Raw genomic sequence first — 56,847 nt, forward strand, 5'->3', positions numbered from 1 at the left:
CCTGCTGCAACGCAGGACCGTGTCCGTGATTGGTACAATCTGATCCATCGATTATCAAGCATCTGACGACAGTTGTGATATTTCGTGTGTGAATTAAACTTAAATTGTACTTTAATCTGCGAAACCACCTATCTCTAGGTAGTGGAAAGCGAAACGTCCTGAATGGGTGGATATGCTTAGAACATCCGTCTCGGCAAAGCGCACATCGCGTGCTGTCGTTTGCATCTTGTTGCTGCTGCTGCCGGTGACGGTTTGGACCGTGACCGAGTTCTGGCGCGACACCCGTTTGGTCGACATCGCCCAAGACGGGCGCAACAAGCTTGAACTGTATCGTTCCAACCTTCAAGGCGCGCTTAAAGAACACGAATACCTGCCGATCACGCTGGCGTCCGACAAACGCATTCTCGATCTTGCTACGGTTGACGATCCGGTCAATGCCGCGCAGGTCAATCTGTATCTTGAAAAACTCGCTGCCGATAGTGGCGCCTCAGACATCTATTTCATGAACCGCAATGGTACAACGGTTGCGGCAAGTAACTGGAACAGCGACGCGTCCTTTATCGGGCGGAATTTTTCCTTCCGCCCCTATTTCCAACAGGCCCGCCGGGGTGAAACCGGCCATTACTTTGCCTTTGGCATCACATCGAACGTACCGGGCTATTATATATCGCACCCTGTCCGACCAGACGGCGCCACCTTTGACGGGGCGATGGTTGTTAAAACCCATCTGGACCGACTGCTTGAACGCTGGACCAAGGGCGGCGAAAGTGTGCTGGTGACCGACGAAAACGGCGTCGTCATCATTTCATCGCGTCCGGAATGGCGATTCCACACGATTACCGATTTACCCGCCCGTGAACGCCCACAAATCATCGCATCGCGCAAATACGGGGATTCCCCGCTTGATATGATGCCCGTCACCGACGGCGAATGGCCAACCAGCGATGCTGCCGATAACGGTGATGACAGCGATGACTTGGGTGTTCTGACCTTATCGGACATTGCCGATGAAAATAGCGATAGCATCCCAACAGAAAACGCCGATAACGACACGTCATCAACCGATCCCAGCAATAGCAAACTTGGTAAGACAACCTATCTCGCCACCAGCAGCACATTGCCCCAACAAGGCTGGCGGATGTTTCTGCTGACAGACAAGGCCATACTTGATCAGTCCGTCATCAGTGCCGGTGTTATGGCGGGGGCGGCGCATATCATCCTGACCGGATTGGTTTTCATCATCTTGCAGCGTCGCCGTACGATGCTGGAACAACTTGAAATCCGCGATTGGTCGCAACGCGAACTCGAACGCCAAGTTCGGCTGCGCACCACCGACCTCATGAGCACCAATTTACGCCTTGCCCAGGAAATCAAAGAACGCGCACGCACCGAAGATGCCCTGCGTTCGGCGCAAACCGAATTGGTGCAAACCAGTAAACTTGCGGCTCTTGGTCAAATGTCGGCGGGCATCGCGCATGAAATCAATCAACCACTGACCGCCATTCGAAGCTACGCGGAAAACGCGCTTAAATTTATCGAACGCGGCAACGAAGACACCGCCAACCGGAACCTGCGCCGCATTTCCGAACTGACCGACCGCATGGGCCGCATTACCGGCAACCTTAAAACCTTTGCCCGGCGCCCAGAACAGGAAAACCAACGGGTTGATGTCGCCGAACAAATGCAAAAGGCCATCGACCTGATGCTTGAAACCGGGCGTTCGGATGTCGCCAACATCGTGGTCCACCATACCGCCGACTTAAAACCCGTCATTGCAGAACCAAATCAGCTTATTCAGGTTTTCATCAACATCCTTGGCAATGCCGCCGATGCCTGTGCAGGCAAAGATGACCCGAAAATTGATGTTAATATCGCCCAAGGCGATGATCGTCTGCTGGTCACGATCAAGGATAATGGGCACGGAATTTTGCCCGATAACCTGCCCAAATTGTTTGATCCGTTCTTCACCACCAAGCCGTTTGGCGATGGGTTGGGACTGGGTTTGTCAATTTGCTATGGCATCATACGAAGCTTTGGCGGTACAATCCGTGCGAAAAACCGCCCAAATGGCGGTGCGGCCTTTACCATCGAACTGCGCTATCATCCGGGGTCCGACCCCGGCAATAAGGACGGCGACGGACATGGTAATAACCACGCGACACACAATCGGGCACCTGATACGCAAATCGACAGCCCGCCGATATCGCAGGAAACATAACGGATCACGCGCCGGATAAATCTGTCCCCGTGGTTCCCATTCGGATCAAAGGGAAAGCCCGTGCAAACCACTGCCCATTGCGTTCTTTTTGTTGATGATGATCCCGATGTGCGAGAAGCCGCACAGCAGACCCTTGAACTGGCGGACATCCGGGTAGAAGTATTTGAAGACGCGCTTTCTGCCCTGGATCGCCTGCGCAAAGGCTGGTCGGGCGTTGTCGTATCTGACATCCGCATGCCCAAAATCGACGGTCTGGCGTTTCTAAGCGAGGCGCGCAAAATTGATGCGGAAATGCCCGTCATCCTGATTACCGGCCATGGCGACATCGCAACCGCTGTGCGGGCCATGCGCGACGGGGCGTTTGATTTTATCGAAAAACCGTTTGATCCCGATCTTTTTGTCGACATTACCAAACGCGCCATCAGTCACCGGCAACTGGTTCTTGAAAACAGAATGCTAAAGGTCGAATTGGCCCGACACAGCAAAAACGGATCGGGCTTTATCGGCCAAAACCCGGCGATGGAAAAGCTGCGCACCCTGATTGGCAACGTCGCACCGACCAACGCCCATGTGTTGATCAATGGCGAAACCGGGTCTGGCAAGGAAGTCATTGCGCGCAACCTGCATGAAATGTCGGGGCGCACCGGACCATTTGTTGCCGTCAATTGCGGCGCCATGCCCGAACAATTGATTGAATCGGAATTGTTTGGCCACGAAGCCGGTGCATTTACCGGGGCGGACAACAAACGCATTGGCAAATTCGAATTCGCCGACAAGGGCACGATGTTTCTTGATGAAATCGAAAGCATGCCGCTGTCGCTTCAGATCAAGTTGCTGCGCGTATTACAAGAACGCGCCCTTGAACGCCTTGGGTCAAACCGTATCCAACCAATTGATTTGCGGGTGGTTGCCGCGACCAAAGTCGATTTGCGCGACGCCGCATCCCGCGGGGAATTTCGCGAAGATTTATATTACCGGCTGAACGTCGTGCAACTGCATATCCCACCTCTTCGTGACCGCAAGGACGACATCCCGCTTTTGTTTGAACATTTCACCCGCGATGCCGCCACCCGGTTTGACCGCCCAACAAAACCAATCACCCCGACAGAGCAAGCAACGTTCAACGCCTATGACTGGCCGGGCAACGTGCGTGAACTGCGCAACGCCGCCGAACGCCGCGTGCTGGGCCTTGATCCGCTTGCAACCGGCAAAGACGACAATGCGTTAGAAGTTGTTTCCCTGCCCCAACAAGTCGAAGCCTTTGAAAAAAGCGTGATCTGCGATGCACTGCGTGAACATGCAGGCAATGTCACGGCAACGGTCGCAAGCCTCGGCCTGCCGCGCAAAACCTTCTATGACAAGCTGACCAAATACGCCATTGCCCCTGCGGATTTCAGAAAACCGCGCAGTGCTCTTGATGCAAAACCCGCCCAGTAAGGCGGGTTTTTCTTTGCCGCTGGCGTCCAAATCTGCTGACGCGATGGCCTACTGACCTCGCCCTGCTTTCAGCCATCTATCTTGGATGCCCACGACACCGGCCTCGGTGAACGCTGCCGAAAAGCGACAAACCCCGTTGTTTTCTCGTCGAATCACAATCTAACGCGGCATCCTCCACAACATGTGCGGATTAACACACACACCCCAGGATTGATGTGCGAATTCCCTAACAAAATCAGCAACTTATGCTGCATCGCACACAACCCAAATTGCATATAACTGTTTGTTTTTATGCATTTTTTAGAACATTGCCAAAACTGGCCCACGCCTTGCTGATAAGGACACTAGCGCCGCACGGCGTTTCAAAACGACGCCACCAAAAGGCGCGCTACCGGGAAAACGCAACAAATCGTCAAAGGGAGAAATTTTGATGCGTCCTATCACGAAGAAAATCCTCGCGGCCAGTGTCGCAACCGCTGCCATCCTTGGCATGAACGGCATGGCATCCGCACAAGAAATCATCAAATTCGCACACGTGGTCGCCCCGAACACCCCAAAGGGTCAGGGTGCTGAATTCTTCAAAAAACGTGCCGAAGAAATCCTTGGCGACAAGGTCAAAATCGAAATCTATCCGAACTCCCAGCTGTTTGATGACAGCAAGGTTCTGGCCGCCATCCTGCGCGGCGACGTTCAGTTTGGCGCACCTTCATTGGCCAAATTCGGCAAATGGACCAAAAAGCTGCAGGTCTATGACCTTCCGTTCCTGTTCAAAGACATGGACGCGGTTTCGTGCTTCCAGAACGGTGAAAAAGGTCAGGAGCTTCTCGGTTCCATGTCCGACAAGGGTTTGACCGGTGTTGGCTATTGGCACAATGGCCTCAAACAGCTTTCGGCCAACAAACCGCTGAACAAACCAGAAGATGCTGCTGGCCTGAAATTCCGTATTCAGTCCTCTGACGTGATCGCCGCCCAGTTCGAAGCTGTCGACGCGGTTCCGCAGAAAATGGCGTTTTCTGAAACCTATTCCGCCCTTCAAACCGGCGTTGTAGATGGTCAGGAAAACACCTGGTCAAACATCTATTCGAAGAAATTCTTCGAAGTTCAGGATTACATCACCGAATCAAACCACGGCCTGCTTGATTACATGGTCGTGACCTCCACCAAATGGTGGGAAGGTCTGGATCCGGAAATCCGCGAAGGTCTTGCTCAGGCGATGAAAGAAGCCTCTGATCATGCCAATGGCCTGTCGGCGGATCTGACCGCACAGCAGCGCCAGGAAGTCATTGATTCGGGCGAAACCAAAGTTGTGCCGTTCACGGCCGAAGATTTCGCCGCATGGCAGTCCGCTGTCAAACCAGTGTGGTCGGAATTCTCGGACGAAATTGGTCAGGACATCATCGACGCAGCTGCGGCGTGTAACTGATCCGTTCTTTTTTCCCCAATTTTGGAAAAGGGCCGTTTACGATGATCTCAACGGTCGTTAACCGGCTGGAGGAGGGCTTTATTGCCCTCCTACTCGCCGCGATGACGTCACTGACCTTCGTCAATGTCGTCATGCGTTATGCGTTTAATTCCGGCCTGACGTGGGCCTTGGAAATCACTGAATTCCTGTTTGCTTGGCTGATCCTGTTTGGCATGTCTTATGGCGTCAAAGTTGGATCGCATATTGGTGTGGACGCGCTTGTGCGCATTTTCCCCCGCCCGCTTCAGCGTATTATTGGCTTGGTGGTGGTCGCCGCCGGCCTTCTTTATGCAAGCTTCCTGATTATTGGCGGATGGGAACTTGTCAGCTTCAACCACATGCTTGAAATGGAAGCCGAAGACAGCCCGGTCATGCTGTGGTTTGTCTATTTGATCATGCCTGTCGGTGCCGCCCTTTTGGCATTCCGTCTGGCACAGGTCGGCTGGCGGATTATCACCGGTCAGCAAGACGGCTTTAATCTGGCGGACGAAGCCCGCGAAGCAATTGATCAGATCGCCCCAGGCGGCAACGAAGATGATCAAAATGCTTCTGCCAAGCCCCATTCATAAGTCAGGCAGGGACATAAAATCATGACAATTGCATTCCTGTTTATCTTGCTGTTTGGCTTGATGGCTTTGGGCGCACCGATTGCCATTTCACTTGGCGTATCCTCGCTTGCGACCATTATGCTGTTTGGCGATGACAGTCTTGCCACACTGGCCGAAAAGCTGTTTGGCGGGATGGAACATTACACCCTTCTGGCCATCCCCTACTTCATTTTGGCATCAACCTTTCTATCGACCGGTGGCGTTGCCCGCCGTTTGATCCGCTTTGCGATTAACACCGTCGGCTGGTTCCCCGGTGGGTTGGCCATGGCATCGGTTTTGGCGTGTATGCTGTTTGCCGCTGTATCCGGGTCAAGCCCGGCCACCGTTGTTGCCATCGGCTCCATCGTGATTGCCGGCATGGTCCGCGCGGGCTATCCGCAAAGCTTTGCCGCGGGTGTGATTTGTAATGCTGGGACACTTGGCATTTTGATCCCGCCGTCGATCGTGATGGTGGTCTATGCCGCCGCAACCGAGGTTTCGGTTGGTCGCATGTTCCTTGCTGGGGTTATCCCCGGGATCATGGTTGGTCTGATGCTGATGATTGCGATCTATATCGTCGCCAAGATCAAAAAATTGCCCAGCCAACCCCGCCCGACCTTTGGCGAATGGGGTGGCGCATTTATCTCGGCATCTGGCGGGCTTTTGCTGGTTCTGCTGATCATGGGCGGTATTTACGGTGGTGTCTTCACCCCGACCGAGGCCGCAGCCGTTGCTGCGTTCTATGCCATGATTGTTGCGGTGCTGTTTTACCGTGACATGGGCCCGATCAAGGAACAGTCATGGATTCCGGAAAACGGCAATAAAAGCATCGGCAGCCTGGTGGCCCATAACGTGCCGAAAATGGGCAAGGCATTGGTTCTTTTGCCGTTCGATCAGGACATCCGCAAAGTCCTGCTGGATGCAGGCAAAGTCACGATCATGCTGATGTTCATCATCGCAAATGCGATGTTGTTTGCCCATGTTCTGACCTCGGAACGCATTCCTCATACCATTGCTGAAACCATTATTGGTTGGGGACTTCCGGCGTGGGGCTTCCTGATTGTTGTTAATATCGTGCTGCTGATTGCTGGTAACTTTATGGAACCCTCGGCGATCCTTCTGATCATGGCGCCGATCCTGTTCCCGATTGCCATGCAGCTTGGTATTGATCCGATCCATCTGGGCATCATCATGGTGGTCAATATGGAAATCGGCATGATTACCCCGCCTGTCGGATTGAACTTGTTTGTGACATCCGGGATTACGGGCATGCCATTGCTTAAGGTGGTTAAGGCCGCCTTCCCATGGCTTATGATCTTGCTCGCCTTCCTGATCTTGATCACTTACATTCCGGAAATCTCAACATGGTTGCCAAACAGTTTGATGGGGCCAGAACGGATCATGCCCCGTTAATCGGATCGATTGATCACACTTTTTAAGTGTTCTGGCAAAGTGGCCTACACACTTAAATGCACCTAAAACAAAAGGGCGGTATTCGTTGGAATGCCGCCCTTTTTGCTGTCTGGCCCCAGTCAAAAACGGTCTAACCACATGGCAGCCATACCTTTGTTGAAAAATACCATGGCTGGAAAGAACCGAAATTTTGTGGATAATAGAATTCTTGAATCGTTTCAGGTTGCTGTGATCCGACCAATCTTTCCAAGACCTTATCGCAGCCACGCGCCCGCTTTCGACACCACCTGTCGCTGCCATACACCACCAAACGCCCAAAGTTGCATGCCCCGCAAAGTGCAACGCATCTTCCCGTATAGTCCCGTGTATGGGCGTCGCACCTGCCTTCTATCGCAATGAAACAGAACGGAACAATATGGCCATGAATGCGCCAAGTACCGATTTAAACCCCAAACGTCTGGCCTTGTTGCTTGCAGCTTTGATTGCAACGGCCCCGTTTGCCATCGATACCTACCTGCCAGCCATTCCGGCCATGGCAGCGGATTTTGGCGCGAGCACCCACGCGGTTGAGGTTTCGATCAGTACCTTTTTGATCGGTTTTGCGTTGGGCCAATTGGTGGGGGGCCCAATTTCGGACCGGATCGGGCGTCGCCCCATCGCGCTGACCGGGCTTGTAATTTATGTCATAACCAGTGCAATCATCACCGGGGTCGAAAGTTCATTCTCGCTCAATATCATGCGGTTTCTTCAGGCCATCGGCGGCGGCTTTGCCTTGGTGGTGGTTGGCGCATCGGTGCGTGATCTTTATGACGGTAAAGAAGCCGCGCGCATGTTTGCCCTCATTGCGGTGATCATGTTGATTGCCCCGTTGGTTGCCCCCACGGTCGGATCGGCCCTTTTGGTCTGGTTTAACTGGCAGGCGATTTTTATCCTGTTGGTCGTCTATGGCAGTGCGATGCTGCTGCTGGTCTGGTTTAAGATGCCCGAAACCACCAAATACCGCCCCCGCTACGCTGGCCCTGCCCGGCGTATCTGGTGGACGTATTTGGGCGTGCTGCGTACGCGTAAGGCGGTCGGCTTTATGTTGACCCATACCGGTGCAAGTGCGGTGATGTTTAGCTTCCTGACCGACAGCCCATTTATGTATATCGACTTTTTCGGCGTATCCCCGGCGGTCTTCCCGTACCTGTTTGGCTGCAATGTTATCGTCATTGTCATTTGTAACCGGCTGAACAATCCGCTTTTGCGTCGGCTTGAATGTCATCAAATCCTGATCATTGCGGCTGGCATTCAGCTTGCCGCCGTCATTTGCCTGTTTTTGGCGATCAATGTGTTTGAACCGACCCTGTATACGGTCGTGCCGTTTGTAATGGTGGCCGTTGGCATGATCGGATTAACCGCGCCGAATGCCACCGCATCGTTCATGCAATATTTCCCGCATATCGGCGGCACGGCAACGGCACTGATGGGAAGCATACAATTTGCCACTGGTGCGTTTGCCGGTATGCTGATTGGGCATTTCCACGATGGTACGTTATTACCGGTGACGATTTCGATGTTGGGCTTTGCGATTTTTGCCAATCTGATGGTCAATTTCGTCGCCGAACCCAAACAGCCCGAAGCCACCTATGACTTTAACGCACCAACCCCTTCCGATACGGGCGCAAAACCGGTATCTGCTGAATAAACCACGTAAAATATATACGACGCCCACAGGAGCCCCCGAAATGCCCCGCATGACTTTTGATGATTATGGCCGCGTTATGGCCCGCTATAACAGCTGGCAGAATGATGCGCTTTATACACTGTGTTCTGAAATCGGTGACGAAGAACGCCGTCGTGATCGTGGGATGTTTTTTGGCTCCATCCACGCGACGCTGAACCATCTGGTGCATATCGACATGCGGATATTGGACATCATGCGCACCGGCGAGGCCCCGGAATATGATGCGCACACAACCGTTGCCGATGATTTCGTCACCCTTCGCAACGTCAGACGCGATTTAGATGCCGAAATCGAAGAATTCGCCAATTCAGACGATCATGACTGGCAGGACGGATACCGCGAATTTACTGGTGTGGATGGCGTTACCCGCAAATTGCCCCGTCCGCTGTTTTTGATCCAGTTCTTCAACCATCAAACCCATCACAGATCGCAAATCACCAGCGAACTGCACAAAATGGGCATCGATTACGGCATCACCGACGTGCCGCTGATGCCTGATGTACCGCTTTAATGATCGCGGATCGTGCTGTGACCGTACTTGGTCGCGCCAGAAAACGGGTCTTTATTTCCCGCTAAAGACCGCTTTGCGTTTTTCAAGGAACGCGGTGTAGCCTTCCTTGAAATCCGCACTGTCAAACGCCCGGTATCCTTCGTCAAATTCATGGGCATCAATCGCCCCGCCTTGGCGCAGTCGGTTGATCATTTTCTTATGCAGGCGTTGGGTAATCGGCGCGCCGCTGGCAATGCGCTGGGCTGTTTTGGTGATTTCACCCTCAAAGTCCCAAATCGGCACATAGCGGGCGATAAACCCGATTTCACGCGCACGGGCTGGGCCAAACACCTGCCCTTCAAGCAGGATTTCAAACAAGGCCGCCTCGCCCAAAAGATCCAGCATGATTTGCAGTTCCGGGTATCCCAACGTCGCGCCAAGCTTCATCGGTGGCACAGCGAATTTGGCATTATCCGCCGCAATACGCAGGTCACAGGCCGCCGCCAACACAAATGACGCCCCGATACATGGCCCATCAATTGCGGCAATCACCGGATGCGGACAGGCTTGCAACATCTGAAGCGCTTCGGCATGAAGCAACCCGTAATCACGGGCCTTATTAAACCCGTCGCGTTCGCGGACAAATTCATGGATATCCGCCCCGGCCCCAAACCCAGCCCCGTCACCACCGCGAATAACGACACAGCGCAGATCCAAATCATCGGACAATTCCTGTGCGATGTGCGCCAATGTGCCCCACATCGGTTTGGTCAGAGCATTTTTACGCTCTGGCTGGCAAATCGTGATGGTCGCAATGCCATCGGCAACAGTGACATTCAGTCCGGTTTGATCCGTCATGGTGTTTCCTTTGGGCGGGTCTTTTTACCAACTGCCTTAACGCAGCATTATTCGGTAGTCCTATACCGAATAAACCCAAACACCCGTTTTGCCAATAGGTTGTGGCTTTCAAGCCATCAGTATTTCAACGGCCGCTTCGCTGGTCGTTTTGAGGGTACGGGCTTGGATGTTACCAAAAACCGCGCTTGCAACCGTGTCGGAATGACCATGGCATAAAGGGCAACCAACAATGTAACGCCCGCGACCAGCCACAAGGCATCCTGTCCGATCCACAATTCAAGCAACCCGCCAATAATCGCCCCGGTGATCATGCCGAGCCACGGCACAATTTGGATCGCCCAATCCCCGCGCCGATCCCCGGTAATCCACCGGCCAATCCCGCGCCCAAACCGCGATAATGCGCCGGTGACATAGGTCAGGCCAATCGGCAATCCTTCGACGGTTTCAACAGTGGCGTTGATCATACCCATGGCCAGCACGACCGTATAAAACGCCGCCGATCCGGTCATTTGCATTGGCATCATCGCCGCAAGGCACATCAAAAACGCCACCATGATCAACAGTCCGGCCAAACGTTTTCGAATTTGGCTGGCAATCACCACCCCCGCCGCATTGCCGACAATGAAACAGCCAATCGCGCCCAACAAAACGCCGGCATGGCGCCAGTTACCATGCCCGATATCGATGGCCGCACGCGTCGTGTTGCCAGACATAAAGGATACAAAATCCCCCGCCATCAAAAGCCCGATGGCATCGGCCATCCCGGCGATCATGGACATCGCTAAGACAAGGACCAAACCCACCCCGGTACGACGGGCCTTAATCAGTCGACGGCGTCTTTGCAGGGTCATAAACGTGCTCCGGGGATGAATAAGATCGATATGCGCGAATGAGGCAGACCACCCGCATATAAGCCGTGCTGATTAAACAATATTTCCGCCCCCCAATGCCATAGCTGTTCACGAAATACCGCTATGCCAAAACAGGACAACGCCAAACCTTGCCAAAAACTGACCAAATGGTCAGCGGCTTTTCTTTGCGCTTTTTCGTCAAAAGCGCTAAGAGGTCGGCAAATCTTCGAGCCAAAGAGGGTAAATCTGCCATGACCACCCAATCGCCGACCGCACATTGTTCATATGCTGCTAAAACCGTTGCCAAGATTTTGCTAGATATCGGGGCCGTTAATTTCCGCCCGGAAGAAGCCTATATCCTGACATCTGGCTGGGCCAGCCCGGTTTATATCGACTGCCGCAAACTGATTTCCTTCCCGCGTGCCCGCCGCAAAGTCATCGAACTTGCCGCACGTCAGGTATCTGACAAAGCCGGTTACGAGGCATTTGACGCGGTTGCAGGCGGTGAAACCGCTGGCATCCCTTATTCCGCATGGCTTGCCGATCAGCTTGACCTGCCGATGCAATATGTCCGCAAAAAACCCAAAGGGTTCGGACGTAAGGCCCGTATCGAAGGCGACATTCACGAAGGCCAGCGCGTCCTGCTCGTCGAAGATCTGGCAACCGATGGCGCATCGAAAGTCAATTTCGTCAATGCCATCCGCGAAGCTGGTGCGGAATGCAAACACGCCTTTGTCGTGTTCTTCTATGACATCTTCGAAGGTGCGCTTGAAGAACTGCGCAAAGACGACATCGAAATGCATTACCTTGCCACCTGGGCAGATGTTTTGGCCGTCGCCGAAGAAGGCGAATATTTCAGCAAGGACGCCATCGAAGGTGTGCGTTCTTTCCTGAATGACCCGATTGGCTGGTCCAAAGCAAATGGCGGCAAGCACGACTAAGCTTGCATCAACCATAAAAAACGCAAACGCCCGCCGAACTTTTGGCGGGCGTTTTGTTTTCGCGATCAATCCAACTTTTCATAATTGCTGGCATCAACCACCAACAGGTCGGAAACATCAAAACCAAGGTATCTGCACCTTCGATCCGTTGCTGCACCGCCAAACTTAAGACGTTAAAAGCCGCGTCGGCACCATGGATAGTCGCCGGCCAAGGTAGCCGTCCTTACGTGTGATGAATTTCTGCATGTCGACAAGGTAACTTTTTGGCACCACATTCCGCACAATGTCATCCGCCAAAAGCCGGCTGGACCAGTCTTTGATGCTGTCCAATACGGCATAAAGATCACGGTTCAAACCGATTGCCAGCACCGGGAAAGGCCGAAATACCGTTGCAAAGACAAAATCAAGCATGCCAAGCTTGCCTTGCACCCCAGCGGGTTTCGCCTCGATATAGCCAGCAAGAATCTCAAGCCGCTGGGTTATCTGATGCATCGTGGCGTCGACGGCATCTTCGGTGGCGACCTGATAGATCAATGTTGCGGTTAACGCCAAAACCTGTTCGCCAACCGCGATCAGTGATCGATGTTGACCGCGTTCATAAGGGTCCGACGGAAACAAAGACTTGCCCGTCACATCATCAAGATATTCGCAAATTGCCGCTGCCTCAAACAGCACCGATCTTTGGTCTATCACCAAAACCGGGACCTTGCCGGTCGGGTTTATCTCAAAAAGCCACCCCGGTTTATCATCAAGCGAGATATCAATCCGTTCGTGTGCAATCGATTGGGCCGCCATGACCATAGCAACGCGCTGCACATAGGGACACAAACGGTGCCCCACAAGCCGAAAATCCGGGTACATCACACATCCCCAAAATGTGAAAACTCTGAAAACCGTTCACAACAACAGCCCGTGGCTGTCGGAATGGCGTGCTATCCCATGAAATGGATGTTCAGTTTGTTGCCATCCAGATCGCGAAAATAAGCCGCATAAAACCCGTCATCGGTGCGCGGCCCGGGCGCGCCTTCTGATGTTCCGCCCAATGCCAGCGCCTTGTGATAGACCTCGTCGACCTGCTGGCGCGACGTTGCCGCCAACGCAATCATTGTGCCGTTTCCAATGGTGGCCGGTTTGCCATCATATGGCACATGGACGGAAAAGCATGGGCTGTTGGCCCCTGTTCCCCAGACGATAAAATCAGAAACGACCATAACGCGGCCCGCCCCCAAAACGCTGAGCAAATCGTCGTAAAATGCGCCAGAGCGCGGCAGGTCATTGGTTCCAACGGATGTATAGCCAATCATCGCAAAATCCTTTTGCTTTTCGGGTCACTGTTTCGCTGGAACAAAAATACAGAATTGCAAATTTGCAATACATACGCGATCTTGAAATCATAAATTGCAAATTTGGAATTTTTGTCGATGGATTGGAATTACATGAAATCCTTTCTCGCCATCGCCGAGACAGGATCGCTTGAACAAGCATCACAAAAAATGCGCGTAAGCAGCACAACCGTTTTCCGGCATATTCATGCGCTGGAAAAAGAAACGGGTGCGCGACTGTTTGATCGGGTGCGCGGCCATTATCAGTTGACCGAGGCTGGCGCAGATATGCTGCAGCCCGCCCGGCAGATCATGAACAGTTTTGATGCGATCAATCATCACATCTCCGGGCGCGACATTTCGCCATCCGGACTTGTCCGCATTACGGCCCCCACAAGCTTTTCATATTTCCTGTTACCTGATTGCTTCGCCCGATTTCGCGAAACGTATCCGGACATTCAACTTGAACTTCTGGCAAGCAATCAGGAATTCAACATGACGCAACGCTATGCCGACATCGCCATTCGCATTGCCAGCCATCCACCCGATCATTTGGTCGGCCGCGAAATCCGCACAATCAGTTGGGCCATTTACGGTACCCCCGATGATGCCGCGACCGACGATCTGGATTTCCTCTTGCAGCAGGACTTTATCGGCGCCTGTGGAACGCTGCGCAGTCACCCGGTGTATCAATGGTTTGAAAAATCCCACCGCGGCGAAATTCATCAGCAATGCGATGACCTGATCGCGATGGCCCACTTGGCACGGGCCGGAAACGGCTTTGCCTGTTTACCGACGGACCTTGCCGTTCCCGGCCTCAAACGTCTTACCCTGCTAAACGATATTGCCCCTAACCGATTATGGGTCTTGACCCACCCCGATCTTCGTCAGGTCGAACGGATTAAACTGACCATGCGCTGGATCGCCAACACCCTGAAAAACGATCCGAAATTATCAACAACCGAAAGACAAACAGCGTAATGCAAACGTGATACCGGCCGGTCGCCGTAATTTCACGGGTCATGCGCTCATCAAGCACGCTTTCCTTTGGCCTTTTCTGGACAGCCGCATAAAGTCAGTTCAATATGTTGGACAATAAAAGCAAAGTCGTAGCCGCCATACGACTGACTTTCGGGATAACGCGATTGCGCGACCGCGGCGAAACCGCCCACGGTCTAAGGAGCAACCACATGTCGATCTGCAAAAACACAAAAACACTTACGATGATTGCACTGACATGTGCGCTTTCGGCCTGTCTGCCCGCGTCGCAACAGCCGGTCAGCGTTGCCAATGACAGCCAGACCATCGTCACCCCATGGGGCACGACATCAAACGCACAGGCCAATGCCGTTCAACCGATGGCATCGACCCCGGGTGCAACCACCGACAATCTGGTGATGATGAAAGACCCCAATCGCGCCATGCTGGGCCAAATGCAACAGCAGCAGCTTGATGAAGCCCGCATCGCATTGGGCATTCTTGATCGCATGGCGCAGCGCTGTGTACAGCAAGGCGATGCCGCGTCATGTGTCACCTTGCAACAAAACTGGGAACCGCTTTCCCAGCAGCTTCATAAGAGCCTGTCGGTGCTTTCGGGTGACAACATGAATATGAACATGCCCATCGCCGATCCAACCATAAACAATGCGCCAAGCCAAACCTTGGCACCACAACAGCCAGCACCGCGCACCGTCACCGTGCCACAGGGCCTGATTACAAACGGCACGACCAGCCTGGACGCCACCGAAACCCCGCAAATGGAAAAAGTCATTCCCATGATCCAACCGGGCACGGACGGATAAGGCGACAAAAAATGGTCTGAAATTTTTCTATTTGAGATAGAGCAAAGACCACCAGCCTGCCCTAGCATTATTCTTACTCCATATCGACTGGGCCTGTTTGTGATCCGCACCGTGCTGGTGGGGTTTACTGGCCTTACAATGGAGACAGTCTCATGTATCGGGATATTCTTGTTCACATCGACAATACGCCGGCCTGCAGCGAACGACTTGCAGTGGCCCTCAAAGTTGCTAAGGCTCAACAGGCGCATCTGACGGGTTTGTTCTTGCTGCCCTATGCCGATATTCCGCGCTTCATGGAAGTTCAAATTCCCGAAGAAATCATTCGTCAGCAACGCCAAGCCATGGCGGATCAGGGCAAAGTCGCCCAAGGCATGTTTGAAAAAGCCTGCGCCGAAGCTGATGTTGAATTTAGCTGGCAGCAAACATCCTGTGCCGCGACCGAACTTGCCGATACCGCGGCGATGTATGCCCGCCACCATGATCTGACGATCTTGGGCCAACATGACCCCGACAGCAGTGATTCCTGCTCTGTCTCTGAAATGCCCGACAAAGTTGTTTTGACCGCAGGCAGCCCGGTTCTGATCGTGCCTTATGTTGGCAAATTCGACACAATCGGCGAACGCGTTTTGATCGCGTGGAAACCATACCGTGAGGCCGTCCGTGCTGTGAATGACAGCATGCCGTTCCTTGAAAACGCGAAAAAGGCTGTTGTTCTGTGCGCGGACCCGAACAAGGGCGCACGCGATACCCTGCCGGTACCCGGTGTTGATATTGCCGATCGCCTTAAACGCCACGGCATTAGTGCAACCAAGGAAACCATGAATGCATCTGGCATCAGTGTTGGCGACCTTCTGTTGTCCCGTGCTGCGGATGAAAGTGCCGATCTGATTGTGTGTGGTGCCTATGGCCGTCCGCGTCTGCGCGAATTGATGATGGGTGGGGTCACCCAGCATCTTCTGCGTCACATGACCGTTCCGGTCCTGATGTCTCACTAATTCACACAAAGACCTGATTTACAAACCGGCCGGAATTTTTCGGCCGGTTTTTTTGTATCTGCGTATGTCTTTGGTCAAAACTGCCGCACCGCACAGAATTAACATTGCGCCCGACCAAACTGGGATTAATGTGCAAGAAAGTCTAAATTGGGTTTCAGGATCCCCCACGAAATAAGAGGTTCGCTATGACCATCGACGCCACCAACGTCAAACCGACCGTCGGCCCCACTGTTCCGGGAAATTCCGATGCCAGCCGCGACGTCGCAAGCTATCTGCATCCATACACCAATCTGGTCACCCATGAAAAAAAAGGCCCGCATATTATTACCGGCGGGCATGGTATTTACGTGACCGATGATTCGGGCCGTGACCTGATCGAAGGCATGGCAGGTCTGTGGTGCACGTCGCTTGGCTTTGACGAAAAACGTCTGGTCGACGCCGCCACCAAGCAGCTCAATACCCTGCCCTATTACCATACCTTTGCTTCCAAAAGCACAAACCCGGCGATTGATCTGGCCGAAAAGCTGCTTGAAATCGTGCCAGTCCCGATGTCGAAGGTTTTCTTCGCCAATAGCGGATCAGAAGCAACCGATTCCGCCGTCAAGATGGTCTGGTATTATCACAATGCCATCGGCCAGCCCGAAAAGAAGAAAATCATTTCACGGAAGAAAGGCTATCACGGGGTCACGGTGGCCTCTGCATCCATGACCGGCCTTCCCGGCAATCATAAGCTGTTTGACCTTCCGATTGACCGCATCCTGCATACCGAAACGCCCCATTACTGGCGCGAAGCCCAACCGGGCGAGGAAGAAGAAGATTTTGCCACCCGTTTGGCCGAACAACTTGAAGATCTGATCCTGGCCGAAGGCCCCGAAACCGTTGGTGCCTTTATCGCCGAACCAATCATGGGTGCAGGCGGCGTGATTGTCCCACCGCGCACGTATTTTGAGAAAATTCAGGAAGTCCTCAAACGCTATGACGTCCTGTTTATTGCCGACGAAGTCATTTGTGGCTTTGGCCGGACGGGCCGGATGTTTGCCACCGAAACCTTCCGCCTCAAACCCGATATGATCACGGTCGCCAAACAGCTTTCATCGGCCTATCAGCCGATTTCGGCCCTATTCATCAATGACAAGATTTATCAGGCGGTCAAAAAGGGCTCGGACGAAATCGGTGTCTTTGGCCATGGCTTTACCTATTCCGGGCACCCGGTCGCCGCGGCCGTCGCACTTGAAACCATCAAGGTGTATGAAGATGACGGCATCATTGACCATGTCCGCGAAGTTATGTCGCCGTTCCAAAAACGCCTCAAAGGCCTCAATAAGTTCGAACATATCGGCGAAACCCGGGGTCGTGGTCTGATTGGGGCGTTTGAACTGGTTGCTGATAAATGCGCCAAAACGCCGTTTGAACCCTATGGTGCTGCGGGCAAGGCCGTTGCCGCCATCTGCCTTGAACATGGCGTGATCTTGCGCGCCTTGGGCGACACGGTTGCCTTCTGCCCGCCGCTGATCATCACCGAAGAACAAATCCACGACATGTTTGATAAGGTCGAAGCAGCTTTGACCGAATGGCATAGCAGCCTGTAAGCGGTTTTCGCTACGCTGACCAGAGCCAAAGACGCCCTGTGCATTTGATCGTGTGCAGGGCGTTTTTCTATGGACGACACACGCTTAAACCCCTGTAAAATCAGCATTCCCGCCCAAACGCCGCATACAGTAAAACCGCGTAACGCGATAGTAGCAGCCGCGTCGGACATCGGTTTTCCGATAAGTTTCCCAAAACATGATCGATTTAAACTATCATTTGAATTGATATAATTATGGGGCCAAATGCGTTCAAATCCTTGCCAAATGTTGCCAACGGGCCCAAATTGACAACGACGGCAAGACGGGGTACTCCCCAAGATGAGATTGACACATAAAAGATGGACGCCCTCTCTGACCGGATGGTTCCAAAGAATTCTGGAATCGCTTTAATTTTTGACAAGGGTCAATGCTAAGTCGGATGCCATGCCCGATAAGGTACCCATCAAGGCCCGGTCGAACCGGACGACATGTTTGAAATCAGCGTGCTGATCAGAACAAGACCAGAGCTTCGCGGTGTGAAATCCCGTACCGCTGCGAAGAGACAGGCGAAAGAAACAAAGATGAATTATAACAACTTCTTCAAAGATGCGATTTCTGGCCTCAAAGCAGAAGGTCGTTATCGCGTATTCGCCAATCTTGAACGTATTGTCGGCAAATTTCCCAAATCCGTCTACCACCCGGAAAATGGCGAAGCGCCCCGTGAAATAACGGTTTGGTGCTCGAACGATTATCTTGGAATGGGCCAACATCCCAAGGTACTTGAAGCCATGGAACAAACCGTTTCGGGCCAAGGTGGTGGTGCGGGCGGCACTCGTAATATTTCCGGCTCCAACCATTTGCACGTCGCGCTTGAGCAAGAGCTCGCCGATCTGCACGGCAAGGAATCGGCCCTTTTGATGACGTCGGGCTATGTCGCGAACTGGACCACGCTTTCTACTTTGGGCTCCAAACTGCCTGATTGCGTGATTATCTCCGACGCGCTGAACCACAATTCCATGATCGAAGGCATGCGCCATTCCAAGGCCGAACGCCGCATCTGGAACCACAACGACGTCGAACATCTCGAAGCCATCCTTAAGGAACTTGGCCCGGACCGCGCCAAAATCGTTGCGTTCGAGTCGGTTTATTCCATGGATGGCGATATCGCGCCGATCGGTCAAATCCTTGATCTGTGCGAAAAATACAACGCAATTTCCTATCTCGACGAAGTCCATGCGGTTGGCATGTATGGCCCACGCGGCGGCGGCGTTGCTGAACGCGATGGTGTCATGCACCGTGTCGACATCATTCAGGGCACCTTGGCCAAGGCGTTTGGCGTCATTGGTGGCTATATCGCGGGCAAACCAGAAATCATCGATTTCGTGCGCAGCTTCGGGAACGGCTTTATCTTTACCAGCTCCCATCCGCCAAGCATTGCTGCGGGCGCGCTGGCGGCTGTTCGTCACCTTAAAAGCAGCGACGCCGAGCGTATTGCACAAAAAGAACGTGCTGAAACCCTGCGTGAACGCATGCGTGCCGCCGGTCTTCCCGTCATGGATGCGCCAAGCCACATCGTGCCGCTGATGGTTGGCAATGCCGCCATGTGCAAAGAAGCCAGCGACCGTCTGCTGTTTGAACACGACATCTATGTGCAGCCAATCAACTACCCAACAGTACCGCGCGGCACCGAACGCCTGCGCTTTACCCCGGGTCCGCTGCATAATGACGAACTGATGGATCAACTGATCGACTCGCTGCTCACCGTCTGGAGCCAGCTTGGCATTTCAAAGGCTGCCTAAGCCAGACGCGCTTCAGCCTTTTCGGTTACAGTCCTAAAAGCAAAACCGGTGCAGCCAATGCGCCGGTTTTGCTTTTGTGGGAATCCCCCAACCAGGTGATGACCACATTTACAGCGGACATTTCCAGCCACTGTGTTAAGCTGGTTTCGTTATGTTAAAGCATGAATTGAACGTTCGTTTTGTGATCAATGCAGGTTCCCTGCTCGCAGGAACTTCACCCCGAGTGGGGTGAGGAACGTTTTCCTATACCTGCACTCGGGGTTTTGAAGTCAAACCTTCAATAACCTTTGACGGACATCCCCACGGATCGTCCCGCAGGCAGGATCACAATGACACCGCGCAAAAACCATGCTTTGGGTGGTACTTCGGATGCTACGGTGACGCACACCACGGCACGCAGTCCATCCCACAACATTCATCCCCCCACGATCAGCCGACCGCGCACCTTCAAACGCTTGGAATCCCTGCGCCCCATGACAAGTTGTCTGTGCGCCAAGGACTTCACCCGGCTTGAGAAAATGCGTCACGAAACGCCGCCACTCGACGTTTTACTGGGTCGGCTGCTTTGCACCAAACTGGCCGATGCACGGCTGCTCGACGATATGGATGACGGGCACCTTTATGCCGCGGTTGGGGATATTATTTCCTATTCGCTCAATAACGGGCCTATGCAGACCGCCCGCCTTGGCATCCCCACCGCCCCGCAAAGCCAGTTTGAGGGCGCCCCAAACGAACCTGGGGCGAAAGATCTAACCTATCTCGATCTTCGCAGTTTTGTCGGGATCACGGTCATCGGCCTTAAACCCAATCAACATGCCAAACTGCTTTCAAGCGATTGCACCGTTGGCACCTTAACCCTTCACGATATTAACCGGCGTTCTGGCGGGGACAGTACCCCCATGCCCAAAACGCCCCCACTTTAGTGACAAGAAAGAAGCTTTTGAAATGCACGACACCGCAACCACCTTTGCCAAAGCCAAATCTGGTGACCCGGCAGTTTTCATTGATCAGGCCATCGCCGATCAGCTTGAAAACCTGGCCCTTGCCAATATCGAACGGCAACCGCTGGCGGCCAACCGCTTGCTAGAAGAAATCGACCGGGCGAAGATCCTTGCCCGGTCGGAACTGCCCCCCGATATCATCACCATCGGGTCCAATGTCACATTTCGCGATAATGCGACGGGCAATGCGCAAACCGTCACCCTTGTCATGCCGACCGAGGCCGACATCACCCGTCAGCGTATTTCCATCATGACGCCCGTCGGCGCGGCATTAATCGGGATCGCCAAGGGCGACACCATCTGGTGGCAGACACCCGACAAAGAACTGCGTGAACTGACAATCACCGACGTTGTAACGCCCGAAAATAGCGATGACTAAGCACAGGATGGTTATATTGCGGGGCAATACCGATCACCGCTTGTTTGCGCAATCGGATTTGTGATCTATATGTACCGGTGTCGGGATTATTCCGGCACCGGACCATTGCAATTAATAACCGTTCGCGTTAACGTCGGGCCTGTACACACACAGGGACCGCTCATGTATTCGGATAGAACCTTGCTTCCCAAAGAATGTCTGCGCTTATGCGCGCTCGGCACCCTTGCCCTTTCAGATAAACCGATCAGCTATGCTGATCTGGCCAACTCTGTGCGTCATTTCATGTCCCATATGATGGGCCCATCGCTTGATATGATGGGAAGCTCGTTGCAGCTTCTGAAACTTGAAGGGCTGGTCAAGGAAGATACCAGCAACGGATCGTTTTCCGATGCGCAGCTTGTCCTGACCAAACAGGGTCACGACAAGTTTATTGAGCTGATGCAAGGAAACCTGCGTGATACATCGGGCGAATTATCGCGCCTGATCATGGCGCTTAAAATGCGCTATTTGCATTTGCTTGATCCCGATATCCGTCGTGAACAGATCGAAATTCTGCAAGATGTGTGCGAGTTGGACCTTGAACGTGTTCTTGCCCTTCGCGAAGAACACGCCAACGAAGCCGCCAATTTCACCGGCTGGCTTGAGATGGAAGTCAAACGTCTCGAACAAAAGAACGAATGGTTGAAAAGCCTACTCGCCTAAGTCAACCTTGCTCTGACGCGTTTTCCCGCTATAGTCGAAAGTGATGATCCGCAGGAAGCAGATCACATGTCACAGGCAGGTACGACACATGCAGATTCGTGAAGAGACCGAAACTGACATACCGGCAATTCACGCACTTCTGGCCAGTGCCTTTGAAACGGCACCCCATAGCCAGCAGACAGAACACCTTATTGTCGACGCGCTGCGTGAAAAAGGCCAACTGACCCTTTCCCTGATTGCCGAAGAAGATGACGAACTGATCGGCTGCATCGCCTTTTCGCCCGTCAAAATCAATGATGTGAACTGCGCCTGGTATGGACTTGGACCGGTTGCCGTACTGCCCGTGCGTCAGGGGTTTGGCGTCGGATCAGAACTGATCCAAAGCGGCATCCGACATTTACGCGCCGATGATGCCGCCGGCTGCGTTGTTCTGGGCGAACCAACCTATTACAGCCGATTTGGCTTTGCCCCCCTTCCCGATCTGAAACTTGACGGGGTGCCCGACAAATATTTTATGGCCCGGCCACTGATTGATGACGTTCCATCGGGCATCGTCACCTACGATCCGGCATTCAACATATCCCAAAAAAAATAAGGCAGCCTCGATTGGGCTGCCTTTGTATTTTGGGGATCATCCACCACGCCTACCGCTTGACCGCAGTTCGACGATCAACGCGTTGCCGATCAATAAAGATGCTGCCCACCGGTGACAAAGATTTCCGTGCCAGTGACATAACTGCTGTCATCCCCGACCAGATAATGCACTGCGGCTGCCACATCTTCGGGGGTGCCCATACGGTTCATCGGAATGCGCGGCACCAGGGCCTCATATTCCGGTGAAATCATGTCTGTTTTGATTTCACCAGGCGCAACGGCATTGACCCGCACGCCAAGCTCGGCAAACTCCACCGCCATTTCTCGCGTCAGCCCCGACAGGGCGGCTTTGGACGTGGAATAGGCAGACCCGGCAAACGGATGCACATAGTGCCCGGCAATCGATGTGATGTTGCAAATCGCCCCTTTCCCACGATGCAAGGCGGATGCAAAGCCACGTGCAAGGGTCAATGGGGTAAAGAAGTTAAGCTCAAACACATCACGCCACGCGGCGATATCCCCGTTCAAACAGCCAAGCCGTTCCTTATAGGGCGTCTTTGGTGACACACCGGCATTGTTGACCAACGCATGCAGCGGATCATCGCCAAGCACCTCATTGGCTTGGGCGATAAAGGCATCAACATCCTCGGGCTTGGACAAGTCTGCGCGAATGTGAATGCCCTGTGCCGGGTCGCGCGGGCAACTGGGCGGCGGGGCTTCGCGGGAACAACAAATAACCCGCCAACCACGCTGGGCAAAATACCCCACGGTGACGTGGCCAATGCCACGGCTCGCACCTGTCAGGATAACTGTTTTCGGGGCTGATTTACTCATGATGTGGGCTCTTTATGTGGCGTGCGCATGCGAAACGGCATGTGATCCTGTTGTTATAGCATCCCCGGTCAAACCATTGAAGGAAATGCCCTGTTTTTTTATCCTGCTGACCCCAACTTTTTTGCGGCCCGAATGAAAGGTAGGTCGCCACGCAAGGTTTGGCAAAGCCACCAGCAGGTATTATTCTGTCGGCATCACGATCATGGGTCCCCAAATGTGCAGCCGATTTGACCTCAACATCGACATCCGTGCCTTTCAGGTGCAATTGGGTCTGGATATGGAAGATATCCGCCGCATGGTTTCCCATGGCGGCTTTGATGGATCAAATGATGCCAACGCTCCGGACCATTCAGACCCAGACAATGCGGATGACGCGAGCGAAACCGCTGCCGCGTTTGATGGCCTCACCGGCACCAGGCGCCCGACCGACCCCATCGCCGTCATTCTTACAAGCCGCAAATTGGGACTGCGTCGTTGGGGCTTAACCGGTGGCAACCTGACCGCGCCGCTGATCAATGCCCGCGCCGAAACGCTGGATCAAAAACCGACCTTTCGTCCGCTTTTGGCCCGGCGCTGCTTGATCCCGGCAACCGCGTGGTATGAATGGCGCAAAGACGGCGGTGCAAAGCGTAAAAACCACATCACGCTGCCAGATCATCAACCGTTTCTATTCGCCGGATTGGAAAACGGCACAGAGGCCACCATCATCACCTGTGCGCCCTCAACTGCGATTGCCCATATTCACAATCGCATGCCCGTCGTGATTGGCCCCAATCATATCAATGCGTGGCTTGATCCATCGGTCGCGTTTGACCAAACCCGCCATATGCTGACCGCCCTGCCCGACCATGTATTGGCCTGGCACGAAGAAGCCCCCACTGCGCCCAAAACCAAGCACAATGACGATCAAATCAGTCTTTTCTCGAAATAGGAAATATTTGGGGGATCGGGCGAACACCGCCCCAAAGGCCAACGTCTTTGGCCGTGGCTGGAACATAAAACCAGCACGCAAGCTTTTTGCCGTCAAACAGTCCGGATAAAAACAGAAGCACAATTATCCGCAAAAGTGCTTCGTTGGCTTATTTGCCGTCAATATCGCTGGGACCACAAGGCGCAACCTCACAGCCACCGGCAGCTTCACTGCCCGCGCCATTTTGCCCGGCAAGCGCCGCACCAAGATCCGGCACACCGATTTGCAATTTATTTAGTTCATGCGCCAAGTCATCTGACATGGCTGCGAAATCAATGATATCGCGAAGTGACAACATGGGAATCCCCTAGCAGACGCTTTTCCTCTTTGCGGAACGCCTCGTTTTTCGGGGCTCCGTCTTTGATAACCCTCGACCTATTCTCTCGCAGATGCAACAAAAAAAGGCGCATCGAAATGCGCCCTTCCCGTCCTACTCAAAAGAATAGGACATTTATCATCGGAAATTCATATGGTTACGGTGACCATTACGTCAGTGCATAATCCAAAGCGGCAAGGTGCATTTTGCCAGCATATCCTGCGTCACACCGCCAAGGATCATTTCCTTGAACCGGGAATGGCTATAAGCGCCAAGGACAATGCAATCGGCACCGCACTTTTCTGCCTCTGACATCAAGGTATTAGCAACATTTCCCGCTTCGGTATGCTCGACCACCCCGGCCTCGACTCCGTGCCAACGGAATTGCTCGGCCAGCTCGCGCGCACTTGCCCGGCCGTACGGAACATCACCAACACTGACAATCGTCACAGTTTTTGCCGTCCGCAAAAGCGGCATGGCCGATGTCACTGCCCGCGCAGCTTCAACCCCGCCATTCCACGCGATCATGGCATTTTCGCCAATCGTCGCCGGCGGATCTTGCGGCGCAACAAGGATCGGACGCCCGGTTTCCATCAATGCCGCATCAAAGGTCAGCGATGCCGATGCTTCCTTGGGATCGCGGCCAATCACAACCAGATCAAACAGACGACCACGGCGCGCTACTGTTTCGTCTTCGCGGCCGTTATCTTTGCGCCATGCGCAGGTTGGTTTGGTCTGGGTCGCGGGTGTTTCAGTAATTTCGATACCAGCGGCTTGGACCGCGGCCTTAAATGCCCCCAATCCATTGGCTTCGCGTTTATCCGTTTCGGTTTCTGCCGCACGGATCATTTCTTCAATGATCAGGCCCGACATGCCTTCGCCAACGATGGGAATGGAATCTTGTGGTTCGGCGGCGACAAAAAGCGCCTCAAGATGCGCATCAAACCGTTTTGCTGTACGAAACGCCAAATCCATAACACGGCGATCGATTTCCGAACCGGCTACTGGCGCCAGAATTGTTCTTATTGCCATTGCACTCACTCCCGACTGTCATCTTGTGAACAGTGCCTGCGCCTGATCCATATACCAAACTGCAGGATCGGCCCTATCTTGCCATGTCTGACCAGATTGATCCTTGTCCAAGATCAAAAATATTGCGCTGTAATTATTCGTTCAACGCGCTATAGAAGCAAGATCAGCTTGTATAAATCTGTTTGATAGAATGCCTTGCGACCTAATTGTATCATTTATAGTCCCGATTACGATGACTGTTTCAAGGCAAGATGAAAATGCACCGGCCCAGACACCTGCAAAACGGGCCGGGAAGTGCATATATACTGAAAACGAATATTAAAAATGGAATTGCGGACGAATGGATTACGAAGCGCTTCATGACAATGCACGAGAAGCCGCAGAGTTTCTAAAAACATTGGGCAATGAATGGCGGCTGATGATTTTATGCTCGTTGGGTGACAGCGAAAAATCGGTTGGCACGCTTGAAAATGAACTGGGCATCAAACAATCCGCATTGTCCCAACATTTGGGACGGTTGCGACGCGACAGGTTGGTAAAAACCCGGCGCGAAGCCCAAACGATCTACTATTCACTGGCAGATCAAAACACCATGACCATCATCGCCGCCCTGCAGGAAACCTTCTGCCCACCAGAAAACACGAAATAGTCGGCGGTCCGTCCGGCGGCACTTGCCCCGACCCGCCGTGTCCCGGCCCGACCAAATCCCTGCCCAAAAATAAAAAACGCGCAAAGGACACCACCTTTGCGCGTTTTGTCGTTCAACTGAGATCGTCAATTCTTATGGGAACAGCTTTTCAACGTTCCAGCCCGCATCGTCGCCGTCGCGGGTGAACAATTTGCGGTCATGCAGGCGGAATTTCCCCTCGGCCCAAAATTCAATCCGATCCGGGACAAGCCGGAACCCGCCCCAATGATCTGGGCGTGTAACCTTGCCCAAACCGAACTTGGCGGTAAATTCGGCCACCCGTTTTTCCAAATCAAACCGGCCACTCATCGGGCGTGATTGGATGGATGCCCAGGCGCCAAGCTGACTGCCCCGCGGGCGGGATGCGAAATACTCATCCGATTCGGCACTATCGACCTTGGCAACCTTGCCTTCAATGCGGACGCACTTTTCAAGCTTTTTCCAATGAAAACAAAGTGCCGCATAGCTGTTTTCAGCAAGCTGGCTGCCCTTGCGGCTTTCATAATTGGTGTAAAAGACAAAGCCACGTTCATCAAAACCCTTAAGCAGGACAATGCGTGCCGATGGTCGACCATCCTTATCCGCCGTGGCCAATGTCATCGCATCGGGATAAGCTTTTTCCGCCTCTTTGGCGTCCTTAAACCACGCGTCGAACATCTCAAATGGGGCATTGTGGGGTTCATGCCCCATTTTTGGCGTATTTTTTTCGTCCATTGGGATCAAGGTTCCTCTGATTGTCCAAAATCTGCTAAATTAAGACAAAGCAGATGACGAACATGGGTGGCAAGTCACGAACATCGTTCGTATATTCAGAGCATATCTGTTGGGACAGGAAAAACAAGATGGGCAGAACAAACATGAAATTTCGTCATATCATCATACCGCTGGTAATGACCGCCTTTATCGCTGGCTGTGCCCAGGATCAAGGTCAGAAACAGACCGCAGGCACCCTGCTGGGTGCCGTTGGTGGTGCCGTTGCCGGTGCGCAGTTTGGTAAAGGCAGCGGCCAGTTGGTCGGTGTTGCACTTGGCACCATGGCTGGCGCGTTCCTTGGCAGTGAAGTCGGCCGTTCGCTTGATAATGCGGACCGCGCGATCATGGCGCAAAGCACGCAGCGTACCCTTGAAACCGCACCGACCGGCCAGACATCAACTTGGCAGAATCCGGATACCGGCGTTCAGGGTACCGTAACCCCGACCCGCACCTACCAGAAACCGCAGACTCAGGAATACTGCCGTGAGTACCAGCAAACCGTCATGATCGGCGGTAAGGAAGAAACGGCATATGGCACCGCGTGCCGTAAAGAAGATGGCGACTGGCAGGTTGTAAATTGATCAGAATTTTCTGATCAAACATCCTAATTTAAAGGCGGTGCGGTCCTTGCGATCTGCACCGCCTTTTTTATATCCCGACAAAGGCATAAATAGCCTTTCTTGTTTTCCCCAAGACGGGCTAGAGTTAGCACGCGCGCAATCGGCGCTATTTTGTTCATCCAACCGGTCAATTCATGCAGGATCCATACAAAATACTTGGCGTAGCCAAAAACGCCACCCAAGACGAAATTAAGAAAGCCTACCGCAAACTGGCGCGCGAACTTCACCCGGACGTCAATCCCGGGGACACCAAGATCGAAGAGCGCTTTAAAAAAGTCTCAAGCGCCTATCATTTGCTCGGTGATGCGGAACGCCGCAAAAAGTTCGACAACGGCATGATCGACGCCGACGGTCGCGAAACCGGCCCATTTGGGCACGGTGGCGGCGGTGCGCGTTCACGTGCTGCTGGCGGTTTCCGTGACAGCGATCCGTTCGGCTTTTCTGGCGCCAACCCCGAAGACATTTTTGACGAAATCTTTGGCAAAAGTGGCCGGGGCCGTGGCGGCCAAGGCGGCGGCTTTGGTGGTTTTGGCGGCGAACGAAAACCGCAAAAGGTCAAAGGTCCGAATATCTCTTACGAGCTGACCCTTGATTTCAAGGAATCCATCCTTGGCACGACCAAGCGGATCAACCTTGCCAGCGGCAAAAGCCTCGAAGTCCGCATCCCACCTGGCAGCGAGGACGAACAAACCCTGCGCCTTAAGGGGCAAGGCATGGCGGGCATGAATGGCGGCGAACCGGGCGATGCCCTGATTAAGCTGCATGTTCATCCCGATAAAACCTTCCGCCGCGAAGGCAATGATCTGCACTGCGATCTTGCCATCACGCTGGCTGAGGCAATTCTGGGTGGCTCCATCGAAGTTCCGATTGTCGATGGCAAGGTCAACATGAAACTGCCTGCCAACGCCAATAGCGGCACCAAACTGCGCCTGCGCGGCAAGGGGGCACCCTATGATCGCAACGCCAAACGCGGCGATCAATATGTGCATCTGACGGTAAAGCTTCCCGATGAACGTGATGATGAACTGGTCGAGTTCATCCGCGATTGGTCGGAAAAGCACCCCTACAGCACCCGATAACGTCCCCAAAAAGCCGGCATCGCGCCGGCTTTTTTTTATGGCACCACCGCCCTTTCCCGTCATGGACATTGCTCTTTAAACGCAACGCTATGCCTGAAATGACGATCTCGTGTTACTATATGATTTAAGGCGTTTTATCGCCCATAACCAAAACAGAAAATCAGCGGACCGGCAGGATGCCCATGGAACAGTTCACCAACCCGGATCAATATCTGATCTGGATTGATCAAGCGATTAACTGGCTTCAGGCCAACGTCCTCGTCGGGCCAGTCCTGATCCAAATTATTGCCTGCGCTGTCGCGGCCATTCCCGCCTTTTTCCTGCGACGCGGCTTCACCGCCCTTTTGGACCTGCTGCAAAGCTGGAAACCGATTTTGCACTATGCCGGGGTGCGTCGGCTGTTCTCGGTTCTACCCTCGCTTGCCTTTCCCGTGGTCTTTGTTCTTTTGGTTTGGTTTATGGACGCCGTTGCCGTTCAAATGGGCCATCCCCACAATTTCATTCGCTTGGTGGCAAGTCTTCTCAACGCATGGATTGTCATTCGTCTGGCCGCAGCAGTTGTTAACAACCCGACCTTGGCGCGCACCATTGCTGCGCTGGCGTGGGGGTTGGCGGCCCTTAACATCGTCGGCTGGCTTGATCCAGCCATCGTGGCGCTTGACAGCCTTTCGATGGAAATCGGCAAGTTCCGCATTTCGGTCTATGGCGTTTTAAAGGCCATCGTGTCGCTTGCTTTATTGCTGTGGATTGCCGCTTTTGCATCGCGCCTGTTTGAACAACGCATCAAAAAGGTCCGCCACCTGACCCCATCGGTTCAGGTGCTGATGACCAAGCTTCTGAAACTTGCGCTGCTGTCGGTGGCGGTTCTGTTTGCCCTTTCAACAATCGGCGTTGATCTAACCGCCCTTGCGGTCTTTGGCGGTGCGGTTGGTGTTGGCATCGGCCTTGGCCTGCAACGCATTGCTGCCAATCTGATCAGCGGCGTGATCTTGTTGCTTGATCGGTCGATCAAGCCCGGCGATGTGATTGCCATTGGTGATACATTTGGCTGGATTCAATCGCTTGGCGCGCGCTACACCGCGGTTCGCACGCGTGATGGCACCGAATTCCTGATCCCCAACGAAGACCTGATCACCACACAGGTCGAAAATTGGAGCCACTCTGACGTTCGACTGCGCCTGAAAGTACCGGTTGGCATTTCTTATAATTGCGATCCGCATTTTGCGATTGAACTCTGCAACGCGGCCGCGGCCAAATGCTCCCGCGTGCAGGAAAACCCCGGCCCGAACACCCTAATGCGTGGCTTTGGGGATAGTTCGGTCGATCTTGAAATCCGGTTCTGGATCACCGATCCGCAAAATGGACGCGGCAACATCATCAGCGAAATTTTGCTCAATGTCTGGGACGCCTTTAAGGAACACAATATCGAAATCCCGTTCCCGCAACGCGACCTGCATCTCAAAAGCACGGATACCGACCTTCGCGTCGAAATGAACAAATCCCCCGCCAAAGACTGATGTCACCAAAACCATTCAGGCTACTGTCAGGTTAAGCCGTCAGATTGCGTGACATACGCAATCAAAGGCACCCTGCATGTTGCACCTCAATTATAATGAAAATGGTTTTCCGACCGCAAAGCTCAGCTTCCGCAAAAAGGGTTTTCTTGACCATTTGCAGATGCGGGCCTGCGCAATTTCCGTGCTATCGCTGTTGGCCGCGGAACGCCCGGAAGTCGAAACTTTCATCGCCAACATTTACGCCGATGCCTATGACGCCGCGATAAAGGTCCAATATGGCAGTCTGATGAGTGTCCGTGACGATGCCGGGCGTATTGTTGCCGCCCTTGGTTTTCGCTCTGCCGGGCACGGGCCGCTTTTCCTCGAGCAATACCTATCTGCGCCAATCGACGTCATCCTTGGCGTACCGCGTCACCAGATTGTTGAAATCGGCAATCTGGCGTCGTCTGGCGGTGGTGCGTCGTCTTTTCTGTTCGCGGCCCTTTCCGCCTATTTGCATCATAACGGCTTTAAACAAGCCGTGGTCACCGGCACCGACAGCCTTGAAAAACGCTTGCGCAAAATGGGCTTAAAGCCCGTGCGCCACGCCAAAGCTGACCCTGCACGGCTGGTTCACCGCCAAAATGCGCAAAACTCTTTGCCATCCTTGGGCTGCGCCTCCGCCGCGAAAAGCACCGATACAAATCCCGAACCCGATTTTGAATGGGGGCGTTACTACGACACTTGCCCGCACGTTCTTTCGGGTTCCGTGGCCTTTGGCTACCGCCGCCTGCAAACAATGCTTGGCGCGGAATACACCCACATGCGCCCGCGACTTTATCCCCATCTTCAACATAATGGCGAAATCTGATCATGTTGTTTGACCGCATCCAATCCCACGTCCCTGACAAAATCGCCCTATGTGAAGGCAGCGATACCGTCACCTACGAAGAGCTGTGCGATTTGATTGACGCGCGCGCTCTTGAATTGGCCGATGTCGATGTCTTGGGCATCGCCCTTGATAACAGCATTGATTGGCTGATCTGGGACCTGGCCGCCCTTAGCGCCAAGACCATTTCTGTCCCGATCCCGCCCTTCTTTACCCCCGATCAGATTAATCACACCATCGCAACGGCGGGCATCACCCATATGCTAACCCCGTCTGGCATCACAGAAACCGGCCAATTGCAATCGGCGGGCATCCCCGATGGAACCGCCAAGATTACTTTTACCTCGGGCACGACCGGCACGCCAAAAGGAGTCTGTCTTCCAGCATCGGCGATGATGAATGTTGCGTCTTCAATCCATCAGATATTGGGCGATGATTTCACACAAACCCATGCCTGTGTGCTTCCTCTGGCGGTGCTTTTGGAAAATGTCGCGGGTGTGTATGCCGGTTTGATGGCGGGATGCACCATCACCCTGACCCCGCTTGAACAATTTGGAAAAAATTATCAAAACCTGCACACAATCTTGGAACAAACGCGCGCCACATCAGTCATTTTGGTGCCCGAAATTCTACGTGCCCTGATGATGCAAGTGATCAAAAATGGTCCCCTGCCCGATCTTAAATTCATCGCGGTTGGCGGATCGCGCGTTGACCCAGCCCTGATCGGCAAAGCCCGCCACATTGGCCTTCCAGTCTATGAAGGATACGGCTTGTCTGAATGTGCGTCCGTGGTTTCGATGAATATTCCCGGCCTTGATCAACCCGGCACCACAGGGCGACTTTTACCCCACATAGACGCCGATATTTCCAACGGCGAAATCATCATCACCAATCCCGGTTTTCTTGGCTATGTGGGGGAACCCCTTACTGGCGACTTCGCCACCGGCGATCTCGGCGAGATTGATGACAACGGCTTTGTCCGTGTCACTGGGCGGCGCAAAAACGTTCTGATCACGTCTTTGGGCCGCAACATCTCGCCCGAATGGCCAGAATCCGCCCTGTTGGCTCAGCCCGGTATTTATCAGGCCATCGTTTTTGGCGACGGCGATCCAAACCTGCACGCATTGATCGTCCCCACAGGGCCAACCGCGGACATCAGTGCTGCGGTTGCAGCGGCCAATACCACTCTGCCCGAATATGCCCAAATCAAACGCACCCGCGTTGTCGCACCTTTTACCGTTGAAAATGGCTGTCTAACAGGCACTGGCCGCCCACGCCGCAATGTCATTTCCAAAATCTACACAGCCCCCCTTTCTGTCCAGGAGGACCCTATGAATTTTTATGATCGCCTTGTCGCCGAAACCGCACAACAGCGCGCTGCTCTGTATCAGGTTCCCCAGCTTGTTGATGGCCTACAAGGGCACATTTCGCGCACCACGTACATCGCCTACCTGACCGAGGCCTTCCACCACGTCAAACATACCGTGCCCTTCCTAATGGCCATGGGATCGCGCCTCCCGGATGAAAAACGCTGGCTGCACAAAGCGGTGATTGAATATCTCGAAGAAGAAGAAGGCCACGAAGAATGGATTCTCAATGATATCGAGGCCGCCGGTGGCAACAAAGATGCAGCGCGCGCCGCAACGCCAAACCTCGAAACCCAACTGATGGTCGCCTATAATTACGATTATATCGCGCGCAAAAACCCGGTCGGCTTCCTTGGCATGGTCTTCATGCTCGAAAGCACCTCAACCCAGATAGCAAGTCAGGGGGCCGATGCGGTGATGACCGGGCTTGATCTGCCCAAATCGGCGTTTACCTATTTATTCTCGCACGGCACCCTTGATCTTGAACACATGAAGTTTTTTGAAAAAACCGTCAATCAGATCACCGATCCTGCTGATCAGGCCGCCATCATCGAAGTCGCGCAAAACGCGTTCCGCCTTTTTGGCAATCTGTTCGCGGCCATCCCCCACGAAGGACAGCGCAAACATGTTGCTTGATGGAAAAATCGTCTTTGTGACGGGGGCGACGGGCGGCATTGGCGTGCCGCTGGTCAAACTGATGCGGGCACGTGGTGCGCATGTCATTGCCTACGACCGCACATCGCAGGGGAATCTGATGGAAAACATCGATACAACCTGCAAAACCTTGCGTGAAAACACGCCAGATATTTTGATCAATCTGGCGGGAATCAACGATTTCAACCGCGCCGAACATCAAAATTATGACGCGCTTGTCACCTTAAACCTGCTGGTCCCCATGCGTTTATGCCAGGCTGTCCTGCCCGCCATGCGCGCACGTGATCACGGACAGATCGTCAATATTGGATCGATGGTCGGGCTGATCCCATTACCCCATGTGACCGGCTACGCTGCCGCCAAATCCGGCCTTAAGGGATTTTCCGATGCGTTGCGTCGTGAACTTCACGGCACCGGCGTCATGGTTCAACATATCGCCCCGCGCGCGGTTCAAACATCGATGAACAGCGGCAAGGCTGGCATCCTTAACAACCGTACCGGCACCACCGAAGATAGCCCGGACAATATCGCGCGCCGGATTGTCGATGCGATTGAGCGCGATGAAACCGATGTGCGCATTGGTTGGCCCGAAAGGTTCTTTGCGATCCTTCATGCGGTTCTGCCGAGAATGGTCGATAAAGGCCTTCGTAAAAATGCCATCATTGGTGAAGAAATTCTCGCGCCGAAAAACGCAAACACAGTGCCCAGAAAGGTCACCATGATTGCACCAAACCAAAATATCGGCCATGACACCGGCCCTCAAACCAGCGCAAGGAGCCACAACACATGAAACTCACCCAATTTATGCTTATCTGCGCGGTTACATTGGGGCTGCCCTTTGGCGCCAATGCCGGGCTGCAACTTGAGGGCGTCAAAGACGGCGTTGCCCAATTACAAACCGAATGGGCCCGCATCAAATACGAAATGACGGACGAAGACGCCCAGCTTGAAGCCATTCACAAACTTGAAGCCAAGGGTCAGGATCTTATAACCCGATATCCAGACACCCCAGAACTCTTGACCTGGCAAGGAATTATCCTCGCCACCGATGCCGGGATTGTTGGCGGCATTTCCGCTCTTGGTAAAGTCGACGATGCCCGTGAATTGTTTAAAAAGTCCATCGCCATTGATTCCGCGGCACTCAATGGATCGGCCTATACGTCCCTTGGCGCACTGTATTATCAGGTCCCGCCCTGGCCGCTTGCGTTTGGCAGCGACGACAAGGCAAAGGAATTTCTGTTGGCCGGATTGGCCCTTAATCCAGACGGGATTGATTCAAACTACTTCTTTGGCGATTTCATGCGTCAAAATGATCAACTCGAAGACGCCAAGGCCTTCTTTGAAAAGGCCCTAAAGGCACCAGATCGCCCGGACCGCCCCACAGCCGATGCTGGACGCCGTGCCGAAATCAAGCAAGCCCTCAAAGAAATCAATCAGGAGCTGGCGGACTAACCGTCTGTTCATACCGCACGAATAAACAAGGCCGGGAAGAACGCTTCCCGGCCTTGTTCATTTTTGATCAAATGTGCCTTGGCCGCATCCCGATATCAGTCGGGAATTTGCGCCATATCCTTGGCATCAACATCCGATGTCGTTTCCGAATGCTCTTTCTCCTCGGCGACTTCGCATTCCTTGTCGTCGGGCTTGGGCGTATCAAGCAAACTTGCGATATCCATGTCCAAAACCGACTGGTTCTTGTCTTCCAGTTCGATCAACTGTTCACGGACGACCCCGGGCCAGCCCGCATCGGTACTGACCACCAACAGCCGGTCATAATCCAAAAACAAACGCAGCCGGTTCATCAGTTCAAACAAGGTAATCCGCGACAAATCGCCTGACAGCAACCAACGATGATGTTCGGATCGATCAATCAGTTTTTCACGCCGAAGGGCCGCCAACGCCCAGTTCAAATCGCGTCCGCCCAGCTTGACCTCACGCATCATGCGGCGATAGGTCGCTGGTTTTTCCGCGTTCTGGAACCGGGTTTGCAGATATTCCAAAACACGCATCACCGCGATCAAACGTTCCATATGGCCCGGCACCGCCCCACTTGGATCAGGGATCAAACCAGCAGCGCGGGCTGCGCGCCATTCAGACCGTCCGGCCGACACATGCGCGCCCAGCATGATCACGATCCAGGTTAAATACATCCACAACAGGAAAATCGGGACAATCGCGACCGCACCGTAAATCGTTTGATAGGTCGGGAAATTGGTAACGTAAAAGGCGAACCCTTTTTTCAGGGTTTCAAACAAGACCGCAGCGACAAGCCCGCCCCAAAAGCCATCCTTGATTTCAACGGAGCGGTTTGGCATGCCAATAAACAGCAACGTAAACGCCACCGTTGATAACAAGAACGGCGCCAAGAACGTCAGTTGTCCGATTTGCTCGCTTAAGGCATCCCCACCGACCATATTGCGCATGGCAAAGATATAAGACGCTAACGACAAACTAAGCCCCAACAAAATCGGACCAACAGTCAAAAGCGTCCAAAACACCACAAGCTTAGACAGCAATTTACGCGGCGTGGTGACGCGGAAAACGTCATTCATCGCCCCTTCGATGGAGATCAGCAACATCACCGCCGTTAAGGCCAGCACAATGGTACCAATCGCGGTCATCTGGCCGGTGTTTTGTAAAAACTTGCCCAAATAATCGGTTACCTGCGCGCCCGATGACGGCAGGAAGTTATTTAGGACAACATTCATGATTTGATCTTTAAACTGATCAAACACCGGAAACGCGGAAAGAACGTTCAACGCCACCGCAAGAAACGGCACCATGGCAAGAAGGGTCGTATAGGATAAACCAGCCGAGCGCTGAATGGCTTCATCATGAATAAAACGCATCAGCGCATAGCGCCAAAAGCCCATACGATCTTTGATCAATTTCTTTATTTCGACCATTAAAGGCTTATCCCCGCGCATTTTCCGGTTATAATGAAACTGACTAACACGATAGCGTGCCCGCACACGTTATAACAGGCCAGATTGACCTTGGCCTTGCTTTGTGTAGGATGCGCCCAATTACTAATAGCTCCTGTTACGGTTGCGGCTTTGCTTAAATCGCCCTACCAGACTGAGAGAGATCGTGGAACGAGAGGAAAAATGAGCCTGTCCACCGAAAACATTTCGGGCCTTATGGCCGGTAAGCGCGGCCTGATCATGGGCGTTGCGAACGATAAATCGATTGCCTGGGGTATTGCACGCGCCGCCGGTGCTGCTGGCGCCGAGCTTGCCTTTACCTTCCAAGGTGAAGCACTTGAAAAGCGTGTTCGTCCTTTGGCGGAGTCGGTCGGCAGCGATATCATCCTGCCCTGTGACGTCACCAATGCAGAAAGCATCGACGCTGTTTTTAAAACGCTCGAAGAAAAATGGGGCAAGCTGGACTTTGTCGTGCATGCCATCGGCTTTTCTGACAAGAACGAGCTGCGCGGTCGCTATGTCGATACGTCGCCTGAAAACTTTGCGATGTCGATGAACATTTCGGTTTATTCCTTTACCGCTGTTGCACAGCGCGCGGAAAAACTGATGACCGATGGTGGATCGCTTTTGACCCTGTCCTATTACGGGGCCGAAAAAGTCATGCCGCATTACAACGTTATGGGTGTCGCCAAAGCTGCCCTTGAAGCCAGCGTAAAATACCTCGCCAATGACCTTGGCCCGGATGGTATCCGCGTCAATGCGATTTCGGCTGGTCCGATGAAAACTCTTGCCGCTTCGGGCATTGGCGATTTCCGCTATATCCTGAAATGGAACGAATACAACTCACCGATGCGCCGCAACGTCACCCTTGATGATGTTGGTGGTTCGGGTCTGTATTTCCTGTCGGATCTGTCGACCGGTGTCACCGGCGAAACCCATCATGTCGATTGCGGTTATCATACCGTTGGCATGAAACAGGCCGATGCACCTGACATCAATGTTCAGAAATCCTGATCTGAACATGATACGATTTCACGGGCTGCCTTTCGGGGCAGCCCGTTTGTCTCTTTAGCCGATTTTGTTTCCTTAAAATTCTGGATTTTCGCTTATGGCTGGCAACAGTTTTGGAACGCTTTTTCGCTTCACCACCTTTGGCGAAAGCCACGGGCCGGCCATTGGCTGTGTGGTGGATGGTGTGCCGCCGCTGCTCGACATAAGCGAAGCCGACATTCAAGAATTCCTTGAAAAACGCAAACCCGGTCAGTCGCGCTTTACCACCCAGCGCCGCGAACCTGATCAGGTCAAAATCCTGTCAGGCGTGTTCGAAGGCAAAACAACCGGCACCCCGATCGGGCTTCTGATTGAAAATGTCGATCAGCGCTCCAAGGATTACGGCGAAATTAAAAACCAATTCCGCCCCGGCCATGCCGATTACACCTATTGGGAAAAATACGGCACGCGCGATTATCGCGGCGGCGGTCGTTCATCTGCACGTGAAACCGCCATGCGGGTTGCCGCCGGTGCGATTGCGCGCAAAATCCTTGGCGATGACATCAAAATTCGTGCGGCCTTGGTCAAAATGGGCACCAAGGAAATCACCCGCGATAATTGGGATTGGGACGAAGTTGATAAAAATCCGTTCTTCTGCCCGGACCCAGAAGCTGTTCCAGTCTTCGAAGAATATCTTGATGGCCTGCGCAAGGATGGCTCATCGGTTGGTGCCGTGATCGAAGTTGTCTGCTCTGGCGTTCCGGTTGGTTTGGGCGATCCGGTCTATGACAAACTTGATGCCGATCTGGCCAAGGCCATGATGACCATCAATGCGGTCAAGGGTGTTGAAATCGGCAATGGCTTTGAGTCTGCCGAATTCACCGGCATTGATAATGCCGATGAAATGCGCCTTGGCGATGATGGCAAGCCTGTCTTTGGCTCGAACCATGCAGGGGGCATTTTGGGCGGCATTTCATCCGGCCAGGATATTATTGTCCGCTTTGCGGTGAAACCAACCAGCTCGATCCTCACCCCGCGCAAAAGCATGGATATTTTCGGCAAGGAAGTCGATGTCGTCACCAAGGGGCGCCATGACCCATGTGTTGGCATTCGCGGCGTCCCGGTTGGCGAAGCCATGGCCGCCATCGTTCTGGCCGACCACCTGTTGCGTCACCGCGCACAGTGCGAAGGCTGGAACGTGAACAAACACTTCCCAAGCTAAGCCCAAAGCAGGCTGTAAATCGGGCCAACGATCAGGGCAAAGATTGCACATCGGCAGTGCCTTTAACTCTGCCAACAGCCGATCCCATCTTGATCGTTCGATTTCCCGTCACAAACGGGTTTGTGCCACGTCGTCATGGCATGAACCCAATATTACTCAAAACCCTGCTCTCAATGGCATCCAACAATGCGCAGGCCTCGGCCAGCAGCAAGAAAACGGGCATGGATGCCCAAATGCGCGCGCGCACCGTCCTTTATCCGGACGAACCGGTCGATTTGCCACGCTGGGGCATCGCCGCCATGCCCTCAATGATCTTGGGCGCAGCACCGCAAACCTGCCTGTTTGTCAAGAATCTGACAGTCACCCCCGCCGACCCGGATGGCGACAGTGGGGGCAAAAACAGCCCGGCGACACCTTCCCCATCCCCAACATCAACCGCATCCACCGGCTCATCTGGCACCGCCGGTGACAGCGCAGCAACGCCAGCATCAGACACCGTATCCTTCTCGCTGTCGCTTGAAAGCCCACCTGAAACGCAAAGCGGCCTAAGCGCGCGGCAAATTACCTGGCAACTTTCCATGCCGGTGGCGGGTTATCGCGACATTAAAACCAGCGCCAACAGCGACAGTGTGCGCGCACCTGTCATCCGCACCCTAATGCAGTTGCGCGGGATTAACCGCGATGTTGAAATCGGCCTTTTGGAAATGGGTGGCATCGATCAACCGCTTTTGATTGGCCAAGACACACTCGGCGACCAATTCCTGATCCGCCCGGACCGCGCACCAAAAGAAACCCCGCACCAATCCCCCTCTGCAACCGTGGCCCCTGCCGATTCTGAAGACGCAGAAACTTCAGATAATGCAAATGCCACAAAGGACGCCCCAAAAGCTCAATCTGATACGAACAAGCAACAGGACAACGGCGCAGCGACCCCGGCCACAGACACGCCCGCCACAACCCCATCAACACCAGAAAAGGCCGACGATACCCCAGCAGAAAAACCTGAAACGCAGCCAGCACCAACGGCTCCGACCGATCAGAAAACCGCTGCTCCTGCTGATGTCACCCCCCAACCACAGCCGGAGCCAAAGCAAGACCAAACGCAGCCCACACCGGCGTCGCCTGCCGCCCCGCAACCAACATCAACATTAACACCGACGCCGACACCGACGCCTCCGGCAGAGCCGTCACCACAAAACGCGCCAACTGCGCCAGCCACGAATACAACACCGGCAGCGACAATAACGCCAACCCCAGCAGCAGCGCCTGCGACAACAGATGCGTCATCGACGCAGACTCCTGCGGCAGTCGTCACACCGGCTCAACCACAAGCGCAGACCACCCCCCCGTCAGAACCAAAACCGGAAAACACCTAACCACCCCCTGTCATCATGACGGACGACATCACGCACGACGTATGTACCAAAAATTGCTGCCGCTGCATTTTTGGCGGTTTGGCAACGCTTTGTGCTGCTCGGCGGCGCTAAGAATGTCGGCTAAAACCGATGTATTTTTGCTTGAAAAAGCGGCTGTCTCTTGATAATGTTAACAAAGTTAACATAAGAAAATAGAGATACGAGCCTATGGCGAAATACCACCACGGTGACGTCCGCAATGTCCTACTTCAAAAAGCCGAAACCATCCTGACGGACGAAGGGCCAACCGGCCTTTCCTTACGGCGCTTGGCGCGCATGACTGGCGTTTCCGAAGCAGCACCCTATCGGCATTTTGACGGTAAGGATGGCATTTTAGCGGCAGTGGCCATTTCCGCCTTCGAACGCTTTGCCCAAAAGCTTGAAGATGTCGCTGCCACGGTCACCAAGCACGAAGACCGCATCATGGCGCTTGGCACGGCCTATGTTGGCTTTGCCATCGAAAACCCCCAGCATTTCCGCCTGATCTTTGGCCGCGAACGCCCACCGCTGGATCAATATCCCGAACTGCGTGACGCCGCTGACAATGCCTTTGATGTGGTGCAACGTGCCGTCACCTCGGTCGACCGCAAGGCCGACATGACGTTAAGCCAGGCCGCGACCGCCTATAACCGCGCCCTCGCCGCTTGGAGCCGTGCGCACGGCATCGCCATGCTGGTGATTGACGGCATGATCGTCCCACCCGCTGACATTAATCTTGATGATTTTGTGCTGGGTCTTCTGGCCGAGGATTTAAACCACCCGGAACCTGCGTGATCGCAAAGCGCTTGTTCTGCGTAAAGCCACGTAAACTCACGTAAAGTCGCTCAAACAAACTAAACGCCAACACCGGCATTGATCGTTGCCCTTAAACCGGATCTTGAAACGCCATGGAATATTCCGCTGTTAAGCTTGTGCACCTGTTGGGGGTGATTTTGTTTTTGGGCAACATTATTGTCTCTGCCCTTTGGAAAATTCAGGCTGACAAAACCAAAAACCCGGTCGTGATCGCGTTTGCTTGCCGTCTGGTCAACATGACCGATTTGGCCTTCACCGCCTTGGGCGGGGCCTTGATCACCATCGGCGGGATCGGCCTGTTTCATGCGACCGGCATTGCCATTTCCGATGCCCCGCATCTTACCATCGGCATCAGCTTGTTTGGTATGGCAGCCGCCCTGTGGCTAATCGGCTTGGTCCCGCTTCAGCTTTACATGTCAAAGCTCGCCGCCCAAACCGTCGCCAGCAATGCCGATGAAATGCCCGGCACCTATGATAAATGCCGCAAACTTTGGGGCCTGATCGGCCTGATCGCCATCGTCCTGCCACTGGGCGCACTCTATTTCATGATTTTCCGCTAAGCCACTTGGCACCGGGTCCCGGATAAATCTCGCAACACGGGCGCACTACGACTGCCTCAAAGCTTCCACCATGTGAAAAGCCGCTTTATCTGATTGCCCGCCCTTCGGCCCAGCCCCTAAGATGCTGCCAGATCATCTCGCCATAGCGCTCATACCGTCTTACCGCCCCGGAGGCCCAACATGCTGACCATCAAACGCCTATCCATCGACGATGCGTATATTTTGATTGAAGGTGCACGCAAACGCGCCACCGAAATCGGCGTACCGATGTGCATCGCGATCACCGATGAGTCCGGGGTTTTGATTGCGTTTGAACGCATGGATGGCGGCAAAGTCACCAGCACGACCATTGCGCAGGATAAATCCTTCACCGCGTCCGGCGCACGCAAAGGCACCCATGAATATGCCGCCGCCGCCCAGCCGGGCAAACCGGCTTATGGTATTGATTCAGAAATTGGCGGCCGCCTGTCCATCGTTGCCGGCGGTCTTCCGGTCTTTGTTAATGGGGAATGCGTTGGCGGCATCGGGGTCAGTTCCGGCACCCCGCCGCAGGACCAAGATTGCGCACAGGCAGGCATTGACTTCTTACTAAACAGAATCAAAAGTTCCGTGTCTCAATGATTGTGCCTCAAATTAATTTGAGCTGCTCTGCCATCAACTAATGCGGAAAGTATTTAGTCTGAACAAGTATTTTTTTTGCAACAACTCGCAGAAGGAAAAAACTCATCAGAAACATAGGAACAAACATTGACAATGAATAACGCCCAATCCCAACTCCCAGCAAAGAAATCAACAAGAAGTTTCCGTTTACCATCAGACTCATAATCAAGGGTATAACCAAATCTCGGTGAATATTTCTTTTTTTCACAAAACAAATTAATTGAACAGCCAACAAAAGACTAGCCCCCATCCAAACAAATAATGCAGATGGATAGGCGATATAAGAGAAAAATCTTGGCTCTAAAACCCTTGGAACTGCGGCATTATTCTCATTAAACGGAAGAGGAGATTTTCTTTCTATAAATGAATTAGAAACTGCAACAAAAGGAGAAAAACTACTTGAGAATGGCTGCCATAAACCAGAGAAGTGTCTTGCAGTTAGGCCAATATACCCTATGGGATTTCTTTTCAACCTTGCCAGCCCCACGTCGAAGATAACTTCATTTAAGTTATCTTCCGAGAGGCCCGGGTATTTGGTTAGCATATTTGAAATATAACGATACTGAAAATACACTTCATAGTTTCGCAGAAGAAAAGCTGACACACCAGGATTAACAAACACCGCCTCATCGAGAAGATTGCGCACAGAGATAGCGTTAGCCTCCAAGTCATTCCATAGTTTTCCGTGCAAGCTTTCTTTCGGGAACGGCGCCTCACCGGCTGAGATTAAAGCCGACTTAGCAAAAAGATGCCTAGAAGCTAATGAGCTGTCTGATACACCATGCACTGAGTAGTGAATAGCTTTGCCCGCCGCAAAAACCATTAAAGCGACGACCAGTGAGCTAATAAGAAAATTTCGGCCAGTTCTATCGCCCCGATCAAAGACATAAAAGTAAGTTAATGGAATCATTGGAAAAAAAGAAAATCCTACGGGACGCAACATCACGGACGCCCCAACCATCGCACCTAGCATAAGCCAAGCGAGCATACTCTGAGGACTTCGCACCAACGCCAACAGAGCTGCGCATATCAGTATTGTGAAGCTGAGAAATAGTGAGTCCGTGAGGACAGCGATGTGGAAATGCCAAAAAAAAGGATTTAGGAATAGAACCAGTGCCAACAGTGGAAGTACGCTCTTAAACCCGCCAGCTAAAAGCTCCCTCATCAAAATTAGAGAAGAGAGCGAGAACACAAGAATCTGAAAAATGGAAACATAATAAATGTCACCTAACAGATAAAGAACAGAAGATATAATTAAAGGATAAAGCGGAGTTCTAGAGGACGAGAAGTTAATATAACTAGACGAGTCTGGTTCTATAACAGGCGCTAGGGGAGCATAAAAACAGGAGAACAGAAAAAACAATACGGATATAAGGTATAAAATATTTTTGGATTGTATAATTTTCATTTCATCATCCTGAACATTTCCGCCCGCCAATCAGAAACTCGACATTGCCCTCTGGCCCTGTAATCGGGCTTGTCGCAATACCCAAAACGCCCCAACCGGGCAGATTGGCCAGCCAGTCGGAAATCGTATCGCAGACTTCCTGATGCAGTTCGGGTTCGCGCACGACACCCTTTTTGCCAACACGTTCCTTGCCGACTTCAAATTGCGGCTTGATCAACGCAATCACATAGCCACCCGGCTTCACCCGATCCAAACTTGCCGGAAGCACGGTTCGCAGGCCAATAAAGCTGGCATCACAAACAACGATATCAATCGGGTCGGGAATATCTTCTTCGGTTAGATGGCGTGCATTGGTCTTTTCCATGACAACAACGCGGTCATCATTGCGCAACTTCCAATCAAGCTGCCCCTGCCCGACATCGACGGCAAAAACCTTGGCCGCGCCATTTTGCAGCAACACATCGGTAAAACCGCCAGTCGACGCGCCAACATCCACGCCAATGAACCCGGTGACATCAAGCTCGAAATGCGCCAAACCCTTTTCAAGCTTCAACCCACCGCGTGAAACCCACGGGTGCGGTTGCCCGCGCAACGTCACGGCAATGTCTTCCTTGCACTGCATGCCCGGCTTATCAAGCCGCTGCTCACCGCTATAGACATTCCCTGCCATAATAAAGGCTTGCGCCTTGGACCGGCTTTCCACCAATCCACGTTCCACAAGCAACTGATCTAAACGTTTTTTTGCCATCCGCGGTTTTTAGCGCAAAGACGATGAAAAATCACCCTTGGTTTGAGCAAATTTTGGTATTACCCCGCCAGCGGCTCCAGATAGCCTCGCGGGACGATTGCCAAAAGGTCGTTTAAGGCTTCGCCTTGAACGGCGACGTGCTGGCGCATCAGGCGTCCGGCGGTGTCGGCATCCCCGGTCGAAATGGCATTTAAGATGTCTTCATGCTCTGAGTTTGATGTCTTAACGCGCCCCGGACGATGAAGCTGCAAGCGGCGATACGGCGCCAGTCGGTTACGCACCGTCTTGGTTTGGCGCTCCAAAAAGCTGTTGCGGCACCCTGCATAGATCGCCTCGTGGAAGCTGACATTGGCTTCGTAATAGGCATCCGCATCTGAATGCTCCTGAAGCGCATCGCATTCCCCCGCAAGCGCAATCAGGTTTTCAATATCCGCACGTGGCATCCGACGTGCGGCCAAGCGCGCGCACATGGCTTCCAATTCGGCCATGACTTCGAACATTTCGATCAACTCGCCCACCGTGATCGACGCAACGATCGTGCCCCGGCGTGGCATGGTCGCGACCAATCCCGACCCGGCCAATGTCTGTAAAGCTTCACGCACGGGGGTGCGCGATACGCCGAACCGTTCGCTTAACGAACGCTCATCCAGTTTGTCGCCGGGCTTAAGCACACCGGTAACAATATCGCGCTCTAGCTTTTGCACCAGATCGTTTGCAAGCTTTCCGTTCTGCGCCATCAAAGCCCTCATTGAACAACCGTTAACTGGTATACCAGATCACATATTTTGGTACTAATCAAAGCCTTTTGCTGGGTGCTTTGCAGCGTTTTTGTGCTGCGACGCAAAAGTTATTTCGCAGTTTTCCGGCTTTTCGGCCAAAACACTCTGACGTGCGTTTGTGGCACTGCGAAATGAACCTGTGGTATACAAAATTGCATAGACAGGATGCCAGAAATCTGTAACGCTTTCTTCCAATGCACAAATTGCATCAATAAAAAGACGCGCAAAAGCCGCGATAAAGTGCATCAAAACGCATGCTTTATCTGGGAGGATAAGATGAATATGTTTAAAGCCAAACTTGCGGCATCGGTTGCCGCCATCTCCATGTCTGTTGCTGCCTTTGGCATGTCTGCATCGGCCAACGCCGAAACCCTGAAACTTTCCCATCAGTGGTCCACAAGCGACGTGCGTCACAAAGTGGCACAGATCATTGCCGATGAAGTTAAAGCCGCCGACGTCGATCTCGACATTCAGATTTTCCCATCCGGCTCCCTGTTCAAAGCCAAAGAACAATGGACCCCGATGACCCGTGGCCAACTTGATATGATCGTTCTGCCACTGGCATATGCGGGTGGGCGCATTCCGGCCACCAACCTGACCTTGATGCCAGCTTTGGTGAAAAACCACGACCATGCAAACCGCATCAACGAATCCCCGTTCATGGATAAAATCGAAGAACTCCTGAACGAGGAAGGTGTTGTCACCGTTGCCAAAGGCTGGCTTGCGGGTGGTTTTGCATCGGCCAAAGGCTGCATCCACAAACCTGACGACGTCAAAGGCCTGCAAATTCGTGCGGCCGGTAAATCGTTTGAACAAATGCTTCAAGGTGCTGGTGCATCGATTGCCGCCATGCCAAGTTCGGAAATCTATCCGGCCATGCAGACCGGCGTTCTGGATGCCGCCAACACCAGCTCGGCAAGCTTCGTGTCTTATCGTATCTACGAGCAGGTTAAATGCTACACCCCGGCGGCGGAAAACGCCCTGTGGTTCATGTATCAGCCGGTTCTGATGTCCAAGAAAACCTATGACAAGCTTAACGACGCACAAAAAGATGCGTTGGCTGCCGCGGCCAAAAAGGCAGAAGCCTATTACACAGAAGAAGGCCGCAAACAGGATTCTGACAGTGTTCAGGTCTTTAAAGATGCCGGTGTCGAAATCGCCGATCTGACCGACGAAGATTTTGCCGCATGGCAGGAAATCGCCAAGAAAACCTCTTATGCGAAATTCGTCGAAGAGACCCCGAATGGGCAGGAACTGCTTGATATGGCACTTGCCGTTAAGTAACCGCCCGTTCCCGATTTAGGCGCGGTGCCGGTCCATCCGGCACCGTCCCCTTCTTCCCAAACGACACAGAACAATCCGGTTCCGTCAGAGGAGTACGCGCGTGTCTAACGCCACATCCCCGCACCCGCTTCCGATTGATCTGCCCGATGATTTCGCGCAGACACCCCGTGCGTCGCATTCCGTTAAATCAGACATGCCACCACCGCCCGATGTTGAACCAATAGACCCAAATGACACCCGTCAAATGGTGCGCGACATGCCGCCCAAAGGTCCAATTGATGCCGTCATCGCGGTAATTCATTTTGTTTCGCGTACATGCGGCGTTTTGTCGGCCGCAATGTTCGCCATTGCCATGCTGATCATCTGCCAATTGGTCTTTATGCGTTACGTGCTTAATGACTCCACCGTCTGGCAAACCGAAGCCGTCATCTTCCTGATGATTGGCGCGACCCTTGTTGGCCTGCCCTATGTGCAATTGCTCCGTGGACATGTGAATGTCGATTTGTTGCCGCTGTATCTTAAACGCGGCGCACGCATGACCCTTGCGATCATGACCCTACTTCTTGGCATGGCAATCAGCGGGCTGTTTGGTTTTTACGGCTTTGAACTGGTTCTTGAGGCCTTTGACGGCGGCTGGCTTAGCGAAACCATCTGGGCTGTGCCCCTGTGGAAACCGTTTTCCGCCCTGCCCATCGGTTTTGGTTTGCTGTTCATGCAGTTCTTTGCCGATTTTCTGGCCCTGATCACGCGTCGCGCGACGCCGTTCGATCTGCGCCACGACGCTTTTTAAGGAGGCCGCACCATGGATCCCCTAATTCTAGCGGCCATTGTTGGCATCGCAACCACCCTTGTCCTGTTTTCAGGCATCCCTGTCGGGATTGGCCTGCTTCTGGTCAGTGTTGGCTTTATCATTGCCTTTGACGGCACCGGTTCGCTACCACTCCTACCTGAAATCCTGTTTGGCAAACTTGAAAGTTTCGAAGTCCTCGCCATCCCGATGTTTATCTTGATGGGGGCGGTTGTCGCCTGTTCACGTGCGGGTGGTGATCTTTATTCTGTGTTGGATCGCTGGCTGACCCGTGTGCCCGGTGGCTTGGTGATTTCCAACCTTGGCGCTTGTGCGATTTTCTCTGCCCTGTCGGGATCATCCCCGGCGACCTGTGCTGCCATTGGTAAAATGGGCATTCCGGCGATGCGTGAACGCGGCTTCCCCGATACGGTCGCGGCGGGTTCGATTGCTGCGGGCGGGACCCTTGGCATTTTGATCCCGCCAAGTGTCACCATGATTGTCTATGGCATCTCAACCGAAACCTCGATCGGGCGCCTGTTCCTTGCTGGCTTGCTGCCGGGTCTTTTGGTCACGGCCCTGTTCATGGCGTGGTCGCTGTATTCGACCTGGCGTCAGGGCAATGCCAAGGCCGCCCTTGGCAGCATCAAATACAGCTGGAAAGAAAAGTTTGAAATCCTGCCGCGTGTTTTGCCGTTCCTTGTGATCATTGCTGCGGTTCTATTTGCGCTTTATGGCGGCGTTGCCACCCCATCGGAAACTGCTGGCGTTGGGGCCCTGTTCTGCCTGATCACCGCGATGATTGTGTATCGGATGTGGAAACCTGGCCAACTTTGGACGGTCATGCGTGACACCACCAAAGAATCGGTCATGATCCTTTTGATCATCGGGGCGGCAGGTCTGTTTAGCTACATGCTGTCATCGCTGTTCATCACCCAATCGATTGCGCAGTGGATTTCCGAACTTGACGTCAACCGTTGGGTCTTGATGGGCTTCATCAACGTGTTCCTGCTGATCTGCGGCTTCTTCCTGCCGCCGGTCGCCGTGATTTTGATGAGTGCACCGATCTTGCTGCCGGTGATCATTAATGCCGGATTTGATCCGTACTGGTTTGCCGTGATCCTGACCATCAATATGGAAATCGGTCTGATCACCCCGCCGGTTGGATTGAACTTATATGTCATTAATGGCATCGCACCCGACATTCGCCTGCAAAGCATCCTGCGCGGCGCGTTCCCTTACGTGCTCTGCATGATCACCGCGATTGTCATTTTGTGCTTCTTCCCGCAAATCGCCACTTGGCTTCCAGAAACGGTTATTGGAGGACGCTAATGTCAGGCATCTCTGTCAGAAGCTGGATTTCGAGCATTGCGGACCGTGGTCGCGAACTTCTTGACCTGCCGCTTTCCACCCCACAGGACCAGTTCGCCCAGCTTGCCGCCATGTGTAAGGACCTTGTTTCGCAAAAGGGCGAAGCACGGGGGACTGCCATTGCGCGTGAAGTTGTCCGCATGTGGGAAAACCTGCCCGACGAAGACAATTTGCGTTTCTTCCAAATGATGCAAAATGACTTCAGTGCGGACCGCAAAACAGTCATCAAAGCGGCCGAGGCCTTCGCCGCCGACCCAACAGAAGCCAATCTGGCGGTGCTAACCCACGCGTCCGAACCGGCCCGTCAGGATTTACTGCGTAAAATCAACATGGCCCCGGGCGGAACCCGTGCGATTGTTGATATGCGCGAAACCCTGATTGGCTTGCTGAAAGATAATCGTGATCTTGAACCGCTAAATGCCGATATGCAGCACCTGCTGACCAGTTGGTTTAACCGTGGTTTTCTCGAACTGCGCCATATCGATTGGGAAACATCCGCCTCTGTCCTTGAAAAACTGATCCGCTACGAAGCGGTACATGAAATTCAAGGCTGGGATGATCTGCGCCGTCGTCTAGCAACCGATCGCAAATGCTTTGCCTTCTTCCATCCGGCAATCCCCGATGATCCGCTGATCTTTGTCGAAGTCGCACTGGTGCATGGTCTTGCTGATAGTGTTCAGGCCCTTCTAGCCCCGGAAATCGATCAAAAGGCCCCCAAAACCGCCAACACTGCGATTTTCTATTCCATCAGCAACTGTCAGGCCGGACTTAAGGGCATTTCGTTTGGCAACTTCCTGATCAAACAGGTGGTCGAAGAACTCAAACGCGAATTCCCACAGCTCAAACAGTTTGCCACCCTGTCGCCGATCCCCGGCTTCATGGGCTGGCTGCGAACCCGCCAGAAAAGCAAGGCCGATGACGCCGAAATGGCGGGCACCGTCCTTGCCGGGCTTAGCGAAGAAAACTGGATGAATGATCCGGTCCGCGCCGAAGAATTGCGCAAACCGACCCTTACTTTGTGCGCGACCTATCTTGCCACCTGCAAACGGGGTAAATCGCCACTTGATCCGACCGCACGCTTCCATCTTGGCAATGGTGCACGGCTCGAACGCCTAAACTGGCTTGGCGACACCTCTGACAAGGGATTGCGCCAAGCAGGCGGCATGATGGTGAACTACGCGTATCACCTGAACGATATCGAGAAAAACCACGAAGCACTGATGAATGACGGAAAGATCGCCGTATCTAAACCCGTCGCGCAGCTTGCCGGTGTCTAGGGATAAAAATCTAAGGATAAACCCATGTCAGATAATCTTTTCCAAACCTTCCTTGACCGTTTCCCGGCAGACAAATCGCGGACATTTTTGGTCGAACGCGATGGCACAGAACGCAGCTTTGCCTGGTTGATTGATCAGACCGGCCGTTATGCTGGCGTGTTGGCATCCCACGGGGTGGTCAAGGGGGATCGGGTCGCGGCCCAGGTTGATAAATCATCCGATGTCATTGCGCTTTATCTCGCCTGCTTGCAGCTTGGCGCGATCCATCTGCCGCTCAACACCGGTTATACCGGCGATGAAATTGCCTATTTTCTGGGGGATGCCGCGCCGCGTGTCTTTGTTTGTCGTCCGGCAAACTATGATATCGCCCATGACCTTGGCAGCCAGAACAACGTCGATGCCGTCCTGTCGCTTGGTACCAACGGTGATGGTAGCTTGAATGATCAGGCAAAAAACATCGCACCGTTGCTTGATGTGGTCGATGCTGACAAGGACGATGTCGCAGCGATCCTGTACACATCGGGCACAACCGGCCGGTCCAAGGGCGCGATGCTGACCCATAACAATCTGGGATCAAACGCCAAAACCCTGCACAGCGCATGGGGCTTTAAACCGGGTGACACATTGCTGCATGCCTTGCCGCTGTTTCATACCCATGGGCTGTTTGTCGCGATCAACATCATGCTGATGAATGGCGGCAAGGTTATCTTGCTTCCGAAATTTGATGCCGATGACGTGGTGGAACGCTTGCCGCAATCAACCGTTTTGATGGGCGTTCCGACCTTCTATACCCGCCTTCTGGCCCATCCGAAATTTACCAAGGACGTCTGTTCGAACATGCGTTTGTTCGTCTCGGGCTCGGCACCGCTTTTGGCCGAAACCCACGATGCGTTCTTTGAACGGACCGGTCATAAAATCCTTGAACGTTACGGCATGACCGAAACCTGCATGAACACATCCAATCCGCTGGATGGTGAACGTCGCCCCGGTGCGGTTGGCCCGACCCTGCCGGGGACGGAGGCACGCGTGTGCGACAAAGACGGCAACGTTCTGGGTACTGGTGAAATCGGCGTCCTCGAAGTCCGCGGCCCGAACGTGTTTAAGGGCTACTGGCAGATGCCTGAAAAAACCGCATCCGAATTTCGAAGTGACGGCTTCTTTATCACCGGCGACCTCGCCACCATTGGCGATGACGGCTATGTCACCATTGTCGGGCGCGATAAGGATTTGATCATCTCAGGCGGCTTTAACGTCTATCCCAAGGAAGTCGAAGAAGTCATTGCCGAGTATGATGAAGTCGAAGAAGTCGCAATCTTTGGCCTGCCCCATCCCGACTTCGGCGAAGCCGTTGCAGGTGTGATTGTCGCGGCCAATGGCAGCAGCCCCGACACCAACGCCCTGATCAAACGCACCCAGGACAAACTTGCAAAATTCAAAGTCCCCAAACGCATTTGGATCGTTAAGGAACTTCCGCGCAACACCATGGGCAAAATCCAAAAGGCCCAGTTGCGCAAGGACTACGCAGATACCTTTACCTCCCCAGCGGCTTAACGTCGCAACGATCTCCCACTGCCATGCCGGCAGATTAAACCTACCGGTCAGATCCGCTCTGACCGGATTTTTTTTGTGTAATGGCCGCAACTTCATTGCGCCGATCCGCCCTTTGGACCAGTTATGGTACTGGTTTATCCACTTCATATAAAAAGGTCAGACATGATTGATGATCCTGAACACAAGGTCGCATTTGTCACGGGTGGCGCACAGGGGCTTGGCCTTGGCATTACCCATCACCTTTTAAACACCGGCTGGAAAGTCATGATGTTTGACCGCGACAAAGATGCGGGCGATGAAGTCATGGCAAGCCTGGATGATGAACCCCGCACCCGGTGCCTGTTTTTTGCGGGTGATGTTGCCGATGAACAAAACGTCGCCATCGCTGTCCAACGCACCATTGACCGCTTTGGCCGCATTGATGGACTGGTCAATAATGCCGGGATTGCCGATCCCGATTCCGGATCGGTTGAACATCTTGATTGGGAAAAATGGCAACGGGTCCTAAATGTCAATTTGGGCGGCGCTTTTCTTGCCACCAAACACGCCACCCAGCATCTGCGTCAGACGAAGGGCGCAATTGTCAACATCACCTCGACCCGCGCGTTTCAATCAGAACCCGATACAGAATCTTACGCCGCATCCAAGGGCGGCCTTGTCGCCCTGACCCATGCGCTGGCCGTCAGCTTATCGGGCGATATTCGCGTCAATGCGATTGCGCCGGGTTGGATCGAAGTCGGCGATTGGCAAAAATCCGCCAACAAATCGGACCCCGACCACAGCGACACCGATAAATCGCAACACCCGGCCGGACGTGTGGGCACCCCAAACGACATCGCACAGGCGGTATCCTTCCTGCTTGATCCCAAAAAATCGGGCTTCATGACCGGCGAAACCATCCGCATCGATGGCGGCATGACCCACAAAATGATTTACGCCGACTAACAAAAACGCCGCCCGGCAAAACCGTGGCGGCGTTTTTGTTTAACACTGGTGATGTCCGATCATGACATCGGATTACGCCCGCGCTTTGCTTTCTGAAATGCCAAGCGCGCCAAGGGCTGTTTTGACAATCGCCTTGGCATCAAGACCGGCTTTTTCATATTGAATTTCCGGCTTGTCATGATCAATCAGCGCATCTGGCAACGCCATCGTGCGGATTTTAAGCCCGTTATCAAGCAATCCTTGGCCTGCCATATGTTGCAGCACCATCGCGCCAAAGCCGTTAATCGACCCTTCTTCGATGGTGATCAGCACTTCGTGATTGCGTGCAAGATCGGCAATCAGTTCGTGATCCAGCGGCTTGGCAAAGCGCGCATCGGCAACGGTTGCGGGCAATCCACGCGCGCCTAAATCTTCGGCGGCGATCAAAGCCTCGGCCAGGCGCGTGCCATAGGACAGAATGGCAATCTTGCCCCCTTCACGCAGGATACGGCCCTTGCCGATTTCAAGGACTTTGCCCTCGCTCGGCATTTCAACGCCAACGCCTTCGCCGCGCGGATACCGGAACGCAGATGGGCGATCATCAATCGCCCACGCAGTCGTGGTCATATGCACAAGTTCGGCTTCGTCGGCCGCGGCCATCAAAACAAAGTTCGGCAAACAGCCAAGATAGGCAATGTCATACGCCCCGGCATGGGTCGCCCCATCCGCACCGACCAACCCGGCCCGGTCCATGGCAAAACGCACCGGCAGGTTCTGGATCGCCACATCATGGACAATCTGATCATACCCGCGCTGCAAGAACGTCGAATACAGGGTGCAGAACGGTTTATAGCCTTCGCACGCCATCCCGGCGGCAAAGGTCACCGCATGCTGCTCGGCGATCCCCACGTCAAAGGCACGCTCTGGGAAACGATCGGCAAAGATATTAACGCCCGTGCCCGATGGCATGGCGGCGGTAATCGCCGTAATTTTTTCGTCCTTTTCGGCCAGCTTGACCAACGTTTCGCCGTACACCTTGGTGTAGCTTGGCGCATTCGGGGTTGGTTTCGCCTGCTTGCCGGTGACAACGTCAAACTTGGCAACGCCATGATATTTGTCCGCCGCACTTTCGGCTGGGCCATAGCCCTTGCCTTTTTGCGTCACCGCATGGATCAGGATCGGGCCATCGACATCCGCATCGCGCACGTTTTTAAGCACCGGCAAAAGATGATCCATATTGTGACCATCAATCGGCCCGACATAGAAGAAACCCATTTCTTCAAACAGGGTGCCGCCGGTCATCATGCCACGGGTATATTCTTCTAGTTTACGTGCCGCTTCTTCGATCTGGCGCGGCAAATGTTTGGTCAGGCCCTTGGCCGCATTGCGGAACCCTTGATACCCCTTGCCCGAAATCAGGCGCGACAAATAGCCCGACATCGATCCCACCGGCGGGGCAATCGACATGTCATTGTCATTAAGGATCACGATCAAACGCTGATCGGTGGCCGCGGCATTGTTCATTGCCTCATAGGCCATGCCCGCACTCATCGAACCATCACCAATCACGGCAATAACGTTTTTGCGTTTGTCATCGGAAAGCTGGTTGGCCACCGCCATGCCAAGCCCAGCCGAAATTGACGTGGAACTATGCCCCGCGCCAAACGGGTCATATTCAGACTCGCTGCGTTTGGTAAAACCAGACAACCCACCGCCTTGGCGAATGGTTCGCATGCGGTCACGCCGCCCGGTCAGGATTTTATGCGGATAGCATTGATGCCCCACATCCCAAATCAACCGGTCATAGGGCGTATCAAACAGATAATGAATGGCAACCGTCAGCTCGACCACACCAAGGCCAGCGCCAAGATGGCCACCGGTAACCGACACCGTATCAATCACCTCGGCGCGCAATTCATCGGCAATCTGCTTCATTTGTGCAGGCTGCAACGCGCGCAGGTCTTCCGGAGTCTTTACCGTATCAAGGAGCGGGGTCTTGGACGTCGTGCTCATACCGATCTCAATTTTTCAATTTTTATATCGCGTCACCGTCAAAGGGTGACGCTTTAAGGCTTGTTTTGCAAGCTGCGTAAAATAGCGGGGTTCAACTGAATTAGCGACCCTCAATTTCACATATCCGTCAAACAATTTAGGCGCCCAAATGCGAAAATGACATTCCCATAAATTAGCATTTGTACATCTAGAGGTGGTTAAATGTTGCGTTACCACAATTAGATACCGTATACACCTCACCGGAAAATCGATTCCTAATGTAATTAAAGGACCTATCCAATGATTCACTGCACCGCTTGCGGCTCCGAAATGTCAGAAACCGCTGTGGCTTGCCCGAAGTGTGGCCACCCGAACGAACTCACCTCTGAACCCGTTTCAGAAAAGGGTTTTGTCCCGGCACTTCTGCTCTGCTTCTTCCTTGGGTCCTTTGGCTTCCACCGCTTTTACGTTGGTAAAGTCGGCACCGGCATCTTGATGCTCATCACCCTCGGCGCGTTTGGTATCTGGACTCTGATTGATTTCATCATGATCGCAATCGGCAGCTTCCGCGACAAACAGGGCCTGCCGCTGAAACGCTAAGCCGTTTCGCACACCAATTTGCCTTACCAAGATGGGAATTTGATCTATGTCTGATACCAGAAACACCCAACCACATCAGACGCCAGCGAGCACCATAAGCAAAAAGTTTTGCCGTATGTGCGGCACTCAGCTTGCGGTCGACGCGGATCAATGCCCATCTTGCGGGCATGTTTGCGCCCCGATTGGCGGCAACAAACCAACCCCCGAAAACATCAGCCCCAAAAGCTTCGGCGTTGCCGTCTCTTTGTGCGGCGTGTTTGGCATCATGGGGATTCACCATTTCTATATCGGCAATATCGTCCACGGCCTGATCGATTTGTTATTGTTTGTCGCAGCCATGGTCTGCTTCTTTAACAATACCGAAAGCTGGGCTTTATTTGGCCTGATGCTGCTGTTGATTGACGTCGGTCACTCGGTTTGGGTGATGTATCAGTTATTCACCGGCAAAACCTATGACAGCCAGGGCCGACTGATCCCCTATCCCGGCCAACTCTAAGCTGGCCAAAACGGATCAGAACTCAGCCCAGGCGGCTTAAAAATCCGGCAACAACTTGCTCGACCGTGCGGTGAATGGCCTCACGGTCGCGACCGAAATCGCGGCATAAATGTCCATGGTTTTCGGCGATAAACGGGGTGCATTCGGGCAAGAACGAATAATGCCCTGCCCCTTTGATCCGGACAAACTTTGCCCGTCCCTGCAACAATTTGCGGAAATGCGCGGCATTGACGTCCTCGATCAGGACCTCGTCCGTATCGGCCTCAACAAACAACATCGGCACATCGATATCGGCCACCCCGTCATCGGTTGCCGCGACACCAAACGCCGGCGCAATCGCAATCACGCCCGCAATGCGCGAATCCCGGGCTGAAACAACCGGCCCGCCATATTGATCCTGTAATTGCGCCAGATCGTCGTCTTGGGGTGCGTATTGGCAAATCACCCGGTCATCATCGGCATTGACCGCGCAATAGCTTTGCCACGCCTTGGCATCAAAATCCCACCCGGCCAGTTTCAAAACCGTCGCCCCACCGGCTGAATGGCCCAGCGCATAAATCCGGTCTTGGTCGATATGCGGTGCGATCTCGTCGTGATCCAACAACAGATCAAGGCTCAGCTTCATTTCACGCGGGCGGCGTTCAATGATCGCCAATTGCCGAGCCTCGGACGCATCAAGGTAGTTATCGCCAACATGCTGCGGGGCCGCCACGATATAGCCACGGCGCGCCAAATATTCCGCCAACCAAAACTGATTGAACCGATGGCCTTCCGATCCATGGGAAAAGACCACCATCGGAAACGGGCCACCCTCGGCAAACGGCGCATTGCGCGCTGCCGTCGATGCAACGCCCATATGCCGCACCGGCTTTTCCGCCACGTCCGATGGATACCAAATCGCCATCGGAAACGGGTCTTTGTCAAACAGCCGGTCACGAAAACCGGCTGTATAATTTGGCTGATCACCCATTTGATGAAACTTGGATTCTATCGACCGCGCTCGACCACAAACCGTGCCACTTCACGCAGCGGCTCGGCTTCGGCGTCAAAGCAGCCCAGATGATTGATGGCCTGATCACACAGCATCTGCGCCTGATCACGGGCCTGATCAAGGCCCAGCAACTTCACAAAGGTCGATTTATCCTGATCGGCGTCTTTGCCCGCCGTCTTGCCCAGTTCCTCGGAACTGGCTTCGACATCAAGCAAATCATCCTTGATCTGGAACGCCAAGCCCATGTCATGGGCATAGGACCGAAGCGCCATGCGCATGCTTTTGGGCGCCTTGCCCAAAATCGCCCCGGCTTCGCAGGCAAAGGCAAACATCCGACCGGTTTTAAGCAGGTGCAAATGCGTCACTTGGGCCTGATCAAATGATTGACCTTCACCGGCCAAATCAATCATCTGCCCGCCGACCATGCCATTGGGTCCGGCCGCACGTGCCAAGGCACGCACAAGATCGGTACACACGCGCGGATCGGGATGGGTATCCTCATCGGCCAGCACTTCAAACGCCTGGGTCAGCAGCGCGTCACCAGCCAAAATCGCCGTCGCTTCGTCAAACTGCTTATGGCAGCTTGGCTTGCCCCGGCGCAAATCATCATCATCCATGGCCGGTAAATCGTCATGGATCAGTGAATAGCTGTGCACCATTTCGACCGCTGCCGCCACACGCAGTGCGGACCGGCGCGATACCTTAAACAGGGATGCGGAACTCAGCACCAAGAACGGGCGCAGGCGTTTTCCCTCCCCCAAGGTGGAATAGCGCATCGCCTGATACAGACGTTGTTCAATCTGCCCATTGGGGCGCGGCAAAATACCATCAAGCGTTTCGCCAAGTTCAATTGACGCCGCATTCAGTTGGGCAAGGAGGTCGTAACTCACCTCGGTCTCCGCAAATTTAATTATTCGATTTCAGTCGGCGTTGCTGCCGGGCGGCCATCCGCATTCAACGTAATCTTCTCAATACGCTCTTCGGCCGTGCGCAACTTGTCGGCACAATGACGTTTCAAGGCCGCACCACGTTCATAGGATGCAATCGCGTCATCAAGTCCGACCTGACCTTGCTCAAGCTGACGGACAAGGGACTCTAACTGGCCCAATGCCTCCTCAAAGCTGAGTTTGGCGATATCTTCGGGGATGGCGGGGGATGCAGTAGCCTCGGACATGTAAGCTCCATTTCTATGTTTGGCGCGGAGTTTACGCGCTGTTCCCGCCAAGGGCA

Annotated in this window: 59 protein-coding genes; 40 read left to right on the forward strand and 19 right to left on the reverse strand. The window is 53.5% G+C overall.

Annotation, left to right across the window (positions count from 1 at the left end; translation table 11 throughout):
* Nucleotides 1-172: 172 nt before the first annotated feature.
* The 7 genes from HCZ99_RS18905 (at nt 173) to HCZ99_RS18935 (ending at nt 9,354) form a co-directional block, all read left to right on the forward strand.
* Nucleotides 173-2,218, forward strand: coding sequence for a sensor histidine kinase (locus tag HCZ99_RS18905; RefSeq protein ID WP_167448579.1), 2,046 nt, complete (start codon nt 173-175; stop codon nt 2,216-2,218).
* Between the two features lie 60 nt (nt 2,219-2,278).
* Entirely contained in the window at nt 2,279-3,655 is a 1,377-nt protein-coding gene (locus HCZ99_RS18910) for a sigma-54-dependent transcriptional regulator (RefSeq protein WP_167448580.1), read from the forward strand.
* A 430-nt stretch (nt 3,656-4,085) separates the two neighbouring features.
* On the forward strand, nt 4,086-5,078 hold the full coding sequence (locus HCZ99_RS18915) for a TRAP transporter substrate-binding protein (protein WP_167448581.1): 993 nt from the start codon (nt 4,086-4,088) through the stop codon (nt 5,076-5,078).
* Between the two features lie 41 nt (nt 5,079-5,119).
* Nucleotides 5,120-5,686 carry a TRAP transporter small permease gene (locus HCZ99_RS18920; protein ID WP_167448582.1) on the forward strand — a complete coding sequence of 189 codons (567 nt, stop codon included), beginning with the start codon at nt 5,120-5,122 and terminating at the stop codon, nt 5,684-5,686.
* Nucleotides 5,687-5,707: 21 nt separating this feature from the next.
* On the forward strand, nt 5,708-7,117 hold the full coding sequence (locus HCZ99_RS18925) for a TRAP transporter large permease (protein WP_167448583.1): 1,410 nt from the start codon (nt 5,708-5,710) through the stop codon (nt 7,115-7,117).
* A 421-nt stretch (nt 7,118-7,538) separates the two neighbouring features.
* Nucleotides 7,539-8,804, forward strand: a complete 1,266-nt coding sequence (locus HCZ99_RS18930; protein ID WP_167448584.1) for a multidrug effflux MFS transporter — start codon at nt 7,539-7,541, stop codon at nt 8,802-8,804.
* Between the two features lie 40 nt (nt 8,805-8,844).
* A complete protein-coding gene (locus HCZ99_RS18935; protein ID WP_167448585.1) occupies nt 8,845-9,354 on the forward strand; it encodes a DinB family protein in 510 nt (169 codons plus the stop codon).
* A gap of 51 nt (nt 9,355-9,405) precedes the next feature.
* Here HCZ99_RS18935 and HCZ99_RS18940 read toward each other — a convergent pair whose 3' ends face one another.
* A complete protein-coding gene (locus tag HCZ99_RS18940) occupies nt 9,406-10,191 on the reverse strand; it encodes an enoyl-CoA hydratase/isomerase family protein (protein WP_167448586.1) in 786 nt (261 codons plus the stop codon).
* Nucleotides 10,192-10,307: 116 nt separating this feature from the next.
* The gene (locus HCZ99_RS18945; RefSeq protein WP_167448587.1) at nt 10,308-11,042 is read right to left on the reverse strand and encodes a YoaK family protein; all 735 of its coding nucleotides are present in this window, start codon (nt 11,040-11,042) and stop codon (nt 10,308-10,310) included.
* A gap of 251 nt (nt 11,043-11,293) precedes the next feature.
* Here HCZ99_RS18945 and HCZ99_RS18950 point away from each other — a divergent pair, with 251 nt between their 5' ends.
* Nucleotides 11,294-11,983 (forward strand): orotate phosphoribosyltransferase, encoded by a 690-nt coding sequence (locus HCZ99_RS18950; RefSeq protein ID WP_167448588.1) that lies wholly within the window; start codon nt 11,294-11,296, stop codon nt 11,981-11,983.
* A 7-nt stretch (nt 11,984-11,990) separates the two neighbouring features.
* Here HCZ99_RS18950 and HCZ99_RS18955 read toward each other — a convergent pair whose 3' ends face one another.
* The 3 genes from HCZ99_RS18955 to HCZ99_RS18965 form a co-directional block, all read right to left on the reverse strand.
* Complete coding sequence (locus HCZ99_RS18955) at nt 11,991-12,140, reverse strand: NAD(P)H-dependent oxidoreductase (RefSeq protein WP_368484287.1); 150 nt, start codon at nt 12,138-12,140, stop codon at nt 11,991-11,993.
* A gap of 8 nt (nt 12,141-12,148) precedes the next feature.
* Entirely contained in the window at nt 12,149-12,844 is a 696-nt protein-coding gene (locus HCZ99_RS18960; RefSeq protein ID WP_167448589.1) for a glutathione S-transferase family protein, read from the reverse strand.
* A gap of 71 nt (nt 12,845-12,915) precedes the next feature.
* On the reverse strand, nt 12,916-13,287 hold the full coding sequence (locus tag HCZ99_RS18965; protein WP_167448590.1) for a VOC family protein: 372 nt from the start codon (nt 13,285-13,287) through the stop codon (nt 12,916-12,918).
* 132 nt (nt 13,288-13,419) lie between these two features.
* Between HCZ99_RS18965 and HCZ99_RS18970 the strand changes: the two genes are divergently transcribed.
* From HCZ99_RS18970 to hemA, 5 genes are all read left to right on the forward strand, one after another.
* Nucleotides 13,420-14,286 (forward strand): LysR family transcriptional regulator, encoded by an 867-nt coding sequence (locus HCZ99_RS18970; protein WP_254869749.1) that lies wholly within the window; start codon nt 13,420-13,422, stop codon nt 14,284-14,286.
* Between the two features lie 209 nt (nt 14,287-14,495).
* Nucleotides 14,496-15,107: a hypothetical protein gene (locus tag HCZ99_RS18975; protein WP_167448592.1), complete on the forward strand. Its 612-nt coding sequence runs from the start codon at nt 14,496-14,498 to the stop codon at nt 15,105-15,107.
* 152 nt (nt 15,108-15,259) lie between these two features.
* Nucleotides 15,260-16,102 (forward strand): universal stress protein, encoded by an 843-nt coding sequence (locus HCZ99_RS18980; RefSeq protein WP_167448593.1) that lies wholly within the window; start codon nt 15,260-15,262, stop codon nt 16,100-16,102.
* Nucleotides 16,103-16,287: 185 nt separating this feature from the next.
* Nucleotides 16,288-17,691: an aspartate aminotransferase family protein gene (locus HCZ99_RS18985; protein ID WP_167448594.1), complete on the forward strand. Its 1,404-nt coding sequence runs from the start codon at nt 16,288-16,290 to the stop codon at nt 17,689-17,691.
* A gap of 560 nt (nt 17,692-18,251) precedes the next feature.
* Complete coding sequence (gene hemA, locus HCZ99_RS18990; protein ID WP_167448595.1) at nt 18,252-19,469, forward strand: 5-aminolevulinate synthase; 1,218 nt, start codon at nt 18,252-18,254, stop codon at nt 19,467-19,469.
* Nucleotides 19,470-19,746: 277 nt separating this feature from the next.
* Here the strand turns inward: hemA and HCZ99_RS18995 are convergent, their stop codons facing one another.
* A complete protein-coding gene (locus HCZ99_RS18995) occupies nt 19,747-19,884 on the reverse strand; it encodes a hypothetical protein (RefSeq protein WP_167448596.1) in 138 nt (45 codons plus the stop codon).
* A 58-nt stretch (nt 19,885-19,942) separates the two neighbouring features.
* Between HCZ99_RS18995 and HCZ99_RS19000 the strand changes: the two genes are divergently transcribed.
* The 4 genes from HCZ99_RS19000 to HCZ99_RS19015 all read left to right on the forward strand — a co-directional run bounded on the left by HCZ99_RS19000 (nt 19,943) and on the right by HCZ99_RS19015 (nt 22,146).
* A complete protein-coding gene (locus HCZ99_RS19000; protein ID WP_167448597.1) occupies nt 19,943-20,392 on the forward strand; it encodes a hypothetical protein in 450 nt (149 codons plus the stop codon).
* 22 nt (nt 20,393-20,414) lie between these two features.
* Nucleotides 20,415-20,849, forward strand: coding sequence for a nucleoside diphosphate kinase regulator (gene rnk, locus HCZ99_RS19005; RefSeq protein ID WP_167448598.1), 435 nt, complete (start codon nt 20,415-20,417; stop codon nt 20,847-20,849).
* 162 nt (nt 20,850-21,011) lie between these two features.
* The gene (locus tag HCZ99_RS19010) at nt 21,012-21,551 is read left to right on the forward strand and encodes a hypothetical protein (RefSeq protein ID WP_167448599.1); all 540 of its coding nucleotides are present in this window, start codon (nt 21,012-21,014) and stop codon (nt 21,549-21,551) included.
* A gap of 88 nt (nt 21,552-21,639) precedes the next feature.
* The gene (locus HCZ99_RS19015) at nt 21,640-22,146 is read left to right on the forward strand and encodes a GNAT family N-acetyltransferase (protein ID WP_167448600.1); all 507 of its coding nucleotides are present in this window, start codon (nt 21,640-21,642) and stop codon (nt 22,144-22,146) included.
* An 89-nt stretch (nt 22,147-22,235) separates the two neighbouring features.
* On the opposite strand, the gene HCZ99_RS19020 is transcribed toward HCZ99_RS19015, so the two are convergent.
* Nucleotides 22,236-22,979 carry an SDR family NAD(P)-dependent oxidoreductase gene (locus HCZ99_RS19020; protein ID WP_167448601.1) on the reverse strand — a complete coding sequence of 248 codons (744 nt, stop codon included), beginning with the start codon at nt 22,977-22,979 and terminating at the stop codon, nt 22,236-22,238.
* A gap of 214 nt (nt 22,980-23,193) precedes the next feature.
* Between HCZ99_RS19020 and HCZ99_RS19025 the strand changes: the two genes are divergently transcribed.
* Entirely contained in the window at nt 23,194-23,910 is a 717-nt protein-coding gene (locus HCZ99_RS19025; RefSeq protein ID WP_167448602.1) for an SOS response-associated peptidase, read from the forward strand.
* A gap of 148 nt (nt 23,911-24,058) precedes the next feature.
* On the opposite strand, the gene HCZ99_RS19030 is transcribed toward HCZ99_RS19025, so the two are convergent.
* Together HCZ99_RS19030 and HCZ99_RS19035 are read right to left on the reverse strand one after the other, a co-directional pair.
* Nucleotides 24,059-24,247 carry a hypothetical protein gene (locus HCZ99_RS19030; RefSeq protein ID WP_167448603.1) on the reverse strand — a complete coding sequence of 63 codons (189 nt, stop codon included), beginning with the start codon at nt 24,245-24,247 and terminating at the stop codon, nt 24,059-24,061.
* 192 nt (nt 24,248-24,439) lie between these two features.
* Complete coding sequence (locus HCZ99_RS19035) at nt 24,440-25,297, reverse strand: universal stress protein (RefSeq protein WP_167448604.1); 858 nt, start codon at nt 25,295-25,297, stop codon at nt 24,440-24,442.
* Between the two features lie 340 nt (nt 25,298-25,637).
* Here HCZ99_RS19035 and HCZ99_RS19040 point away from each other — a divergent pair, with 340 nt between their 5' ends.
* Nucleotides 25,638-25,946, forward strand: a complete 309-nt coding sequence (locus HCZ99_RS19040) for an ArsR/SmtB family transcription factor (protein ID WP_167448605.1) — start codon at nt 25,638-25,640, stop codon at nt 25,944-25,946.
* Nucleotides 25,947-26,078: 132 nt separating this feature from the next.
* On the opposite strand, the gene pdxH is transcribed toward HCZ99_RS19040, so the two are convergent.
* Nucleotides 26,079-26,699, reverse strand: a complete 621-nt coding sequence (pdxH, locus tag HCZ99_RS19045; RefSeq protein WP_167448606.1) for a pyridoxamine 5'-phosphate oxidase — start codon at nt 26,697-26,699, stop codon at nt 26,079-26,081.
* Between the two features lie 143 nt (nt 26,700-26,842).
* On the opposite strand from pdxH, the gene HCZ99_RS19050 reads away from it, so the two are divergent.
* The 7 genes from HCZ99_RS19050 to HCZ99_RS19080 all read left to right on the forward strand — a co-directional run bounded on the left by HCZ99_RS19050 (nt 26,843) and on the right by HCZ99_RS19080 (nt 34,295).
* Nucleotides 26,843-27,319 carry an RT0821/Lpp0805 family surface protein gene (locus HCZ99_RS19050; protein WP_167448607.1) on the forward strand — a complete coding sequence of 159 codons (477 nt, stop codon included), beginning with the start codon at nt 26,843-26,845 and terminating at the stop codon, nt 27,317-27,319.
* Between the two features lie 173 nt (nt 27,320-27,492).
* Complete coding sequence (locus tag HCZ99_RS19055) at nt 27,493-28,437, forward strand: DnaJ C-terminal domain-containing protein (protein ID WP_167448608.1); 945 nt, start codon at nt 27,493-27,495, stop codon at nt 28,435-28,437.
* A gap of 182 nt (nt 28,438-28,619) precedes the next feature.
* Nucleotides 28,620-29,954 carry a mechanosensitive ion channel family protein gene (locus HCZ99_RS19060; RefSeq protein WP_167448609.1) on the forward strand — a complete coding sequence of 445 codons (1,335 nt, stop codon included), beginning with the start codon at nt 28,620-28,622 and terminating at the stop codon, nt 29,952-29,954.
* 76 nt (nt 29,955-30,030) lie between these two features.
* On the forward strand, nt 30,031-30,804 hold the full coding sequence (locus HCZ99_RS19065) for a thermostable hemolysin (protein ID WP_167448610.1): 774 nt from the start codon (nt 30,031-30,033) through the stop codon (nt 30,802-30,804).
* Between the two features lie 2 nt (nt 30,805-30,806).
* Nucleotides 30,807-32,825 (forward strand): AMP-binding protein, encoded by a 2,019-nt coding sequence (locus HCZ99_RS19070; protein ID WP_167448611.1) that lies wholly within the window; start codon nt 30,807-30,809, stop codon nt 32,823-32,825.
* On the forward strand, nt 32,815-33,633 hold the full coding sequence (locus tag HCZ99_RS19075) for an SDR family NAD(P)-dependent oxidoreductase (RefSeq protein WP_167448612.1): 819 nt from the start codon (nt 32,815-32,817) through the stop codon (nt 33,631-33,633). Before HCZ99_RS19070 ends, HCZ99_RS19075 begins: the two co-directional genes overlap by 11 nt.
* Nucleotides 33,630-34,295: a tetratricopeptide repeat protein gene (locus HCZ99_RS19080; RefSeq protein WP_167448613.1), complete on the forward strand. Its 666-nt coding sequence runs from the start codon at nt 33,630-33,632 to the stop codon at nt 34,293-34,295. Before HCZ99_RS19075 ends, HCZ99_RS19080 begins: the two co-directional genes overlap by 4 nt.
* Before the next feature lie 95 nt (nt 34,296-34,390).
* Here the strand turns inward: HCZ99_RS19080 and HCZ99_RS19085 are convergent, their stop codons facing one another.
* Nucleotides 34,391-35,749, reverse strand: coding sequence for a YihY family inner membrane protein (locus HCZ99_RS19085; protein WP_167448614.1), 1,359 nt, complete (start codon nt 35,747-35,749; stop codon nt 34,391-34,393).
* 201 nt (nt 35,750-35,950) lie between these two features.
* On the opposite strand from HCZ99_RS19085, the gene fabI reads away from it, so the two are divergent.
* The 6 genes from fabI (at nt 35,951) to HCZ99_RS19115 (ending at nt 41,370) form a co-directional block, all read left to right on the forward strand.
* On the forward strand, nt 35,951-36,781 hold the full coding sequence (gene fabI / locus HCZ99_RS19090) for an enoyl-ACP reductase FabI (protein ID WP_167448615.1): 831 nt from the start codon (nt 35,951-35,953) through the stop codon (nt 36,779-36,781).
* A gap of 94 nt (nt 36,782-36,875) precedes the next feature.
* Complete coding sequence (gene aroC / locus HCZ99_RS19095; RefSeq protein WP_167448616.1) at nt 36,876-37,979, forward strand: chorismate synthase; 1,104 nt, start codon at nt 36,876-36,878, stop codon at nt 37,977-37,979.
* A gap of 140 nt (nt 37,980-38,119) precedes the next feature.
* Entirely contained in the window at nt 38,120-39,355 is a 1,236-nt protein-coding gene (locus tag HCZ99_RS19100; RefSeq protein WP_167448617.1) for a hypothetical protein, read from the forward strand.
* 207 nt (nt 39,356-39,562) lie between these two features.
* The gene (locus HCZ99_RS19105) at nt 39,563-40,168 is read left to right on the forward strand and encodes a TetR/AcrR family transcriptional regulator (RefSeq protein ID WP_167448618.1); all 606 of its coding nucleotides are present in this window, start codon (nt 39,563-39,565) and stop codon (nt 40,166-40,168) included.
* Between the two features lie 113 nt (nt 40,169-40,281).
* Nucleotides 40,282-40,749: a DUF2269 family protein gene (locus HCZ99_RS19110; RefSeq protein ID WP_167448619.1), complete on the forward strand. Its 468-nt coding sequence runs from the start codon at nt 40,282-40,284 to the stop codon at nt 40,747-40,749.
* Nucleotides 40,750-40,929: 180 nt separating this feature from the next.
* The gene (locus tag HCZ99_RS19115; RefSeq protein WP_167448620.1) at nt 40,930-41,370 is read left to right on the forward strand and encodes a GlcG/HbpS family heme-binding protein; all 441 of its coding nucleotides are present in this window, start codon (nt 40,930-40,932) and stop codon (nt 41,368-41,370) included.
* 37 nt (nt 41,371-41,407) lie between these two features.
* On the opposite strand, the gene HCZ99_RS19120 is transcribed toward HCZ99_RS19115, so the two are convergent.
* From HCZ99_RS19120 to HCZ99_RS19135, 4 genes are read right to left on the reverse strand one after another with little or no spacing between them, the layout of a single operon-like run.
* Nucleotides 41,408-42,817 carry a hypothetical protein gene (locus tag HCZ99_RS19120; RefSeq protein WP_167448621.1) on the reverse strand — a complete coding sequence of 470 codons (1,410 nt, stop codon included), beginning with the start codon at nt 42,815-42,817 and terminating at the stop codon, nt 41,408-41,410.
* 4 nt (nt 42,818-42,821) lie between these two features.
* On the reverse strand, nt 42,822-43,565 hold the full coding sequence (locus HCZ99_RS19125) for a TlyA family RNA methyltransferase (RefSeq protein WP_167448622.1): 744 nt from the start codon (nt 43,563-43,565) through the stop codon (nt 42,822-42,824).
* 59 nt (nt 43,566-43,624) lie between these two features.
* Entirely contained in the window at nt 43,625-44,302 is a 678-nt protein-coding gene (locus tag HCZ99_RS19130; RefSeq protein WP_167448623.1) for a GntR family transcriptional regulator, read from the reverse strand.
* 54 nt (nt 44,303-44,356) lie between these two features.
* Nucleotides 44,357-44,590 (reverse strand): hypothetical protein, encoded by a 234-nt coding sequence (locus HCZ99_RS19135; protein WP_167448624.1) that lies wholly within the window; start codon nt 44,588-44,590, stop codon nt 44,357-44,359.
* A 30-nt stretch (nt 44,591-44,620) separates the two neighbouring features.
* Here HCZ99_RS19135 and dctP point away from each other — a divergent pair, with 30 nt between their 5' ends.
* The 6 genes from dctP to HCZ99_RS19165 all read left to right on the forward strand — a co-directional run bounded on the left by dctP (nt 44,621) and on the right by HCZ99_RS19165 (nt 51,559).
* The gene (gene dctP / locus HCZ99_RS19140) at nt 44,621-45,628 is read left to right on the forward strand and encodes a TRAP transporter substrate-binding protein DctP (protein ID WP_167448625.1); all 1,008 of its coding nucleotides are present in this window, start codon (nt 44,621-44,623) and stop codon (nt 45,626-45,628) included.
* A gap of 100 nt (nt 45,629-45,728) precedes the next feature.
* Nucleotides 45,729-46,418, forward strand: coding sequence for a TRAP transporter small permease (locus HCZ99_RS19145; protein ID WP_167448626.1), 690 nt, complete (start codon nt 45,729-45,731; stop codon nt 46,416-46,418).
* 12 nt (nt 46,419-46,430) lie between these two features.
* Nucleotides 46,431-47,747, forward strand: a complete 1,317-nt coding sequence (locus tag HCZ99_RS19150; RefSeq protein ID WP_167448627.1) for a TRAP transporter large permease — start codon at nt 46,431-46,433, stop codon at nt 47,745-47,747.
* On the forward strand, nt 47,747-49,063 hold the full coding sequence (locus HCZ99_RS19155) for a malonyl-CoA decarboxylase (RefSeq protein ID WP_167448628.1): 1,317 nt from the start codon (nt 47,747-47,749) through the stop codon (nt 49,061-49,063). Before HCZ99_RS19150 ends, HCZ99_RS19155 begins: the two co-directional genes overlap by 1 nt.
* Before the next feature lie 24 nt (nt 49,064-49,087).
* Nucleotides 49,088-50,614, forward strand: coding sequence for a malonate--CoA ligase (locus tag HCZ99_RS19160; protein ID WP_167448629.1), 1,527 nt, complete (start codon nt 49,088-49,090; stop codon nt 50,612-50,614).
* A gap of 162 nt (nt 50,615-50,776) precedes the next feature.
* Nucleotides 50,777-51,559 carry a glucose 1-dehydrogenase gene (locus HCZ99_RS19165; RefSeq protein WP_167448630.1) on the forward strand — a complete coding sequence of 261 codons (783 nt, stop codon included), beginning with the start codon at nt 50,777-50,779 and terminating at the stop codon, nt 51,557-51,559.
* A 72-nt stretch (nt 51,560-51,631) separates the two neighbouring features.
* Here HCZ99_RS19165 and dxs read toward each other — a convergent pair whose 3' ends face one another.
* Nucleotides 51,632-53,551 (reverse strand): 1-deoxy-D-xylulose-5-phosphate synthase, encoded by a 1,920-nt coding sequence (gene dxs / locus HCZ99_RS19170; RefSeq protein ID WP_167448631.1) that lies wholly within the window; start codon nt 53,549-53,551, stop codon nt 51,632-51,634.
* A 309-nt stretch (nt 53,552-53,860) separates the two neighbouring features.
* On the opposite strand from dxs, the gene HCZ99_RS19175 reads away from it, so the two are divergent.
* Together HCZ99_RS19175 and HCZ99_RS19180 are read left to right on the forward strand one after the other, a co-directional pair.
* Nucleotides 53,861-54,130, forward strand: a complete 270-nt coding sequence (locus tag HCZ99_RS19175; protein ID WP_254869753.1) for a TM2 domain-containing protein — start codon at nt 53,861-53,863, stop codon at nt 54,128-54,130.
* A 46-nt stretch (nt 54,131-54,176) separates the two neighbouring features.
* Nucleotides 54,177-54,626 (forward strand): TM2 domain-containing protein, encoded by a 450-nt coding sequence (locus tag HCZ99_RS19180; protein WP_167448633.1) that lies wholly within the window; start codon nt 54,177-54,179, stop codon nt 54,624-54,626.
* 22 nt (nt 54,627-54,648) lie between these two features.
* Here HCZ99_RS19180 and HCZ99_RS19185 read toward each other — a convergent pair whose 3' ends face one another.
* The 3 genes from HCZ99_RS19185 to HCZ99_RS19195 are packed head-to-tail and all read right to left on the reverse strand — an operon-like array spanning nt 54,649 to nt 56,791.
* Nucleotides 54,649-55,596 carry an alpha/beta hydrolase family protein gene (locus tag HCZ99_RS19185; protein ID WP_167448634.1) on the reverse strand — a complete coding sequence of 316 codons (948 nt, stop codon included), beginning with the start codon at nt 55,594-55,596 and terminating at the stop codon, nt 54,649-54,651.
* Between the two features lie 17 nt (nt 55,597-55,613).
* Entirely contained in the window at nt 55,614-56,507 is an 894-nt protein-coding gene (locus tag HCZ99_RS19190; protein WP_368484288.1) for a polyprenyl synthetase family protein, read from the reverse strand.
* A gap of 20 nt (nt 56,508-56,527) precedes the next feature.
* Complete coding sequence (locus tag HCZ99_RS19195) at nt 56,528-56,791, reverse strand: exodeoxyribonuclease VII small subunit (RefSeq protein ID WP_167448635.1); 264 nt, start codon at nt 56,789-56,791, stop codon at nt 56,528-56,530.
* Between the last annotated feature and the right edge of the window lie 56 nt (nt 56,792-56,847).

It is taken from the genome of Thalassospira lucentensis, from assembly GCF_011806425.1.
GTDB lineage: Bacteria > Pseudomonadota > Alphaproteobacteria > Rhodospirillales > Thalassospiraceae > Thalassospira > Thalassospira lucentensis_B.

Coding starts and splice junctions, on each gene's coding strand:
- HCZ99_RS18905 (WP_167448579.1), top strand. CDS start 173: ATGCTTAGAACATCCGTCTCGGCAAAGCGCACATCGCGTGCTGTCGTT.
- HCZ99_RS18915 (WP_167448581.1), top strand. CDS start 4,086: ATGCGTCCTATCACGAAGAAAATCCTCGCGGCCAGTGTCGCAACCGCT.
- HCZ99_RS18920 (WP_167448582.1), top strand. CDS start 5,120: ATGATCTCAACGGTCGTTAACCGGCTGGAGGAGGGCTTTATTGCCCTC.
- HCZ99_RS18925 (WP_167448583.1), top strand. CDS start 5,708: ATGACAATTGCATTCCTGTTTATCTTGCTGTTTGGCTTGATGGCTTTG.
- HCZ99_RS18930 (WP_167448584.1), top strand. CDS start 7,539: ATGAATGCGCCAAGTACCGATTTAAACCCCAAACGTCTGGCCTTGTTG.
- HCZ99_RS18935 (WP_167448585.1), top strand. CDS start 8,845: ATGCCCCGCATGACTTTTGATGATTATGGCCGCGTTATGGCCCGCTAT.
- HCZ99_RS18940 (WP_167448586.1), bottom strand. CDS start 10,191: ATGACGGATCAAACCGGACTGAATGTCACTGTTGCCGATGGCATTGCG.
- HCZ99_RS18945 (WP_167448587.1), bottom strand. CDS start 11,042: ATGACCCTGCAAAGACGCCGTCGACTGATTAAGGCCCGTCGTACCGGG.
- HCZ99_RS18950 (WP_167448588.1), top strand. CDS start 11,294: ATGACCACCCAATCGCCGACCGCACATTGTTCATATGCTGCTAAAACC.
- HCZ99_RS18960 (WP_167448589.1), bottom strand. CDS start 12,844: ATGTACCCGGATTTTCGGCTTGTGGGGCACCGTTTGTGTCCCTATGTG.
- HCZ99_RS18965 (WP_167448590.1), bottom strand. CDS start 13,287: ATGATTGGCTATACATCCGTTGGAACCAATGACCTGCCGCGCTCTGGC.
- HCZ99_RS18970 (WP_254869749.1), top strand. CDS start 13,420: ATGAAATCCTTTCTCGCCATCGCCGAGACAGGATCGCTTGAACAAGCA.
- HCZ99_RS18975 (WP_167448592.1), top strand. CDS start 14,496: ATGTCGATCTGCAAAAACACAAAAACACTTACGATGATTGCACTGACA.
- HCZ99_RS18980 (WP_167448593.1), top strand. CDS start 15,260: ATGTATCGGGATATTCTTGTTCACATCGACAATACGCCGGCCTGCAGC.
- HCZ99_RS18985 (WP_167448594.1), top strand. CDS start 16,288: ATGACCATCGACGCCACCAACGTCAAACCGACCGTCGGCCCCACTGTT.
- hemA (WP_167448595.1), top strand. CDS start 18,252: ATGAATTATAACAACTTCTTCAAAGATGCGATTTCTGGCCTCAAAGCA.
- HCZ99_RS18995 (WP_167448596.1), bottom strand. CDS start 19,884: ATGTTGTGGGATGGACTGCGTGCCGTGGTGTGCGTCACCGTAGCATCC.
- HCZ99_RS19000 (WP_167448597.1), top strand. CDS start 19,943: ATGACAAGTTGTCTGTGCGCCAAGGACTTCACCCGGCTTGAGAAAATG.
- rnk (WP_167448598.1), top strand. CDS start 20,415: ATGCACGACACCGCAACCACCTTTGCCAAAGCCAAATCTGGTGACCCG.
- HCZ99_RS19010 (WP_167448599.1), top strand. CDS start 21,012: ATGTATTCGGATAGAACCTTGCTTCCCAAAGAATGTCTGCGCTTATGC.
- HCZ99_RS19015 (WP_167448600.1), top strand. CDS start 21,640: ATGCAGATTCGTGAAGAGACCGAAACTGACATACCGGCAATTCACGCA.
- HCZ99_RS19020 (WP_167448601.1), bottom strand. CDS start 22,979: ATGAGTAAATCAGCCCCGAAAACAGTTATCCTGACAGGTGCGAGCCGT.
- HCZ99_RS19025 (WP_167448602.1), top strand. CDS start 23,194: ATGTGCAGCCGATTTGACCTCAACATCGACATCCGTGCCTTTCAGGTG.
- HCZ99_RS19030 (WP_167448603.1), bottom strand. CDS start 24,247: ATGTTGTCACTTCGCGATATCATTGATTTCGCAGCCATGTCAGATGAC.
- HCZ99_RS19035 (WP_167448604.1), bottom strand. CDS start 25,297: ATGGCAATAAGAACAATTCTGGCGCCAGTAGCCGGTTCGGAAATCGAT.
- HCZ99_RS19040 (WP_167448605.1), top strand. CDS start 25,638: ATGGATTACGAAGCGCTTCATGACAATGCACGAGAAGCCGCAGAGTTT.
- pdxH (WP_167448606.1), bottom strand. CDS start 26,699: ATGGACGAAAAAAATACGCCAAAAATGGGGCATGAACCCCACAATGCC.
- HCZ99_RS19050 (WP_167448607.1), top strand. CDS start 26,843: ATGAAATTTCGTCATATCATCATACCGCTGGTAATGACCGCCTTTATC.
- HCZ99_RS19055 (WP_167448608.1), top strand. CDS start 27,493: ATGCAGGATCCATACAAAATACTTGGCGTAGCCAAAAACGCCACCCAA.
- HCZ99_RS19060 (WP_167448609.1), top strand. CDS start 28,620: ATGGAACAGTTCACCAACCCGGATCAATATCTGATCTGGATTGATCAA.
- HCZ99_RS19065 (WP_167448610.1), top strand. CDS start 30,031: ATGTTGCACCTCAATTATAATGAAAATGGTTTTCCGACCGCAAAGCTC.
- HCZ99_RS19070 (WP_167448611.1), top strand. CDS start 30,807: ATGTTGTTTGACCGCATCCAATCCCACGTCCCTGACAAAATCGCCCTA.
- HCZ99_RS19075 (WP_167448612.1), top strand. CDS start 32,815: ATGTTGCTTGATGGAAAAATCGTCTTTGTGACGGGGGCGACGGGCGGC.
- HCZ99_RS19080 (WP_167448613.1), top strand. CDS start 33,630: ATGAAACTCACCCAATTTATGCTTATCTGCGCGGTTACATTGGGGCTG.
- HCZ99_RS19085 (WP_167448614.1), bottom strand. CDS start 35,749: ATGGTCGAAATAAAGAAATTGATCAAAGATCGTATGGGCTTTTGGCGC.
- fabI (WP_167448615.1), top strand. CDS start 35,951: ATGAGCCTGTCCACCGAAAACATTTCGGGCCTTATGGCCGGTAAGCGC.
- aroC (WP_167448616.1), top strand. CDS start 36,876: ATGGCTGGCAACAGTTTTGGAACGCTTTTTCGCTTCACCACCTTTGGC.
- HCZ99_RS19100 (WP_167448617.1), top strand. CDS start 38,120: ATGAACCCAATATTACTCAAAACCCTGCTCTCAATGGCATCCAACAAT.
- HCZ99_RS19105 (WP_167448618.1), top strand. CDS start 39,563: ATGGCGAAATACCACCACGGTGACGTCCGCAATGTCCTACTTCAAAAA.
- HCZ99_RS19110 (WP_167448619.1), top strand. CDS start 40,282: ATGGAATATTCCGCTGTTAAGCTTGTGCACCTGTTGGGGGTGATTTTG.
- HCZ99_RS19115 (WP_167448620.1), top strand. CDS start 40,930: ATGCTGACCATCAAACGCCTATCCATCGACGATGCGTATATTTTGATT.
- HCZ99_RS19120 (WP_167448621.1), bottom strand. CDS start 42,817: ATGAAAATTATACAATCCAAAAATATTTTATACCTTATATCCGTATTG.
- HCZ99_RS19125 (WP_167448622.1), bottom strand. CDS start 43,565: ATGGCAAAAAAACGTTTAGATCAGTTGCTTGTGGAACGTGGATTGGTG.
- HCZ99_RS19130 (WP_167448623.1), bottom strand. CDS start 44,302: ATGGCGCAGAACGGAAAGCTTGCAAACGATCTGGTGCAAAAGCTAGAG.
- HCZ99_RS19135 (WP_167448624.1), bottom strand. CDS start 44,590: ATGCACTTTATCGCGGCTTTTGCGCGTCTTTTTATTGATGCAATTTGT.
- dctP (WP_167448625.1), top strand. CDS start 44,621: ATGAATATGTTTAAAGCCAAACTTGCGGCATCGGTTGCCGCCATCTCC.
- HCZ99_RS19150 (WP_167448627.1), top strand. CDS start 46,431: ATGGATCCCCTAATTCTAGCGGCCATTGTTGGCATCGCAACCACCCTT.
- HCZ99_RS19155 (WP_167448628.1), top strand. CDS start 47,747: ATGTCAGGCATCTCTGTCAGAAGCTGGATTTCGAGCATTGCGGACCGT.
- HCZ99_RS19160 (WP_167448629.1), top strand. CDS start 49,088: ATGTCAGATAATCTTTTCCAAACCTTCCTTGACCGTTTCCCGGCAGAC.
- HCZ99_RS19165 (WP_167448630.1), top strand. CDS start 50,777: ATGATTGATGATCCTGAACACAAGGTCGCATTTGTCACGGGTGGCGCA.
- dxs (WP_167448631.1), bottom strand. CDS start 53,551: ATGAGCACGACGTCCAAGACCCCGCTCCTTGATACGGTAAAGACTCCG.
- HCZ99_RS19175 (WP_254869753.1), top strand. CDS start 53,861: ATGTCAGAAACCGCTGTGGCTTGCCCGAAGTGTGGCCACCCGAACGAA.
- HCZ99_RS19180 (WP_167448633.1), top strand. CDS start 54,177: ATGTCTGATACCAGAAACACCCAACCACATCAGACGCCAGCGAGCACC.
- HCZ99_RS19185 (WP_167448634.1), bottom strand. CDS start 55,596: ATGGGTGATCAGCCAAATTATACAGCCGGTTTTCGTGACCGGCTGTTT.
- HCZ99_RS19195 (WP_167448635.1), bottom strand. CDS start 56,791: ATGTCCGAGGCTACTGCATCCCCCGCCATCCCCGAAGATATCGCCAAA.